At 62.9% G+C, this 56,724-nt stretch carries 55 protein-coding genes, 2 tRNA genes and 1 riboswitch (2 of these 58 only partly in view); of the genes, 38 read left to right on the forward strand and 19 right to left on the reverse strand.

Annotated features, from left to right (window positions below):
• Positions 1-1,376: the 5' portion of a DNA polymerase I gene (gene polA / locus G471_RS0103315; RefSeq protein WP_028994075.1), read on the reverse strand. Its footprint begins 1,324 nt before the window's first position; only the first 1,376 of its 2,700 coding nucleotides appear in the window; the start codon lies at positions 1,374-1,376; the stop codon falls past the left edge of the window.
• 4 nt (positions 1,377-1,380) lie between these two features.
• Here polA and G471_RS0103320 point away from each other — a divergent pair, with 4 nt between their 5' ends.
• From G471_RS0103320 to G471_RS0103360, 9 genes are read left to right on the forward strand one after another with little or no spacing between them, the layout of a single operon-like run.
• On the forward strand, positions 1,381-2,109 hold the full coding sequence (locus G471_RS0103320) for an LOG family protein (protein WP_028994076.1): 729 nt from the start codon (positions 1,381-1,383) through the stop codon (positions 2,107-2,109).
• Positions 2,110-2,140: 31 nt separating this feature from the next.
• Positions 2,141-2,470, forward strand: a complete 330-nt coding sequence (locus G471_RS0103325) for a DUF2782 domain-containing protein (protein ID WP_028994077.1) — start codon at positions 2,141-2,143, stop codon at positions 2,468-2,470.
• A gap of 3 nt (positions 2,471-2,473) precedes the next feature.
• Positions 2,474-3,400: a homoserine kinase gene (locus G471_RS0103330; protein WP_028994078.1), complete on the forward strand. Its 927-nt coding sequence runs from the start codon at positions 2,474-2,476 to the stop codon at positions 3,398-3,400.
• A gap of 9 nt (positions 3,401-3,409) precedes the next feature.
• A complete protein-coding gene (locus G471_RS0103335; RefSeq protein WP_028994079.1) occupies positions 3,410-4,156 on the forward strand; it encodes a BPSS1780 family membrane protein in 747 nt (248 codons plus the stop codon).
• Between the two features lie 3 nt (positions 4,157-4,159).
• Entirely contained in the window at positions 4,160-4,933 is a 774-nt protein-coding gene (locus G471_RS0103340; protein ID WP_028994080.1) for a BPSS1780 family membrane protein, read from the forward strand.
• Complete coding sequence (nadD, locus tag G471_RS0103345) at positions 4,926-5,579, forward strand: nicotinate-nucleotide adenylyltransferase (RefSeq protein ID WP_028994081.1); 654 nt, start codon at positions 4,926-4,928, stop codon at positions 5,577-5,579. Before G471_RS0103340 ends, nadD begins: the two co-directional genes overlap by 8 nt.
• The gene (gene rsfS / locus G471_RS0103350; protein WP_028994082.1) at positions 5,579-5,944 is read left to right on the forward strand and encodes a ribosome silencing factor; all 366 of its coding nucleotides are present in this window, start codon (positions 5,579-5,581) and stop codon (positions 5,942-5,944) included. Before nadD ends, rsfS begins: the two co-directional genes overlap by 1 nt.
• Positions 5,941-6,411, forward strand: coding sequence for a 23S rRNA (pseudouridine(1915)-N(3))-methyltransferase RlmH (rlmH, locus tag G471_RS0103355; protein ID WP_028994083.1), 471 nt, complete (start codon positions 5,941-5,943; stop codon positions 6,409-6,411). The genes rsfS and rlmH overlap by 4 nt, the downstream gene beginning before the upstream one ends.
• A complete protein-coding gene (locus tag G471_RS0103360) occupies positions 6,411-6,995 on the forward strand; it encodes a Maf family protein (protein WP_028994084.1) in 585 nt (194 codons plus the stop codon). Before rlmH ends, G471_RS0103360 begins: the two co-directional genes overlap by 1 nt.
• A 9-nt stretch (positions 6,996-7,004) precedes the next feature.
• Here the strand turns inward: G471_RS0103360 and G471_RS0103365 are convergent, their stop codons facing one another.
• The gene (locus tag G471_RS0103365) at positions 7,005-7,778 is read right to left on the reverse strand and encodes an enoyl-CoA hydratase (protein WP_028994085.1); all 774 of its coding nucleotides are present in this window, start codon (positions 7,776-7,778) and stop codon (positions 7,005-7,007) included.
• 126 nt (positions 7,779-7,904) lie between these two features.
• On the reverse strand, positions 7,905-9,527 hold the full coding sequence (locus G471_RS0103370; protein ID WP_028994086.1) for a methyl-accepting chemotaxis protein: 1,623 nt from the start codon (positions 9,525-9,527) through the stop codon (positions 7,905-7,907).
• A gap of 221 nt (positions 9,528-9,748) precedes the next feature.
• Between G471_RS0103370 and G471_RS0103375 the strand changes: the two genes are divergently transcribed.
• Positions 9,749-11,707, forward strand: coding sequence for an acetoacetate--CoA ligase (locus tag G471_RS0103375; RefSeq protein ID WP_028994087.1), 1,959 nt, complete (start codon positions 9,749-9,751; stop codon positions 11,705-11,707).
• Here the strand turns inward: G471_RS0103375 and G471_RS16565 are convergent.
• Both G471_RS16565 and trhP read right to left on the reverse strand, forming a co-directional pair.
• Complete coding sequence (locus G471_RS16565; protein ID WP_051295247.1) at positions 11,655-12,728, reverse strand: acyltransferase family protein; 1,074 nt, start codon at positions 12,726-12,728, stop codon at positions 11,655-11,657. The two genes, G471_RS0103375 and G471_RS16565, sit on opposite strands and share 53 nt — an antisense overlap.
• A 41-nt stretch (positions 12,729-12,769) precedes the next feature.
• Entirely contained in the window at positions 12,770-14,062 is a 1,293-nt protein-coding gene (trhP, locus tag G471_RS0103385) for a prephenate-dependent tRNA uridine(34) hydroxylase TrhP (protein WP_028994088.1), read from the reverse strand.
• Between the two features lie 36 nt (positions 14,063-14,098).
• Between trhP and rng the strand changes: the two genes are divergently transcribed.
• From rng to G471_RS0103400, 3 genes are all read left to right on the forward strand, one after another.
• Complete coding sequence (gene rng, locus G471_RS0103390; RefSeq protein WP_028994089.1) at positions 14,099-15,550, forward strand: ribonuclease G; 1,452 nt, start codon at positions 14,099-14,101, stop codon at positions 15,548-15,550.
• A 21-nt stretch (positions 15,551-15,571) separates the two neighbouring features.
• Positions 15,572-16,447: a dienelactone hydrolase family protein gene (locus G471_RS0103395; RefSeq protein WP_028994090.1), complete on the forward strand. Its 876-nt coding sequence runs from the start codon at positions 15,572-15,574 to the stop codon at positions 16,445-16,447.
• Positions 16,448-16,517: 70 nt separating this feature from the next.
• The gene (locus G471_RS0103400; RefSeq protein WP_028994091.1) at positions 16,518-16,946 is read left to right on the forward strand and encodes a ProQ/FINO family protein; all 429 of its coding nucleotides are present in this window, start codon (positions 16,518-16,520) and stop codon (positions 16,944-16,946) included.
• A 93-nt stretch (positions 16,947-17,039) separates the two neighbouring features.
• Here the strand turns inward: G471_RS0103400 and G471_RS0103405 are convergent.
• From G471_RS0103405 to metK, 8 genes are all read right to left on the reverse strand, one after another.
• Positions 17,040-17,115, reverse strand: a tRNA-Lys gene (locus G471_RS0103405).
• Positions 17,116-17,130: 15 nt separating this feature from the next.
• A tRNA-Lys gene (locus G471_RS0103410) sits at positions 17,131-17,206 on the reverse strand.
• 71 nt (positions 17,207-17,277) lie between these two features.
• Entirely contained in the window at positions 17,278-18,114 is an 837-nt protein-coding gene (locus G471_RS0103415) for an HDOD domain-containing protein (RefSeq protein ID WP_028994092.1), read from the reverse strand.
• Positions 18,115-18,153: 39 nt separating this feature from the next.
• Positions 18,154-18,978, reverse strand: a complete 825-nt coding sequence (gene metF, locus G471_RS0103420; protein ID WP_028994093.1) for a methylenetetrahydrofolate reductase [NAD(P)H] — start codon at positions 18,976-18,978, stop codon at positions 18,154-18,156.
• A complete protein-coding gene (locus G471_RS0103425; protein ID WP_028994094.1) occupies positions 18,975-19,802 on the reverse strand; it encodes a TlyA family RNA methyltransferase in 828 nt (275 codons plus the stop codon). The genes metF and G471_RS0103425 overlap by 4 nt, the downstream gene beginning before the upstream one ends.
• 30 nt (positions 19,803-19,832) lie before the next feature.
• Complete coding sequence (gene ahcY, locus G471_RS0103430; protein ID WP_028994095.1) at positions 19,833-21,233, reverse strand: adenosylhomocysteinase; 1,401 nt, start codon at positions 21,231-21,233, stop codon at positions 19,833-19,835.
• A 73-nt stretch (positions 21,234-21,306) separates the two neighbouring features.
• A riboswitch (S-adenosyl-L-homocysteine riboswitch) is annotated at positions 21,307-21,371 on the reverse strand.
• A 20-nt stretch (positions 21,372-21,391) separates the two neighbouring features.
• Complete coding sequence (locus G471_RS0103435) at positions 21,392-22,597, reverse strand: HD-GYP domain-containing protein (protein WP_028994096.1); 1,206 nt, start codon at positions 22,595-22,597, stop codon at positions 21,392-21,394.
• A gap of 63 nt (positions 22,598-22,660) precedes the next feature.
• The gene (metK, locus tag G471_RS0103440) at positions 22,661-23,824 is read right to left on the reverse strand and encodes a methionine adenosyltransferase (protein WP_028994097.1); all 1,164 of its coding nucleotides are present in this window, start codon (positions 23,822-23,824) and stop codon (positions 22,661-22,663) included.
• A 159-nt stretch (positions 23,825-23,983) separates the two neighbouring features.
• On the opposite strand from metK, the gene G471_RS0103445 reads away from it, so the two are divergent.
• From G471_RS0103445 to G471_RS0103495, 11 genes are all read left to right on the forward strand, one after another.
• Positions 23,984-24,823, forward strand: coding sequence for a lysophospholipid acyltransferase family protein (locus G471_RS0103445; protein ID WP_028994098.1), 840 nt, complete (start codon positions 23,984-23,986; stop codon positions 24,821-24,823).
• 85 nt (positions 24,824-24,908) lie between these two features.
• Positions 24,909-25,412, forward strand: coding sequence for a GNAT family N-acetyltransferase (locus G471_RS0103450; RefSeq protein ID WP_028994099.1), 504 nt, complete (start codon positions 24,909-24,911; stop codon positions 25,410-25,412).
• Positions 25,413-25,472: 60 nt separating this feature from the next.
• Positions 25,473-26,303: a diaminopimelate epimerase gene (gene dapF / locus G471_RS0103455; RefSeq protein WP_028994100.1), complete on the forward strand. Its 831-nt coding sequence runs from the start codon at positions 25,473-25,475 to the stop codon at positions 26,301-26,303.
• Positions 26,300-26,971, forward strand: a complete 672-nt coding sequence (locus G471_RS0103460; RefSeq protein ID WP_211226365.1) for a DUF484 family protein — start codon at positions 26,300-26,302, stop codon at positions 26,969-26,971. Before dapF ends, G471_RS0103460 begins: the two co-directional genes overlap by 4 nt.
• Entirely contained in the window at positions 26,968-27,861 is an 894-nt protein-coding gene (gene xerC / locus G471_RS0103465) for a tyrosine recombinase XerC (protein ID WP_028994102.1), read from the forward strand. The genes G471_RS0103460 and xerC overlap by 4 nt, the downstream gene beginning before the upstream one ends.
• Before the next feature lie 114 nt (positions 27,862-27,975).
• A complete protein-coding gene (locus tag G471_RS19310) occupies positions 27,976-28,128 on the forward strand; it encodes a hypothetical protein (protein WP_169720478.1) in 153 nt (50 codons plus the stop codon).
• A 76-nt stretch (positions 28,129-28,204) separates the two neighbouring features.
• A complete protein-coding gene (locus G471_RS0103475; protein WP_028994103.1) occupies positions 28,205-29,398 on the forward strand; it encodes a class I SAM-dependent rRNA methyltransferase in 1,194 nt (397 codons plus the stop codon).
• 85 nt (positions 29,399-29,483) lie between these two features.
• Positions 29,484-30,758 carry an STAS domain-containing protein gene (locus G471_RS18205; RefSeq protein ID WP_051295248.1) on the forward strand — a complete coding sequence of 425 codons (1,275 nt, stop codon included), beginning with the start codon at positions 29,484-29,486 and terminating at the stop codon, positions 30,756-30,758.
• A gap of 11 nt (positions 30,759-30,769) precedes the next feature.
• Complete coding sequence (hslV, locus tag G471_RS0103485; protein WP_028994104.1) at positions 30,770-31,306, forward strand: ATP-dependent protease subunit HslV; 537 nt, start codon at positions 30,770-30,772, stop codon at positions 31,304-31,306.
• The gene (gene hslU, locus G471_RS0103490; RefSeq protein WP_425387146.1) at positions 31,303-32,646 is read left to right on the forward strand and encodes an ATP-dependent protease ATPase subunit HslU; all 1,344 of its coding nucleotides are present in this window, start codon (positions 31,303-31,305) and stop codon (positions 32,644-32,646) included. Before hslV ends, hslU begins: the two co-directional genes overlap by 4 nt.
• 87 nt (positions 32,647-32,733) lie before the next feature.
• Positions 32,734-33,606 carry an AEC family transporter gene (locus G471_RS0103495; RefSeq protein ID WP_043420806.1) on the forward strand — a complete coding sequence of 291 codons (873 nt, stop codon included), beginning with the start codon at positions 32,734-32,736 and terminating at the stop codon, positions 33,604-33,606.
• Here G471_RS0103495 and G471_RS0103500 read toward each other — a convergent pair.
• From G471_RS0103500 to lptM, 3 genes are read right to left on the reverse strand one after another with little or no spacing between them, the layout of a single operon-like run.
• On the reverse strand, positions 33,603-33,965 hold the full coding sequence (locus G471_RS0103500) for an RNA-binding S4 domain-containing protein (RefSeq protein ID WP_081700095.1): 363 nt from the start codon (positions 33,963-33,965) through the stop codon (positions 33,603-33,605). The two genes, G471_RS0103495 and G471_RS0103500, sit on opposite strands and share 4 nt — an antisense overlap.
• 8 nt (positions 33,966-33,973) lie before the next feature.
• Positions 33,974-35,233, reverse strand: a complete 1,260-nt coding sequence (lysA, locus tag G471_RS0103505; protein ID WP_028994108.1) for a diaminopimelate decarboxylase — start codon at positions 35,231-35,233, stop codon at positions 33,974-33,976.
• On the reverse strand, positions 35,230-35,358 hold the full coding sequence (lptM, locus tag G471_RS18600) for an LPS translocon maturation chaperone LptM (protein WP_081700079.1): 129 nt from the start codon (positions 35,356-35,358) through the stop codon (positions 35,230-35,232). Before lptM ends, lysA begins: the two co-directional genes overlap by 4 nt.
• Before the next feature lie 41 nt (positions 35,359-35,399).
• On the opposite strand from lptM, the gene cyaY reads away from it, so the two are divergent.
• Entirely contained in the window at positions 35,400-35,717 is a 318-nt protein-coding gene (gene cyaY / locus G471_RS0103515) for an iron donor protein CyaY (protein ID WP_028994109.1), read from the forward strand.
• Here the strand turns inward: cyaY and G471_RS0103520 are convergent, their stop codons facing one another.
• Positions 35,718-38,045, reverse strand: a complete 2,328-nt coding sequence (locus G471_RS0103520; RefSeq protein ID WP_028994110.1) for a penicillin-binding protein 1A — start codon at positions 38,043-38,045, stop codon at positions 35,718-35,720.
• 159 nt (positions 38,046-38,204) lie between these two features.
• Between G471_RS0103520 and G471_RS0103525 the strand changes: the two genes are divergently transcribed.
• The 13 genes from G471_RS0103525 to fusA all read left to right on the forward strand — a co-directional run bounded on the left by G471_RS0103525 (position 38,205) and on the right by fusA (position 55,832).
• Positions 38,205-39,290, forward strand: coding sequence for a pilus assembly protein PilM (locus G471_RS0103525; RefSeq protein ID WP_081700080.1), 1,086 nt, complete (start codon positions 38,205-38,207; stop codon positions 39,288-39,290).
• Complete coding sequence (locus G471_RS0103530) at positions 39,287-39,850, forward strand: PilN domain-containing protein (RefSeq protein WP_028994112.1); 564 nt, start codon at positions 39,287-39,289, stop codon at positions 39,848-39,850. Before G471_RS0103525 ends, G471_RS0103530 begins: the two co-directional genes overlap by 4 nt.
• Positions 39,847-40,521: a type IV pilus inner membrane component PilO gene (locus G471_RS0103535; RefSeq protein ID WP_043420661.1), complete on the forward strand. Its 675-nt coding sequence runs from the start codon at positions 39,847-39,849 to the stop codon at positions 40,519-40,521. Before G471_RS0103530 ends, G471_RS0103535 begins: the two co-directional genes overlap by 4 nt.
• A 29-nt stretch (positions 40,522-40,550) precedes the next feature.
• A complete protein-coding gene (locus G471_RS0103540; RefSeq protein ID WP_081700081.1) occupies positions 40,551-41,063 on the forward strand; it encodes a pilus assembly protein PilP in 513 nt (170 codons plus the stop codon).
• Entirely contained in the window at positions 41,060-43,222 is a 2,163-nt protein-coding gene (locus G471_RS0103545; RefSeq protein WP_028994115.1) for a type IV pilus secretin PilQ, read from the forward strand. Before G471_RS0103540 ends, G471_RS0103545 begins: the two co-directional genes overlap by 4 nt.
• A gap of 79 nt (positions 43,223-43,301) precedes the next feature.
• Positions 43,302-43,832, forward strand: a complete 531-nt coding sequence (locus G471_RS0103550; protein ID WP_028994116.1) for a shikimate kinase — start codon at positions 43,302-43,304, stop codon at positions 43,830-43,832.
• Positions 43,832-44,914, forward strand: coding sequence for a 3-dehydroquinate synthase (gene aroB / locus G471_RS0103555; RefSeq protein ID WP_028994117.1), 1,083 nt, complete (start codon positions 43,832-43,834; stop codon positions 44,912-44,914). Before G471_RS0103550 ends, aroB begins: the two co-directional genes overlap by 1 nt.
• A gap of 183 nt (positions 44,915-45,097) precedes the next feature.
• A complete protein-coding gene (gene gltB / locus G471_RS0103560) occupies positions 45,098-49,735 on the forward strand; it encodes a glutamate synthase large subunit (RefSeq protein ID WP_028994118.1) in 4,638 nt (1,545 codons plus the stop codon).
• Positions 49,735-51,204: a glutamate synthase subunit beta gene (locus G471_RS0103565; protein ID WP_028994119.1), complete on the forward strand. Its 1,470-nt coding sequence runs from the start codon at positions 49,735-49,737 to the stop codon at positions 51,202-51,204. The genes gltB and G471_RS0103565 overlap by 1 nt, the downstream gene beginning before the upstream one ends.
• 93 nt (positions 51,205-51,297) lie before the next feature.
• Complete coding sequence (locus G471_RS0103570; RefSeq protein WP_028994120.1) at positions 51,298-52,032, forward strand: YEATS-associated helix-containing protein; 735 nt, start codon at positions 51,298-51,300, stop codon at positions 52,030-52,032.
• 29 nt (positions 52,033-52,061) lie between these two features.
• Positions 52,062-53,420 carry a bifunctional UDP-N-acetylglucosamine diphosphorylase/glucosamine-1-phosphate N-acetyltransferase GlmU gene (glmU, locus tag G471_RS0103575; protein ID WP_028994121.1) on the forward strand — a complete coding sequence of 453 codons (1,359 nt, stop codon included), beginning with the start codon at positions 52,062-52,064 and terminating at the stop codon, positions 53,418-53,420.
• A complete protein-coding gene (locus G471_RS0103580; protein ID WP_028994122.1) occupies positions 53,420-53,746 on the forward strand; it encodes a hypothetical protein in 327 nt (108 codons plus the stop codon). The genes glmU and G471_RS0103580 overlap by 1 nt, the downstream gene beginning before the upstream one ends.
• Positions 53,747-53,780: 34 nt before the next feature.
• Entirely contained in the window at positions 53,781-55,832 is a 2,052-nt protein-coding gene (gene fusA / locus G471_RS0103585) for an elongation factor G (RefSeq protein ID WP_028994123.1), read from the forward strand.
• A 4-nt stretch (positions 55,833-55,836) separates the two neighbouring features.
• Here fusA and G471_RS0103590 read toward each other — a convergent pair whose 3' ends face one another.
• Positions 55,837-56,580: a response regulator transcription factor gene (locus tag G471_RS0103590; RefSeq protein WP_028994124.1), complete on the reverse strand. Its 744-nt coding sequence runs from the start codon at positions 56,578-56,580 to the stop codon at positions 55,837-55,839.
• Positions 56,577-56,724 carry the final stretch of a PAS-domain containing protein gene (locus G471_RS16575; RefSeq protein WP_043420667.1) on the reverse strand. The gene runs 1,874 nt beyond the window's last position, so only the last 148 of its 2,022 coding nucleotides appear in the window; its start codon lies beyond the right edge, outside the window; it ends in the stop codon at positions 56,577-56,579. Before G471_RS16575 ends, G471_RS0103590 begins: the two co-directional genes overlap by 4 nt.

A 56,724-nucleotide genomic window follows, 5' to 3' on the forward strand; every position in this document is an offset into this window, starting at 1 on the left:
TGGTCGAAGCCGATCTGCTTGGCGCCCTTGCCGCACAGGTCTTCGTAGGCGATCGTGGCGAGGCCGAGGTGGCGGCTGCACAGTTGGCCGAGGTCGTGGCCCTTGTCGGATTCGATCACGTAGCTCTGCAGCATCGTGTCGTGGGCGATGCCGGCCAGCGCGATGGCGTGGTTGGCGAAGACATGCTGGTCGTACTTGGCGTTCTGCAGCACCTTCTGGCGCTCGGCGTTTTCCAGCCAGGGTTTGAGTTTCGCCAGCACCTCGTCGCGCGGCAACTGCTCGGCGACGCCGGGGCCGTTGTGGGCGAGCGGAATGTAGCAGGCCTCGCCGGGCGTCACCGACAGCGAGATGCCGACGATGCGCGCGGCGAAGCTGTCGAGGCTGGTGGTTTCGGTGTCGAGCGCGGTCAACGGTGCGGTTTCGATCTTTTTCAGCCAGGCGTCGAAAGCCGCCCAGGAAAACACCGTCTCGTAGCGGACCTCGCTCGGCGCGGCGGGCGGCGCGGCCGCTTCTTCGCTGGCTGGCGGCGCGTCGCTGTCGAGTTCGCGCGTCCAGGTGCGGAAGTTGTAGCGGGTGTACAGCTCGCGCAGCGTGTCGCGGTCGCGCGCCCTGGCAGTCAAGGCCGTCGGCGCCGGCAAATCCGGCAGGTCACAGACGACGGTGACGAGCTTCTTGCCGAGCGGCAGGAAACCGAGGTGGTCGCGCAGGTTCTGGCCGACCACGCCGCTGATCTTGTCGGCGTTGGCGACGATGGCGTCGAGCGAGCCGTATTGCGTCAGCCATTTGACGGCGGTCTTCGGTCCGCACTTGGCGACGCCGGGGACGCCGTCGACGGTGTCGCCGACCAGCGCCAGGTAATCGACGATCAGCGAAGGCGGGACGCCGAACTTGGCTTCGACGCCGGCCGTGTCGAGCATTTCCTCGCTCATCGTGTTGTACCAGCGGACATGCGGGCCGACCAGCTGGGTCAGGTCCTTGTCGCCGGTAGAGATCAGCGTGTCGATGCCGTCGGTGGCAGCTTTGGTCGCCAGTGTGCCGATCACGTCGTCGGCCTCGACGCCGTCGACACACAGTACCGGCCAGCCGGCGGCGGCGATGGCGGCGTGGATCGGCTCGATCTGGGCGCGCAGGTCGTCGGGCATAGCCGGGCGGTGCGCCTTGTACTCGGGATACCAGTCGTCGCGGAAGGTCTTGCCCTTGGCGTCGAAGACGACGGCCTTGTAGTCTGCCTTGTGGTCGCTTTCCAGACGACGTAGCATGTTCAAAACCCCGTACAGCGCGCCAGTCGGCTCGCCGGCCGGATTCCGCAGGTCGGGCAGGGCGTGATAGGCGCGGTACAGATAGGACGAACCGTCCACCAACAACAAGAGAGGCATGGCAATGACCGAAAGCGAAAAACTGGTGATGGGCATCGAGACCGAGGCGCTGCTGAAAAGCGCGACAGCCCGCGAATCCTGGCGGATTTTCGGCATTATGTCAGAGTTCGTCGAAGCTACCGACCGCCTGGCGGCGATCAGGCCGGCGGTGACCATCTTCGGTTCGGCTCGGGTCAAGGAAGGCACGCCTTACTACGAATTGACCGAGCGGGTTGCGCGTTTGCTGTCCGATTCCGGCTTCTCGGTGATTTCCGGCGGCGGTCCCGGCATCATGGAAGCGGCCAACAAGGGCGCTTTCCACGGCAAGTCGCCGTCGGTCGGCCTGAATATCCAACTGCCGCATGAGCAGTCGAGCAATCCCTATCAGGACATCTCGCAGACCTTCCGCCACTTCTTCGCGCGCAAGTACATGTTCGTCCGCTTTGCCAGTGCCTATGTCGTCATGCCCGGCGGCTTCGGCACGCTCGACGAACTGATGGAAGCGCTGACCCTGATCCAGACCGGCAAGGCGCGCAAGATGCCGATCATCCTGGTCTGTTCCGACTTCTGGAAGGGTCTGGTCGACTGGTTCAAGGACACCCTGGTGCGCGAGAAGATGATCGACGCCGAGGACATGCACCTGATCCAGATCATCGACGAGCCGGAAAAGGTGGTCGAGGCCATCTTCAAGCATTACGAAGCACGGCCGTTCAGCCCGCTGCCGAACGAGCGGGAGATGATGCTCAACCTGTAATAAAATGGCAGCGAACCCGAAAGGAAACATCATGCGCCGTCTCTTACCGATCCTGCTGCTTGCCGCGCTGCCCGCCTGGGCCCAGCAGGGCGATCTGCAGCCCCTGCCCGCCGTGCCGCCGCCTCCGCCGGAAATGGAGCCGTTCGATGCGGCTCTCGAACCGCAGGTGACCATCGTCCGCAATGCCAAGGAAACCCGCGAGGAATTCCGCATCAACGGCAAGCTGTACATGGTCCGGGTCACGCCGGCTGTCGGCAAACCCTATTACCTGGTCGACCGTCAGGGCGACGGGGTGATGCTGGAAAGCGACGTCAATCCCAATCCGGTGCGCCCGCCGATGTGGGTCATTCACAGCTGGTAAGCCTTGTCCGTCTATACCACGGTCGGGCGCGCCGAACTCGCCGCCTGGCTGGCGCCGCTGGAGCTGGGCGCACTGCTTGATCACGCCGGCATCGCCGCCGGCATGCAGAACTCAAATTACTTCGTGACCACCGACGGCGGCCGTTTCGTGCTGACCCTGTTCGAGGCCACGGATCCGGCTGCGCTCGATTTCTATCTGCGCCTGCAGGCGCATCTGGCCGATGCCGGTCTGCCCTGTCCACGTCCGGCCGTCGATGCCGCCGGTCGCTTGTGGCGCCCGCTGTGCGGAAAGCCGGCGGCCCTGCTCAGCTGCCTGCCCGGACAATCGGTCGACGACCCCGGCACCGAACATTGCCAGGTGGTTGGTGCGACGCTGGCCCGCCTACATCTGGCCGCGGCCGGGCTGAGCGAGGCGCCGGCCAATCCTTGCGGCGCCGCCTGGCGGCAGATGGTCGGCGAGCGTCTGCTGCCGCTGCTGCCGGCCGATGAGGCCGCCTTGCTGACCGACGAACTGGCCTTCCAGGCCGGTCAGGAAGGGGCGTCGTTGCCGCAGGGCGTGATCCACGCCGATCTTTTCCGCGACAATGTGCTGTGGCAGGACAACGCGCGTCTGGGTGGCCTGCTCGATTTCTACTTTGCCGGGATCGACGCCTGGCTGTTCGATCTGGCCGTCGTCGCCAACGACTGGTGCCCGGATGACGGACGGCTGGCGGCTTTGGTTGATGGTTACACTGGCGTTCGCCCATTGACTGCCGACGAGCGCGCCGCCTGGCCGGCGGTGCGACGGGCAGCTGCCCTGCGTTTCTGGTTGCTGCGCCTGGAAGCGCGGCACATGCCGCGGGCCGGCGAAGTGGTCACGGTCAAGGATCCTGGCGATTTCCGCCGCCTGCTGGATAAATTCCGCCTTGCCCCGGCGGCGCTCCCCGGCTAGCATCCGCGCATGAGCGAAACTCCCCAATTCCCGATGGCCCCCGCAGCCTTCGACGGCGAAAGCCGCGAAGTCGATGCCGGCGCCTGCTTCGACTGGCTGGCTCAGGGCTGGGCCATGTTCATCGCCCATCCCGGCATCTGGCTGGGTAGCAGCGTGTTGCTGCTGGTCATTTTGATGGCCATTTCCATCGTCCCGATCTTCGGACAGGTCGCCGCCCACCTGCTGGTGCCCCTGTTCGGCGCCGGCATGCTGCAGATCTGCCGGACCGTCGCCAACGAAGGCGAACCCCAGATCGGCGAGTTGTTTGCCGGTTTCCGCCAGCACGCCGGGCAACTGGTGATGGTCGGCGTGTTCTTCGCCATCGGGGTGTTCGGCATTGCCCTGCTGGCTTTCCTGCTGATCGGCGGCGGCATGCTCGGCGGTGCCATCACCGGGCGGGTCGGCGGCATCGGCATTGCCTTCGGCGGCTTCCTGTTGGCCGTCCTGCTGGTGCTGCTGTTGTCGGTGCCGGTCATCATGGCCACCTGGTTCGCGCCGGCCCTGGTGTACTTCCACGGCATGCAACCGCTGGCGGCGATGAAGGCCAGTTTTGCGGCCGGCGCCAGGAACTGGCTGCCGATGATCATTTTCGGCATTTTCCTGATGGTTGCCGGGTTCTTCGCCATGCTGCCGGTCGGCCTGGGTCTCCTGTTGTTGCTGCCGGTGTTCTCGGCGGCGGTCTACGCGTCGTATCGCGACATCTTCACGGGAGCCTGAGCGATGCGCGCAGTGAATCTGCCGGCGCGTGCCGGCTGGCAATGGGTTAGCGGCGGTTTCGCCATCTACCGGCGTAATCCGCCCGTGCTTTCTATCCTGGTCATCAGCTACTGGTTCGTCGTCGTTTTTCTCAACCTGTTTCCCTTCATCGGCGCGCTGGCAGCTTCGGCGGTCATTCCCGGCCTGTCGGTGGGGCTGATGCAGGCGGCGCGCAACATCGAACGTGGCCAGTCGGCCAGCATCCAGACCTTGTTCAGCGGCTTTCGCGACAACGTGCGCACGCTGATCGCCCTCGGCGTCCTTTATCTGGTGGCGACGCTGGCGGTGCTCGGGTTGTCGACGATTGCCGACGGCGGCGACCTGCTGCGCTACATGCTGGCCAGCAGCCGCGCCGAACGGGCCTTGCTCGAAGAAGCGGATTTCACGCTGTCGGCGATGCTGGTGGCGATTTTCATGGTGCCGGTGCTGATGGCCTGGTGGTTTGCGCCGGTGCTGGCGGCCTGGCATCGGCAGCCGCTGGGCAAGGCGTTGTTCTTCAGTTTTGTCGCCTGCGTGATGAACTGGCGCCCCTTCCTGGTTTACGCCGTCGGCTTGATGCTGGTTGCCGTGGTCCTGCCCGGCCTCATCCTCGGCATGTTGCTGATCGCCCTGCCGGCGCTGCAGGGCTTTGCCACGCTGGTGGTGATGGTGACCATGGGCCTGGTCGTGGCGCCGACCGTATTTGCCAGTTTCTATGTCGGCTATCGCGACATCTTCGGCATTTCCGAAATTGTCTGACCCGCTCGGGATCTTCGGCGGCACCTTCGACCCGGTCCATTACGGGCATCTGCGTCTGGCCGAGGAGTCGATGGCGCATCTCGGGCTGGGCGGCGTGCGCTGGATTCCGGCCGGTAATCCGCCGCATCGCGACACCCCGCAGGTGACCGCCGCCCAGCGCCTGGCCATGGTGCGGACGGCGACGCGCGACAATCCGCGTTTCTCGGTCGACCCGGCCGAGGTCGAGAGTCAGGCGCCGAGCTATACCGTGCAGACACTGGAACGCCTGCGTGAGGAACTGGGCGCGCAGCAGTCGCTGGTCCTGCTGGTCGGTGCCGATGCCTTCGCCGGGCTGGCGAGCTGGCACCGGTGGACTGAAATTTTCGACCTGGCGCATGTCGCGGTATCGCATCGCCCGGGTTTTCCGGTCGAAGCGGCGAGCTTGCCAAAAGCATTATCGGCGCAGTTTTCCCGCCGGCGCATGCTCGATGTCGCCGCGCTCAAAGCCTCACCGGGTGGGGCAATCGTCACTTTTGCCATGACCCAGCTGGCGATTTCGGCAACCCAGATTCGCAAGCTGCTGGCCAACGACCTGTCGGCGCGTTATTTGCTGCCGGATGGCGTTCTCGACTATATTTCGTCCCATTCCCTTTACAGAAACCCCTGATGGACATACGCAAGCTGCAAAAAATCGTCGTTTCCGCCCTTGAAGATATCAAGGGCAAGGATATCGAAGTCATCAACACCACCAAGCTGACCTCGATGTTCGACCGGGTCGTGATCGCCACCGGCGATTCCAACCGGCAGGTCAAGGCACTGGCCAACAATGTGGTCGAGAAGGTCAAGGAAGCTGGCGGGGAAATCATCTCGACCGAAGGGGAAGACGGGGGCGAATGGGTGCTGGTCGATATCGGTGACCTGGTCGTGCACGTCATGCAACCGACCGTCCGCGCCTACTACAACCTCGAAGAACTCTGGCAGGCCACCCCGGCCCAGCGCCGCAAGCTGGCGGAGCAGGCCACCGGCGAATGAAGCTGCTCGTCGTCGCCGTCGGCCATCGTCAGCCGGCCTGGGTCGACGACGGCTGCGCCGAGTACCTCAAGCGCATGCCGCGCGAAGCCGCGGCCAGCGTGATCGAGATCAAGCCCGAGCCGCGCGGCTCGAAAACCCGCGAACAGTTGCTGGCGGCCGAGAAGTCGCGCATTGACGAGGCCTTGCCGTCGTCGTGCCGGTTGGTCGTGCTCGACGAGAAGGGCGACGACCTGACCACGCTCAAGCTGTCCCGACGCCTTGAGGCCTGGATGCAGGACGGGCGCGACGTCGTGCTGCTGATCGGCGGAGCCGACGGCATCGACGAGGCGCTCAAGCAGCGCGCCGCCGAGAAGATCCGCCTGTCCAGCCTGACCCTGCCGCACGGCATGGCGCGCCTGCTGTTGTGCGAACAGTTGTACCGGGCAGTCAGCGTCTTGAAGAACCACCCTTATCACCGGGAAGGATGATGCGCATCTACCTCGCCTCACGCAGCCCGCGCCGCCGCGAATTGCTGCATCAGATCGGCGTCGATTTCGAAACCCTGATCGGCGAAGTCGAAGTCGACGAAACGCCGCTGGCCGGCGAAGCGCCGGCTGCCTACGTCGAACGGGTGACCCGAGCCAAGGCGGCGCAGGGCCTGCAGATCATCCACGAGCGCCGGCTGATCGCGCATCCGGTGCTGTCAGCCGACACCACCCTTGAATTCAACGGCGAGATCATCGGCAAGCCGGTCGATGCCGCCGACGCGCAGGCCATCCTGCAACGCCTGTCCGGCCAGGTCCATCGCGTCATCACCGGGGTGGCGGTGTGCGACGAGCAGCGCTGTGCCTACGTGCAGTCGATCAGCGAAGTCCGCTTCCGTGCCATCGATGACGAAGAAATCCGGCATTACGTGCTTTCCGGCGAACCGATGGACAAGGCCGGCGCCTACGGCATCCAGGGCCGGGCCGGCTTGTTTGTCGCCCATATTGCCGGCAGTTACACCGGCATCATGGGCTTGCCGGTGTGCGAGACCGGCGAGCTGCTCAAAGCGTTCGGCTGGCGTTTCTGAGCGCGGAACTCAGCGGTTCTTGAACGCCGGCTTGCGCTTCTCGACGAAGGCGGCCATGCCTTCCTTCTGGTCTTCGAGCGCGAAAGCCGAGTGGAAGACGCGGCGTTCGAACAGCAGGCCTTCGTTGAGCGAGGACTCGAAGGCGCGGTTGACCGATTCCTTGATCATCATGATCACCGGCAGCGAATAGCCGGCGATGGTCGTGGCGGCCTTCAGCGTTTCGTCCAGCAGTTGCTCGGCCGGAATCACGCGGGCGACCAGGCCGGCCTTTTCGGCTTCGGCGGCGTCCATCATGCGCGCAGTCAGGCACAGGTCCATCGCCTTGGCCTTGCCGACGGCGCGCGGCAGGCGCTGCGTGCCGCCAGCGCCGGGCAGCGTGCCAAGGCGGATTTCCGGCTGGCCGAACTTGGCCGTATCGGCGGCGAAGATCATGTCGCACATCATCGCCATCTCGCAGCCACCGCCCAGCGCGAAGCCCGAAACGGCGGCGATCACCGGTTTCCGGGTCGTCTTGATACGCTCCCAGTTGCGGGTGATGAAGTCCGTTTTATAGGCGTGCATGTAGTCGAAGTCCTTCATGAAGCCGATGTCGGCGCCGGCGGCGAAGGCCTTTTCGTTGCCGGTGAGGACGATGCAGCCGATGTTCTCGTCGGCTTCGAAGGCGTCGATGGCGGCGGCGATGCCGTCGACGACTTCGTTGTTCAGCGCATTCATCGCTTCCGGGCGGTTGATGCGGATCAGGCCCACCTTGCCGTGGACTTCGTTGAGGACGACGTTGCTCATGCTGTTCTCCAGGTTCGTTATCGTTGTGTCCGCACGTACGGCAGTCGCACGGCGGAGCCGACATATTAGCGATAGCGGTCGCGCCGGCCTAGTGGCGGCCGGCGTTCCCTGCCTGGATTGCGTCGTTCAGCGGATGAAGCGGAAGTAGCCGATCAGTTCGCGCAGGCGGCTGGCGGTTTGCTTCATGTCCTCGCTGCGCGCGCCGACTTCCTGAATGGTGCGCGAGGTCTGGTTGACGCCGCTGACGATGTCCTCCATCCGGATGGCGATCTCGTTGCCGGCGGCGGATTGCTGCCGGGTGCCTTGGGCAATGTGGCCGGCCAGTTCCTGCACCTTGCCGCCCTGGGTGGCAACCGCGTCGAGTCCTTCACGGGCCGAGCCGGCGGCGGCATTGGCGTTGCCGACATGGTCGGCGGCGTCGCTCATGGTCGCGATGGCGGACTGCGTGCTGCTCTGGATGCGGCGGATGCTGGCGGCGATTTCACCGGTCTGCTTGCTCGAATTCTCGGCCAGTTTGCGGACCTCGTCGGCAACCACGGCGAAACCACGGCCGGCTTCGCCGGCTCGGGCGGCCTCGATGGCGGCATTGAGCGCCAGCAGGTTGGTCTGGTCGGCAATCTCGCGGATGACCTGGCTGACCCGTTCGATGGCCGAGATCGATTGGAACAGTTCGTCCATCGTGCTGCCGGCCGAACGGACGGTGGTGACCACGTTGTCCGACGCCTGCTGGCTCTGTTCCATGCGTTGCGAGGCAGCGGCCAGTAGTTCGTGCGAGGTGAGGACAGCGCCCGAAGCCTGCTGGGCGTTGTCGGCGATCTCGTTGACCGAGGTCACCAGTTGCTCTACGGCTGCGGCAATGCTGCTGGCGGCGGCCGACTGGGCGGCGGTCGAGCGGCGTGTCTCGTCGATTTCCCGGGTCAGCGATTCGGCGTCGCCGGTCACTGCCGTGCTGGCCTCGGCAATTTCCGCCATCATCGATTTCAGGTGGGTCTGCATTGTCACCAGGGCGTCGTTCAGGCGACCGAGTTCATCGACCCGGTGCAAGGGAATCTCGTCGGTCAGGTCGCCCTGCGCGATGTTCCTCAGGCGACCAGTGATCCGGCCAATGATGGTCATCAGGCTGCCCTGGAGCAGCATCAGCGCAACACCGGCGCCGATGCCAAGCAGGCTGAACAGGCTGGCCAGCCAATTGGTCATGCCGGCGCTCAGCCCGAGTTCGCCGGTGAAAGCCTGCAGGCCCGCGCCGAGCACCTGGACGACGATCATGCCGATGACCAGGGCGCTCAGTTTGGTTTTCAGCGGGATGTGCGCCCAGGCCGACGCTTTCGGTGTCTTTGCCTGACCGGCGGCAAGCTTGCCGTACAGCGCTTCGGCATCGCTGATTTGCTGCCGGGTGGGTTTGGTCCGTACCGACATGTAGCCGATCTTGCGGTTGTCCTTGAGCACCGGCACGATCAGCGCATCGACCCAGTAGTAGTCGCCGTTCTTGCAGCGGTTCTTGACCATGCCGCGCCACGGCCGGTCGGCCTTGATCGTTTCCCAGGCCCAGGCGAATGCCGCCGGCGGCATGCTGGGATGGCGCACGATGTTGTGGCTGGTGCCGATCAGCTCCTCGCGCGCGAAGCCGCTGAGCTTGACGAAGGTGTCGTCGGCGTAAGTGATGATGCCTTTCAGGTCGGTGCGCGAAACGATGTACTTCCCATCCGGGAAGGCTTGTTCAACGTTCGTCACCGGCGAGTTGATCTTCATTCCCGATCCCCTTTATCGGTTTGATGATGGTTCTCATTTGCGGAAAATTTTCCACTCGCCATTCTAGGCAAAACCCTAGGGGGATAGAAGCAATTTCTATGACTTTCGGCATACGCTGATTCGCTAATGTACGTGCCGGCCTGACCAATGTCCGGTCGGCGACAATCTGTTGCCGCCGACTCCTGTTATCTTTCGCATCAACGAAAAAAACAGGAGACAAGATGAGCTACGCCATCGATACCACCCCGCTGTGGTCCCCGAATCCCGCCACCGTTGGCGATACGCGCATGGCGCAATTCATGCAGGCGACCGGTTACGGGCGCTACGCCGATCTGTGGCAATGGTCGGTCGACCGGCCCGAGGAATTCTGGCCGCAGGTCTGGCGCTTCTGTGGCGCCATCGGCGAGCGCGGCGAGACCGTGCTCGAAGACGGCGGCAGGATGCCCGGTGCGCGCTGGTTCCCGCAGGCCCGCCTGAACTACGCCGAGAACCTGTTGCGCCACGACGATGACGGTGAGGCGCTGGTGTTCTGGGGCGAGGACAAGGTCAAGCGGCGCATGAGTCGGCGCGAACTGCGGCGCGAAGTCGCGCGCTTCCAGCGCTTCCTGGTCGATGCCGGGGTCGGCGAAGGCGACCGCGTCGCCGGTTACCTGCCCAACCTGCCGGAGACGCTGGTCGCCATGCTGGCGACGACGGCACTGGGCGCGATCTGGTCCTCGGCCTCGCCGGATTTCGGCGTCCAGGGCGTGCTCGACCGTTTCGGCCAGATCGAACCCAAGGTGCTGGTCTGTGTCGATGGCTACTGGTACAACGGCAAGCCGGTCGACTGCCTGGCCAAGAATGCCGATGTGGTGGCGCAGATGCCGTCGCTGCTGAAAACCGTGGTCGTGCCCTACCTGGCCGAGGCACCGGAAATCGGCGGCATTGCCAATGCCGTGAACTGGTCGGCGCTAGCGGTGACCGATGCCGACGCGGCGCCGGCCTTCCGCCGCGTTGCTTTCGATCATCCGCTGTTCATCATGTTCTCCAGCGGCACCACCGGTGTGCCCAAGTGCATCGTCCATTGCCACGGCGGCGTGCTGCTGCAGCACCTCAAGGAGCATGTGCTGCACAGCGACGTGCGTTCGGGTGACCGCCTGTTCTACTTCACCACCTGCGGCTGGATGATGTGGAACTGGCTGGTTTCCGGCCTTGCTGCCGGCGCCACGCTGCTGCTCTATGACGGCTCGCCGTTTGCCGCCGGTAGCACGGTGCTGTTCGACTACGCCGAGGCCGAGCGCATGACCCACTTCGGCACTTCGGCCAAGTTCATCGACGCTGCCGCCAAGGCCGGGCTGACGCCGGGCAAGACACATGACCTGGCCGCCTTGCGCGCCATGTTCTCGACCGGCAGCCCGTTGTCTCCGGAAGGTTTCGACTGGGTCTACCGCGAGGTCAAGGCCGACCTGCTGCTGGCGTCGATTTCCGGCGGCACCGACATCATTTCCTGCTTCGTCCTCGGCAACCCGGTGTTGCCGGTCTATCGCGGCGAAATCCAGTGTCGCGGGCTGGGCATGGCGGTCGAGGTGTTCGACGAGGAAGGCCGGCCGGTGCGCGGCGAGAAGGGCGAACTGGTCTGCGTCCGTCCGTTCCCGGTGATGCCGGTCGGTTTCTGGAACGATGCCGACGGCAGCAAATATCGCGCGGCCTATTTCGAACGCTTCGACAATGTCTGGTGCCACGGCGACTTTTCCGAGCTGACCGCGCACGACGGCATGATCATCTACGGCCGTTCGGACGCGACGCTCAATCCGGGCGGGGTGCGCATCGGCACGGCCGAGATCTACCGCCAGGTCGAGCAGTTGCCGGAAGTGCTGGAATCGCTGGTGATCGGCCAGGACTGGCCGCCGGGGCGCAACGACGACGTGCGCGTCGTGCTCTTCGTCAAACTGGCCGAGGGAGCGGTGCTTGATACGGCGCTGGTGGCGCGCATCAAGCAGCAGATCCGCGCCAACACGACGCCGCGGCACGTACCGGCCAAGGTCGTCCAGGTGGCCGACATTCCGCGTACCAAGTCGGGCAAGATCGTCGAACTGGCCGTGCGCAACGTGGTGCACGAGCGGCCGGTGAAGAACGTCGAGGCGCTGGCTAATCCGGAAGCGCTGGATTGCTTCCGCGCCCGCCCCGAACTCGCCGACTAGCCGGCAGGCGCCATTTTCCCGCCGGTAGCTCGATCCAGCGATGGAAGACGAGGCCGGCGTAAAGGCAGCTGACCCAGGTGAACAGCATCCACCAGGCAACCGCCGCCGGGTCATCGGCCGGGTGGGCGGCGAACAGGGCGTTGATCAGCAGCAGTACCGGGAAATGGATCAGGAAGACCGAGTAGGAAATGCGCCCGAGGAAGTCGGTGATCCGGCTACCCGGCCACTGCTCGCGCCAGCCCGACAACCGGACAAAGCCGAGCAGCATGGCGGTAGCCAGGGCAATCGCGATGCGCGGGCGGAAATCGACGAGCAGCGCAGTCGCGGCGACGGCGGCTGCGAGCAGCAGCCAGCCTAGCGTGCCACGGCGCGTCGACGCCCACCAGGCAGCGGCGCCCAGCCCGTAGGCACCGAAGAAGTAGATCGCCCAGTTGTCGAGGCTGCTGTCGCGGTTGAACCAGAACAGCGAGACGGTGGCCAGGCCGAATGCCGCCAGCCAGGCAAGGGTCGCCGTGCGGCCCAGCCAGAGCAGCAAGGCCAGCAGGGCGAACAACTGGAAGTCGATGGCGACGTACCAGACGCCGGCCGACAGGGATTCGCTGCCGAGCACACCATGCAGCAGCAGCGCATGCGCCAGCCACTGGCCCGGGGTGGCGAGTTCGGGAATCGCCGGGTCGTCGAGCCACAGGTCGGCCAGTACCGAGGTGGCAACGGCGAGGCTGATCGCCGCGACGAAGGGCAACACCAGGCGCAGGTAGCGTCGCCCGATCAGCGGTAGCGGATTGTCGGCCAGCGCGCCGCCAGTCGGCGACAGGCTGCGGGCGGCCAGAAAACCGCCGATGACGAGGAAAACCTGCACGGCCATCCGCCCGTAGTCGACCAGCCACTCGGCGAGATCCGGAAACGCGGCGGCGACGGCCAGCGACAGCGGCCCGTAGAGCGCGAGGTGGTGAAGCAGGATGATCTGCGAAGCGACGCCCTTGAGGGCGTCGATCAGCGGCATGCGGGCGGCGTTGGCCATGGCGGCATACGCGCCCGATAGGCGCGCGGATTACTGGCGATTCAGAAGTAACGCGCGACGAAGGAATCGGTGTACCGCTCGGGCAAATCAATCCATACCCGGTGGCCGCTGCCCGGTGCGACGCTGACCGGCTGACCGTCGGCGTTTTCCATGCGGCCGATGGTGGCGTTCAGGTTGCCCTGCGGATGCACGCATTCGATGCGGTCGCCGAGCGCGAAGCGATTCTTGACCTCGATCTGCATCAGGCCGCGCGCCGCGTCGAAGGCGACGGCGTCGCCGACGTACTGGCTCTTGTCCGATTCGGAATGGCCGCGCAGGTAGTTCTGGTAGTCGGCGTCGTGGTGGCGCTGGTAGAAGCCGTCGGTGTAGCCGCGGCTGGCCAGGTTTTCCAGCTCGCCGAGCAGGCGCGGGTCGAACGGGCGGCCGGCGACGGCGTCGTCGATGGCCTGGCGGTAGGCCTGGCAGGTGCGGGCGACGTAGTAGGGGCTCTTGGTGCGGCCCTCGATCTTCAGCGAATCGACGCCGATTTCGGTCAGTCGGTGCACGTGCTCGATGGCGCGCAGGTCCTTCGAGTTCATGATGTAGGTGCCGTGCTCGTCTTCCTCGATCGGCATCAGTTCGCCGGGGCGCTGGCGTTCTTCGAGCAGGATTTCCTGCTCCGGGCTGCTGTAGAAGTTGACCGGCTGGCCGGGGGGCAGGGGGGCGCCGTCGGACGTCGACACCTTGTAGTCCCAGCGGCAGGAATTGGTGCAGGTACCCTGGTTCGGGTCGCGGTGGTTGAAGTAGCCGGACAGCAGGCAACGGCCGGAGTAGGCGATGCACAGCGCACCATGGACGAAGACTTCAAGCTCGATGTCCGGGCATTGCTGGCGGATTTCGGCGACTTCGTCGAGCGACAGTTCGCGCGACAGGATGACGCGGCTGACGCCCACCTTCTGCCAGAAGCGCACCGCTGCCCAGTTCACGGTGTTCGACTGCACCGACAGGTGGATCACCTGTTCCGGCCATTGCGTGCGCACCATGTCGATCAGGCCGGGGTCGGACATGATCAGCGCGTCCGGCTTGAGTGCGACGACCGGCGCCATGTCGTCGAGGTAGGTCTTGAGCTTGGCGTTGTGCGGGAAGATGTTGCTGACGACGAAAAAATGCTTGCCGGCGGCGTGTGCCTCGGCAATCGCGCCGCCGAGTTTTTCCAGGTCGCCGAACTCGTTGTTGCGCACGCGCAGGCTGTAGCGCGGCTGGCCGGCGTAGATGGCGTCGGCGCCGAAGGCGAAGGCGGTTCGCATCATGTCGAGCGAACCGGCAGGGGCGAGGAGTTCGGGCGCCTTGCGCATAGTAGAATCCAGCAAAAACCGAGAATTGTAGAGACTATGTCCGAAGAAATCCTGATCAATTTCACGCCGCAGGAGACTCGCGTTGCCGTCATGCAACAAGGGGTTGTCCAGGAGTTGCACATCGAGCGCACCGCCAGCCGCGGTCTGGTCGGCAACGTCTATCTCGGACGCATCGTCCGCATCCTGCCCGGCATGCAGTCGGCCTTCGTCGATGTCGGGCTGGAACGTACCGCCTTCCTCCACGTCGCCGACATCTGGCAGCCGCGCGAAACGGCGCAGGAACGGCCGATCGAGAAAATCCTCGCGGAAGGCCAGAGCATCGTCGTCCAGGTCGTCAAGGACCCGATCGGGACCAAGGGCGCCCGCCTGTCCACGCAGATTTCCATCGCCGGTCGCATGCTGGTGCACCTGCCGCAGGAGAAGCATATCGGCATCTCGCAGCGCATCGAGGCCGAAGCCGAGCGCGAGATGCTGCGCGAGAAGATCACCCGTCTGGTGCCGGCCGACGAGCCGGGTGGCTTCATCGTCCGGACCATGGCCGAAAACGCCAGCGACGCCGAGTTCGCCACCGACATCGCCTATTTGCGCAAGACCTGGGCCGACATCCGCGACAAGGCGCGGACCAGCGCCCCGCCCAGCCTGCTCTACCAGGAGTTGTCGCTCGGTCAGCGCGTGCTGCGCGATTTCGTCAATCCGGAAACCTCACGCATCGTCATCGACTCGCGGGAAAATTTTCAGAAACTCAGCGCTTTCGCCCAGGAATACACGCCGGCGGTCGAGTCCATGCTCGAGCATTACACCGGCCTGCGGCCGCTGTTCGACCTGCACGGCGTCGAGGACGAAATCCAGAAGGCGCTGGCCCGTCGCGTCGACCTGAAGTCTGGCGGTTACCTGATCATCGACCAGACCGAAGCGATGACCACCATCGACGTCAACACCGGCGGTTTCGTCGGCGTGCGCAATTTCGACGACACCATCTTCAAGACCAACCTCGAGGCGGCGGTCACCATCGCCCGCCAGCTGCGTCTGCGGAACCTTGGCGGCATCATCATTGTCGATTTCATCGACATGGAGAACGAGGAGCACAAGAAGGCGGTGCTGGAAGAGTTCAACAAGGCGCTGTCGCGCGACCATACGCGGCTGACGGTCAATGGCTTTACCCAGTTGGGGCTGGTCGAGATGACCCGCAAGCGCACCCGCGAATCGCTGGCGCACGTGCTGTGCGAACCCTGCCCGACCTGCGACGGTCGCGGCGAGGTCAAGACGGCGCGTACCGTGGCCTACGAAATCCTCCGCGAACTGCTGCGCGAGGCGCGCCAGTTCAACGCCCGCGAGTACCGCATCCTGGCCGGCCCGGCGGTGGTCGACCTGTTCCTCGACGAAGAGTCGCAGGCGCTGGCGATGCTCTCCGACTTCATCGGCAAATCGGTTTCCCTGCAGTCCGAACCCAGTTATTCACCGGAGCAGTACGACATCGTTCTGATGTAAACACCCACCGAGGAGACAAACATGGACAACAAGGCAGAATTCGACAGCCTGGTACCCCCGCAACATTTCAACCGCCGCAGCTTCCTGGTCACCAGCCTGGGCGCCGGTTTCGCCCTGGCGACGCTGCCGGTCGCCGCGCAGACGGCGATCCACACCGACGCCGCCGGCCTCATCGAAGGCGAGGTCAAGGTGCCGGTGCACGACGGCGAGATGGTCGCCTACCGCGCCGCACCGGCCGGTCTGGCCAAGCCGCCGGTGGTGCTGCTGATCTCGGAAATCTTCGGCGTCCATGAATACATCCGCGACACCGCCCGTCGCCTGGCCAAACTCGGCTATTTCGTCATTGCTCCGGAACTGTTTGCCCGCCAGGGCGACCCGCGCAAGATCGAGAGCGTCGCCGAAATCATCGAGAAGATCAGCGGCCGCACGCCGGACGCACTGGTCATGAAGGATCTCGACGCCAGCGTCGCCTGGGCGGCAAAGCAGGGCGCCGATACCGCTCGCCTGGCGATCACCGGTTTCTGCTGGGGTGGCCGCATCACCTGGCTGTACAGCGCCCATAATCCCGGCGTCAAGGCCGGGGTGGCGTGGTACGGCCGCTTGGTCGGCACGGTCAACGAATTCACCCCGCGTCATCCGACCGATCTGGTCGGCGAACTCAAGGCCCCGGTGCTCGGCCTCTACGGCGGTGTCGACACCGGCATCCCGATCGAAACCGTCGACGCCATGGAAGCGGCCCTGAAAAACGGCAGCCCGGCCGCCAAGGCCTCGGAGATCGTTCTCTACGACAACGCACCGCATGCCTTCCACGCCGATTACCGACCGAGCTACCGCAAGGAAGAAGCCGAGGACGGCTGGCGCCGGATGCTCGCCTGGTTCCGTCAGAACGGCGTCTGAACGCCATTTCTGCGGGCGCGAAGGGGCATTCCGTGCTAACCTTCGCGCCTCGATTCAGTCCGCCAACATCATGACCTCTGCCGAATCCGCCACCCCCGCCGCTACCGAGAAGCCGACCGACATCCGCGTCCTGCTCAAGGACCTGCAAACCCGCTTCGATGTCTTCCGCAATTACAGCCCGCTGGCCATCGGTATCGACAAGCAGTTGTTCGCCGCGCTGCCGGAACTGAGCAAGAAATCCATCCGCCTGGCGATGCGCAGCCACACCATGGCAACGCGCTACCTGCGCGAAATGGAAAAGGCCAGCCACCGCCTGAATCTCGACGGCAGCCAGGCCGGTGAAGTCACCGACGAAAACCGCCAGCACGCCGCCGAACTGCTCAAGGAACGCTTCAAGAAGCAGGCCGAACAGCGCAAGGCCGTCGAAGCCGCCAACAAGGCCGAGGCGCTCAAACAGCAGAAGCTGCAGCAGCTGACGGAGAAGTTCGGTCGCAAGTAAGACCGGCCGCGGAAAACAAAAAGCCAGTCTGTGGACTGGCTTTATTTTGGGCAAATGAAAAAGGCCTGTACTGGAGTACAGGCCTTCGAATTCTGGTGGGTCGTGAGTGATTCGAACACTCGACCTACGGATTAAGAGTCCGCTGCTCTACCAACTGAGCTAACGACCCAGAATTTTTCCACTTTGGTGGGTCGGGCGAGATTCGAACTCGCGACCAACGGATTAAAAGTCCGCTGCTCTACCGACTGAGCTACCGACCCGGCCCACACGGGAAGCGCGCATTATAGGCAAGCAGCCGGCCGGCGTCAACGCAGGATGGAAAATTAACGCATTAGAAGCGCAGGGCGTCGACCAGCGAGGCGACTTCGCTGGCCGATTCTTCGAGGATGCTGCTGAGCATCGCGTCGTCGACCAGGGCGTCGATGACCGGCGCCATGTCGGGGGCGCGGGGGGGCTGGTCCTGGTACAGAGGGGAGGCGACCGGGGCCAGTTCGTTGGCCAGCAGCAGGGTGTCGCCGAGGGTCACCGGCGGCAGCGAGAGCAGGCCTTCCCAGAGGTTATCCAGCGAATCGGTGACGGCTTGAGGGGTGCCGATGCGGGTGAGGATGGCGCGGGCGATGCGTGGCTCGCTTTCCTCGGTCCAGTCGGCCGGGTCGCCCGACAGTAGGCCCGGATTCCCGGCGGCCCGGGAGATCAGGTAGAAACCGGCGATTTCATGAACGATGCCGGCGAAGAACGCGGTTTCCGGGTCCTGGTGCGTGATCCGGCGGGCGATGGTCTGCGCCAGGGCGGCGACGTGGGCGGTGTGCTCCCACAGTTGCCGGGTCAGCTTGGCGATTTCCGGCGATGCCGACTGGCCGGCCATCTGCTGGGTGGTGATGGCCATGGTCAGGGTGCGGGTGGTACGCAGTCCGATCCGCGAGATGGCTGTGCGCAGATCGGTGACCGCCTGCCCGGAGCGGCTGTAGGCGGCGCTGTTGGCGACCGCGACGATGCGGGCCGCCAGCAGCGGGGCGCCCTTGACCAGTTGCACCGCCTGGTCGACGTGGCAATCGGGGTCGTCCAGTTGCTGCAGCAACTTGAGCGAGACATCGACCCCGGTGGGGAAGACGAGTTCGCCGTTACCGGCTTGGTCGGCGAGTTCCTGCAGGGCGAGTTTGCGATCCATCGGCAAATCTTACCCTGCGCCCCGCGTTCTGTGTGCTGCTCAGCTCAGGCGACGGCAGATTTCGCTGGTCAGCGCCGACTGGTTCATGCTGTAGAAGTGCAGCCCTGGGGCGCCGCCCTTGAGCAGGCGTTCGCACAGCTCGGTGACCAGATCGAGGCCGAAGGCGCGGATCGAGTCACTGTCGTCGCCGAAGCTCTCGAACTTCTTGCGCATCCAGCGCGGCAGGTCGGCGCCGCAGGCGTCCGAGAAGCGGGCCAGCTTGGTGAAGCCGACGATGGGCATGATGCCGGGCACGATGGGGATGTCGACGCCGAGTGCGCGCGCTTCGTCGACGAAATGAAAGTAGGCGTCGGCGTTGTAGAAATACTGCGTGATCGCCGAGTTGGCGCCGGCCTTGACCTTGCGCGCGAAGGCGTCGAGGTCGTCCTTCGGGCTGCGTGCTTGCGGGTGCCATTCCGGGTAGGCGGCGACTTCGATGCTGAAGTGGCTGCCGGTTTCGGCGCGGATGAATTCGACCAGTTCGTTGGCGTAGCGGAATTCGCCGGTCTCGGCCATGCCCGACGGCAGGTCGCCGCGCAGGGCGACGATGCGACGGACGCCGGTGGCCTTGAATTCGGCCAGGATTTCGCGGATCGACTCACGCGTCGAGCCGATGCATGACAGGTGCGGCGCGGCGTCGAAGCCTTCGCTGGCGATTTCGCGGACGATGGCGAAGGTGCGCTCGCGGGTCGAGCCGCCAGCGCCGTAGGTGACCGAGAAGAACTCGGGTTTCAGCTTGGCCAGTTCGGCCCGGGTGGCGCGCAGCTTTTCCACGCCTTCGGGCGTCTGCGGCGGGAAGAATTCGATCGAGATATTGGTGTTCATTTTTTCAGCCAGATAAAGAATTCGCGGTTGCCGTCGCCGCCGGTGATGGGGCTGTCGAACCAGGCTTTGGCGGTCAGGTCGAGTTGCCGGGCAAGATCAAGAAAGCGTCCTTCGACTTCGCGGTACAGCGTCGGGTCGCGCACGATGCCGCCCTTGCCGATGTTGTGCGGGCCGACCTCGAACTGCGGTTTGACCAGCAGCAGCAGGTCGCCGTCGGCGGCGAGCAGCGCCGGCAGTTGCGGCAGCACCAGGGTCATCGAGATGAACGAGACGTCGCCGACGATCAGGTCGAAACCGCCGGTCGGCATGGCGTCGCCGAGATCGGCGGCGGTCAGGGCGCGGCAGTTGATGCCTTCGCGTGCGCTGATGCGCCCGTCGTCTTTCAGCTTGGCGTGCAGTTGACCATGCCCGACATCGACGCCGACCACTTGCGCGGCGCCGGCCTGCAGCAGGCAGTCGGTGAAGCCGCCGGTGGATTGCCCGACATCGAGGCAGGTCCTGCCGGCGACAGCCAGACCGGTTTGCGCCAGGGCGCCGGCCAGCTTGAGGCCGCCGCGCGAAACGTAGCGGTCGCTCTCGTCTTCGACAACGGTGAGGCTGGCGTCGGCCGGCAGTTCCAGCGACGGCTTGGCGATTGCCTTGCCGTCGACGAGTACCCGGCCTTCGCCGATCAGCCGCTGCGCCTGCGTGCGCGACGCCGCCAGTCCGCGCTGGACCAGCAGTGCGTCGGCGCGTAGCAGACCGTGACGGTCGACCGGTGTTTTGACCGGTTTCTCGTCACGTTGCCGACCGCCCTGGCGGGCATGGAAGGAGTTCATGCTCATCGGGGCGGCCTCGGTGGCAGTTGCGGACGATCAGTAGCGGTAGTGGTCGGCCTTGTACGGGCCTTCCACCGGTACGCCGATGTAGTCGGCCTGTTGCTGCGTTAGCGTCGACAGTTGCACGTTGAGCGTCTTCAACTGCAGGCGGGCGACCTTTTCGTCGAGGTGCTTGGGCAGCGTATAGACACCCACCGGGTAGTCGGCAGTCTTGGTGAACAGCTCGATCTGGGCGATGGTCTGGTTGGCGAAGGAGGAGGACATCACGTAGGACGGATGGCCGGTGCCGCAACCGAGGTTCACCAGGCGACCCTTGGCGAGCAGGATGATGCGCTTGCCGTCCGGGAAGATCACGTGGTCGACTTGCGGCTTGATCTCTTCCCACTGGTACTTTTCCAGCGACGCGACATCGATTTCGTTGTCGAAGTGGCCGATGTTGCAGACGATGGCGTTGTTCTTCATCGCGGCCATGTGGTCATGGGTGATGACGTGGAAGTTGCCGGTCGTGGTGACGAAGATGTCGGCCTTGTCGGCGGCGTATTCCATGGTCACCACGCGGTAGCCTTCCATGGCGGCCTGCAGCGCGCAGATCGGGTCGATTTCGGTGACCCAGACTTGTGCCGACAGGGCGCGCATGGCTTGCGCCGAACCCTTGCCCACGTCGCCGTAGCCGCAGATCACGGCGATCTTGCCGGCGACCATGACGTCGGTGGCGCGCTTGATGCCATCGACCAGCGATTCGCGGCAGCCGTAGAGGTTGTCGAACTTGGACTTGGTGACCGAGTCGTTGACGTTGATGGCCGGGAACTTGAGGTCGCCACGCTGGTGCATCTGGTACAGGCGATGGACGCCGGTGGTGGTTTCTTCGGTCACGCCCTTGATCTGGGCCAGGCGCACCGAGTACCAGGTCGGATCGACGGCCAGCTTGGCCTTGATCGCGGCGAACAGGATGGTTTCTTCTTCCGAACCCGGCTTGGCCAGCACGGAAATATCCTTCTCGGCCTTGGCGCCGAGGTGCAGCAGCAGCGTGGCGTCGCCGCCGTCGTCGAGGATCATGTTCGAGTAACCGCCGTCGGCCCATTCGAAGATGCGGTGGGTGTAGTCCCAGTAATCGACCAGGGTTTCGCCCTTGACGGCGAAGACCGGGATGCCGGCGGCAGCGATGGCGGCGGCGGCGTGATCCTGGGTCGAGAAGATGTTGCACGAGGCCCAGCGGACTTCGGCGCCGAGCGCGGTCAGCGTCTCGATCAGCACGGCGGTCTGGATGGTCATGTGCAGCGAACCGGTGATGCGTGCGCCCTTGAGCGGCTGGGTCTTGGCGAATTCTTCGCGAATGGCCATCAGGCCCGGCATTTCGCCTTCGGCGATGCGGATTTCCTTGCGACCCCAGTCGGCAAGGTTGATGTCAGCAATGACGTAGTCTTGGGTATTAGCCACAGTAAGCTCCTGAATAACTGTGACGGGGAGGGGCGGTGTTCAACTCACCGAACCCCCTGCGCCCGGCAGGGTTGGACAGTGAGCGCAGTTTTGAACCGAGCCTGAGAGATAGGGTCTCTTGCAGCGCTCCTCGGTAGGTGGCGGATTATAAACCGTTTTCAGACTGTTTCGGCAGCCCAGTAGCGGTCCACATCCTTGATTCCCCATTTTTCGGCATCTTCACGGCCGGCGATCTTTTCGGCGCTGCGCGCCAGATCGATGGTTTCCGGCTTCAGGTAGCTTTGCGAGCGGGTCGAGAAAAATACCTTGAGCCGCGGTTTGAGCAGCGATTGCCCATTCTGTTCGACAACCACGCCGAGCTTGCCGGATTCGAGCCGGACCAGCGAACCGACCGGGTAGATGCCCAGGCTCTTGACGAAGGCCTGGAAAATGGCCGGATCGAAATGCCCCTTCCATTCGGCCATCCGCCGGATCGATTCGGCCGGGTCCCAGCCGGCCTTGTACGGGCGGTTGGAGGTGATTGCGTCGTACACGTCGCAGACCGCGCCCATGCGCGCGTAAAGACTGATCGCCTCGCCGGACAGGCCGGCCGGATAGCCGCTGCCGTCAAATTTTTCATGGTGGTGCAGGCAGACATCGCGGGCGATTTCGCTGGCGCCGTTGCCGGCCAGCAGAAGCTTGTGGCCTTCTTCCGGGTGGGTCTTGACCACGGCGAATTCAGCATCGGTCAGCTTGCCGGGTTTGTTGAGCACGGCGGTCGGCATCATCGCCTTGCCCAGGTCGTGCAGCAGACCGGCCATACCGGCTTCGCGCGTTTGTTGCTCGTCGAGTCCGAGCTGGCGGGCCAGCGCGATCATCAAGGCGCAGACAGCAACGGAATGCAGGTAGGTGTAGTCGTCCGCCGTCTTCAGGCGGGCGATGCTGACCAGCGCACCAGGGTTGCGCAGCATCGAATTGGAAATTTCCTCGACCAGCGGCGCTGCGGCTTCGGCTTCGATGGCCTTGCCCATGCGCGCTTCCTGGAACATCGAGACCACGGCTTCACGGCCTTTGGCGACGATGCGCGAGGCACGTTTTACTTCGTCGGCAAAGGCGGCCTTGGGCTGAACGACGGGGGGCGGCGGGGGAATTTCCTCGATGGTCTCGAATTCATCCTCGCTGCGGGTGCGGTCCGCTTCGACATCGATGCCCTTGTTGATGTCGATCCACACTTCGCGGATGCTGCTTTCCCTGATCAGGACCAGGTCCTGCGCATCCTTGAGGACGAAGCGGGTCCGCCAGAACGGGTGTTCCAGCCAGTCGCCACAGAAGGCCTGAAGGTGCATGCCGAGACGTAGATGCTCGACCGGGATTTTTTTCAGCATATGTGGCAATACTAGCAAAAATAAAAGGGGCCGAAGCCCCTTTTATGTTGCTGTTGTTGCCGATTACAGGCCGGCGTCGCTTTTCAGCAAATTGGCCCGGTCGGTCGCTTCCCACGAGAATTCCGGCTCGTCGCGGCCGAAGTGGCCGTAGGCGGCGGTCTTCTGGTAGATCGGGCGGAGCAGGTCGAGCATGTTGACGATGCCCTTCGGACGCAGATCGAAGTGCTTGCGGACCAGGGCGGTCAGCGTTTCGTTGCTGACCTTGCCGGTGCCGTAGGTCTCGACCATGATCGAGGTCGGCTCGGCGACGCCGATGGCGTACGAGACCTGCACCAGGCAGCGCGAGGCCAGGCCGGCGGCGACGATGTTCTTGGCGACGTAGCGGGTGGCGTAGGCGGCCGAGCGGTCGACCTTGGACGGATCCTTGCCGGAGAATGCGCCGCCACCGTGCGGTGCGGCCCCGCCGTAGGTGTCGACGATGATCTTGCGGCCGGTCAGGCCGCAGTCACCCTGCGGGCCGCCGACGACGAAGCGGCCGGTCGGGTTGACCAGGAACTTGATGTCGCCCTTGATCAGCTCCTTCGGCAGCACCGGCTTGATGATCTGCTCGATGGTCGCTTCGCGCAGGTCTTCCAGGCTGATGTCCGGCGAATGCTGGGTGGACAGCACGACGGTGTCGATCGAGTGCGGCTTGCCGTCGACGTAGCGGATGGTGACCTGCGACTTGGCGTCCGGGCGTGCCCACGGCAGGCGGCCGTCCTTGCGCAGCATGGCCTGGCGCTCGACCAGGCGGTGCGACAGGTAGATCGGCAGCGGCATCAGCGACGGCGTTTCGTCGCAGGCGTAGCCGAACATCAGGCCCTGGTCGCCGGCGCCTTGGCCGAGGTTGTCGTCGTAGGCAGCATTGACGCCCTGGGCGATGTCCGGGCTCTGCTTGTCGTAGGCGACGAGCACGGCACAGCCCTTGTAGTCGATGCCGTAGTCGGTGTTGTCGTAGCCGATGCGCTTGATCGTGTCGCGGGCGATCTGGATGTAATCGACGTTGGCGTTGGTGGTGATTTCACCGGCCAGCACAACCAGGCCGGTGTTGCACAGGGTTTCGGCGGCAACGCGGGAATGCTTGTCCTGGGCCAGGATGGCGTCGAGGATGGCATCGGAAATCTGGTCGGCGACCTTGTCCGGATGGCCTTCGCCAACGGACTCCGAGGTGAACAGGTAATCGCTCATGGAATGCTCCAGTGGTCCTTTGATCCAGCGTTACCTGCTTCGGACCACGAGCTGGCGACGCTTTAGCAGTATTTGTGAATCGCCCCGCAAGTTGTCTGTTTAACTCGGCGATCCCATAATGATAGGCCTTTGCTGATTTCTTTCAACCCCCGGGGTCTCATGGTTTTCCTGTTCCGTCTGCTGTCGCATCTGCCGCTGTCCGCGATTCACCGGCTGGGTGGCTGGCTCGGGCGCCTGACCTATCTGTTGTCGCCGACCTATCGGCGCAACCTGCGCGGCAACATGGCGCAGGCCGGCATCGACCCGGCGCTGAACCTGCCGGCGGCGGCCGAGGCCGGCAAGCAGATGCTGGAGTTGTCGCGCATCTGGATGCGCACGCTCGACGAAGCCAATGCGCAGGTGGTGGACGTGGTCGGTCGGGGGCATCTTGAAGCCGCCCTGGCGGCCGGTAAAGGTGTCGTTTTCCTGACGCCGCATCTCGGTTGCTTCGAAATCACCGCGCAATACCTGTCTTCGTTCGGCGACATCACCGTGCTTTACCGGCCGCCGAAATCCGCCGCCGCCCAGGAGCTGATCCTGATGGGGCGCAAGCGGGCTCAACTGCATCTGGCGCCGGCCGACCTGTCCGGCGTCCGGGCGCTGATCAAGGCGCTGAAGAAAGGACAGATGGTCGGCATGCTGCCCGATCAGGCGCCGAAGACCGGCGAGGGCGTGTGGCTCGATTTCTTCGGTCGTCCGGCCTACACCATGACCTTGGCTGCCCGCCTGACCGAGACCGGCGCCGCGGCCCTGATGACCTGGGGCGAGCGCTTGCCGGGCGGGCGCGGTTACCGCATCCATTTCCAGTTGCCGACGCAGCCACTGACCGGCGATACCGTTGCGCGGGCGCAGCAGATCAATCACGAGGTCGAGACGCTGATTCGCCAGTGCCCGGCCCAGTACCTGTGGGGTTACAACCGCTACAAGCAGCCGCGCGGGGCTGAGCCGCCGCCGGCTTGAGCTATGATATGACGTCTGTCAGCCAGGGCCGGGCGGCAGGGGTTTGAAAAATTCCGGACCAAACGGAGAACAAGGGTTTATCACCATGAGCAGCCTCAATATCGAAATACGCCCCGTCACCCCGCCGGATGTTCCGGCGATTGCCGCACTGGCCCGCGAAATCTGGCAGGCAACCTATCCGGGGATCATCACCCAGGAGCAGATCGACTTCATGCTCGAGCAGCGTTACGGGCACGAACGTCTTTATGATGATCTGGAAGACCTGCACAAATGGCTGTTCCAGGCCTTTCACGATGGCCGGCGCGTCGGCTTTGCCTTCAGCGAACTGAGCAAGGGCGAGTTCAAGCTCGACAAGCTCTATATCCATCCCGATGTCCAGCGTCGCGGTGTCGGGGGGCAATTGATCGAGCATGTCGCCGAACTGGCCCGCAAGCAGGGGCATCCCTGCGTGATCCTGCAGGTCAACAAGCGCAACGAGAAGGCGATCAACTCCTACATGAAGTACGGTTTCGTCGTGCGTACCTCGACCGTTGACGATATCGGCCATGGTTACGTCATGGATGACTTCGTGATGGAGAAAAAACTTTAGGAATTTGAGATAACTTACTGTCTCTGCTATTCTTTTTTCAACTCAACGGCGGAGCGATTCGTGAAGCTCAAATTTTCCAAGATGCACGGTCTGGGCAACGACTTCGTTGTTCTCGACGGCGTGCGTCAACAGTTTTCCCTGACCCCGGAGCAGTTGCGCTACCTCGGCGACCGGCATTTCGGGGTCGGTTGCGACCAGATTCTGGTGGTTGAACAGCCGACTCAGGCTGGTGTCGATTTCCGTTACCGCATCTTTAACGCCGACGGTGGCGAGGTCGAGCAGTGCGGCAACGGCGCCCGCTGTTTCGTCCGTTTCGTGCATGAGCAAGGGCTGACCGACAAGCGCGAGATTCGTGTCGAGACCATGCGCGGCGTCATCTCGCCGCGTCTCGAAGGCGACGGCAACGTCACCGTGGACATGGGCGTGCCGCGTTTCTCGCCGCAGGAAATTCCCTTCCTGCACGACGACGATGTCGTTATCTACAATCTCGACGTGGCCGACGAGACGCTGGAAATCAGCGTCGTCTCGATGGGCAATCCGCATGCCGTGCAGGTCGTCGATTGCGTCGATCAGGCGCCGGTCGGCGAGCATGGGCCGCTGATCGAGTCGCACGAACGTTTTCCGCAGCGGGTCAACGCCGGTTTCATGCAGATCGTCGACCCACATGCGATCCGCTTGCGGGTCTATGAGCGCGGTGCCGGCGAAACCCTGGCTTGCGGCACCGGTGCCTGTGCGGCTGTGGTGGCCGGCATCCGGCGCGGCCTGCTGGAGTCCCCGGTGCGTGTGACGACGCGCGGTGGCGACCTGAATATTGCCTGGGGCGGCGAAGGCCGTCCGGTCATGATGACCGGCCCGGCCGTGACTGTCTTCTCCGGAGAAATCGAATTATGAGCGCCATGTTTCCCGACGAAATTGCCGACTACCTGAAGAACAACCCCGGCTTCTTCGAACAGTACGCCGACTTGATGGCGCAGATCTTCGTGCCGCATCCGCACGGTGGCCGGGCGGTTTCGCTGGCCGAGCGGCAGATGCTGACCCTGCGCGAGAAGAACCGGGCCAGCGAGAGCAAGCTGGCCGAACTGATCGCCTTCGGCGAGGAAAATGACAGGGTTTCCGAAAAGGTCCATCGTCTGGCGGTCGGCCTGATCGCGGCCGAAACCTTCCAGGCGGTGATCCATCTGCTCAATTTCCACCTGCGTGACGATTTTTCGGTGCCACACGTGGCCCTGCGTCTGTGGGACAAACCGGCCGGCATCGAGGATCTGCCGGAATTTGCTGCGGTCAGCGAGGAACTCCAGGTGTTCGCCGAGACGTTGGCGCGTCCCTACTGTGGATCGACCGCTGGATTCGGCACCGCCTCGTGGTTTGGCGAGGCCGCCTCGCATATCCGCTCGCAGGCGCTGATCGCACTGCGTAATGGCGGCGGCACCATCGGCATGGTCGCCCTCGGCAGCGAGGAAAACCAGCGCTTCTACGCCGACATGGGCACGCTCTACCTCGAGCGCATCGGCGAGATGGTTTCGGCGGCGCTGGCGCGGGTGACCAAGAGCACGCTGTGACCCCGGCCGAGGCCGTCGCTGCGTATCTCGACGAACTCGCCGAGCAGCGTCGGTTGTCGCCGCACACCGTTGCCAATTACCGGCGTGACCTGGCGCAACTGCTGACCGCCGCCGAAGGGCTGCCGCTTGACCGGTTGCTCGTCCATCACATCCGCCGTTTTGTCGCCAGCCTGCATGCCAAAGGCTTGTCCGGGCGTTCGCTGGCGCGGCTGCTGTCGGCCTGGCGCGGCTTCTTCGCCTGGCTCGGCGAGCGCGGACTGGTCAAGGTCAATCCCTGCGACGGCATGCGTGCGCCGAAGTCGCCGCGCCGCTTGCCCAAGGCGCTGTCGGTCGACGAGGCGGCGCGCCTGCTCGAACCTGCCGACGACGGCGACAGCCGGCTGGAAGCCCGCGACGCGGCGATGTTCGAGTTGCTCTATTCGTCTGGCCTGCGTCTGGCCGAGCTGGTCGGTCTCGACCGCGACGCGCTCGACGGCATTCTGCATGAAGGTGAAGTCCGCGTTCTCGGCAAGCGCAGCAAGCCGCGTCTGATTCCCGTCGGCGCCCAGGCGCGGCGAGCCCTGGTGGCTTGGGCGGCGGTCCGTGACGAACTGGCGGTGGACGATGAGCCGGCCTTGTTCATCAATCGGCGCGGCCGGCGCATCAGTCCGCGCTCGGTCGAACTGCGTCTGGCGCAACGCGCACTCCGGCTGGGTTTGCCGCAGCACGTCCATCCGCACATGCTGCGGCATTCATTCGCCTCGCACGTGCTGCAGTCCTCGGGCGACCTGCGCGCGGTCCAGGAAATGCTCGGCCATGCCAGCATCGCCTCGACCCAGGTCTATACCCATCTCGACTTCCAGCACCTGGCCAGCGTTTACGACAAGGCGCACCCGCGCGCGAAACGTTGAAGCGTGATGGCCGGCAGCGAAAACGGCCAAAAAATCAAGTGGTAATTGACCATCGGCGCGTCAACCCGGCATAATGCGCGTCTTTCAAAATTTCGCCGAAATCCGGAGTCATCCATGGCCATCAACCGTACCCGCCGCAACATCCTGGAACGCCGCTGTGTTTCCAAGTCCGTCAAGCGCCTGTTCAAGGGCGACGGCAAGACGACGTTCAAGACCATGTACGCCGTCGAGTGCCATCAGCGCAACCGCAAGCCGCTGGGCAACTAAGCCGCATCAAGCATTTCCGGCCCCGGTTATCGCAAGGTAACCGGGGCTTCTTGCATTTACCGGTCGAGAAAGTGATATGGCCCAGTTGATCCTGATGCCCGGCAAGGAACGGTCGGCGATGAAGCAGCGCCACCCATGGTTGTTTGCCGGTTCGGTCGGCCGCCTTGAAGGGCGTGCCCGTCCCGGCGACACCGTTGAGGTGCTGGCCGACAACCTGCGGCCGCTCGGGCGCGCCGCCTACAGTCCGCAGTCGCAGATCCGCGCCCGTTTCTGGACCTTCGATGCCGACGAGCCGGTCGACGACGCCTTCTTCAAGCGCCGCATTGCCGCCGCCGTCGCCCGCCGCGATGCGCTGCCGGAGTTGCGCGGCCAGGATGGTGTGCGTCTGATTCATGCCGAATCGGACGGTCTGCCCGGCGTCATCGCCGATCGCTACGGCGATACCGTCGTCGTCCAGCTCACCTCGGCCGGCGCCGACAAATGGCGCAAGGCCATCGTCGCCGGCCTGGTCAAGTCCACCGGCTGCGCCCGCGTCTACGAACGCTCGGATTCCGAAGTGCGCGCCCTTGAAGGGCTGGAACCGACCACCGGCTGGCTGCACGGCGAGGCGCCGACGGCGCCGCTGGCGATCATGGAGAACGGCGTGCGCCTGGCGGTCGATATCGCCGCTGGGCACAAGACCGGCTTCTACCTCGATCAGCGCGAGAACCGCCGCCTGCTCGGTGAGCTGGCGGCCGGCAAGGACATCCTCAACTGCTTCTGCTACACCGGCGGCTTCTCGCTGCAGGCGCTGGCCGGCGGCGCCGCGAGCGTGCTGTCGATCGATTCGTCCGGCCCGGCGCTGGCGCAGGCCCGCGCCAACCTGGCGCTCAATCCGCAATTGCCGGCCGAGCGTGCCGAATGGCAGGAGGCGGATGTCTTCCAGGCCTTGCGCGATTTCCGTCAGGCCGGCCGCAAGTTCGACCTGATCGTCCTCGATCCGCCCAAGTTCGCCCCGTCGGCGGCCCATGCCGAACGTGCCGCCCGCGCCTACAAGGACATCAACGTCCTCGGCTGTCGCCTGTTGCGCCCGGGTGGCATGCTGATGACTTACTCCTGTTCCGGCGGCATCGGCCTAGAACTATTCCAGAAGATCGTCGCCGGCGCTGCCCACGACGCCGGCCGTGATGCGCGCATCGTCCGCCGGCTGGCCGGCGCGGCCGATCATCCGGTGGCGTTGAACTTTCCCGAGGGTGAGTATCTAAAGGGCTTGCTGGTCCAGGTCGATTGAAAGTGTGATGACATTTTCCTAGCCGCTGCCGTTGCCATAAATGGGCGGTGCGTGCTAAAACAGACACTCAGCGTGTGGAGTGGTCATGGTTTTTTCCTTCTTCAAGAAGCAGCCGCAAAAAATGCCGGAACGGACGGCGGCACGCCCGCGCGCGTCTTTGCCGGAAATGAAGCTGAAACCGCCGGTTGAAGAAGCCCCTGTCTCGCTGGCACCCTTGCCAGATCTGGAATTCAGCGTTGATAAGCCGGCGCCGGCTGCGGCCAAGGCCGCACCGGCCAAGCCGGTTGCTGCTGCCGTACCGCAACGCAAGATCGATGTCGCCATGGCAATCGATGATTTCGACAGCGATTTCACCGAGTCCAGCGTCATGGCAATCGATGTCGAACACGACGTCGATCCGCTGCAGTCCGATGTCGAGCAGGTTGCCGTGTTGTTCGCCAATGGTCAGGACAGCGCCGCGCGCAGCATCCTCGAAAGTCTCTTGCGCACCTATCCCGGCGACGAGGGAATCCGCCTGTGGCGTTTGCTCTTCGATCTGCTGCAGATTCTTGGCGATCGCGCGGCTTTCGATCGTTACGGGCTGGAGTTTGCCGAACGTTTTGAATTGTCGCCGCCGGCTTGGCGGGCGGAGCAATGCCTGCAGTCAGTCCCAACTGAAAATGGGCAGGCCTTTGCGCTGCAGGGGGTGCTGACCGCCGACGATTGTCGCCAGGTCCAGCAACTGACCCAGTTGCTCGCGCAGGCCGGGGAATTACGCCTGGATTTCAGCCGGCTGGCTGGCTGTGACGATCTGGTGGCCGGCATGCTGGCCGAGGCGCTGATCGACGCGCGGCGACGCGGCAAGGCCTTGGCCCTGACTGGCGCTGATGCCTTGATCAAGCGACTGGACGAACGGCTGAAGGTTGGCGACGCGGCACATGAGCCGTCCTGGCGCCTGTTGCTCGAATTGCTGCAACGCCACGGGACGCAGGAGCATTTTGAAGAGCGCGCGGTCGATTATGCGGTGACTTTCGAGTTGTCGCCGCCCTCCTGGGAGCCGCAGCGGGTTGCCGGCAAGAGCAAACCGGTGGCGGCGGAAGCCGCCCGCGGCGCCGAGATTCATTACCTGAGTGGTGACCTGAAAAGCGAGCGGTTCGAGGACATGCTCCCGCTGCTGGAAAGCAGCGATCAGCCGGTCATCGATTTTTCCTGTGTGCGCCGCGTCGATTTCTTTTCCGCCGGGCAACTGGTCAACCGCCTGGCGCCGTTCAAGGCGGCGGGCAAGGAAATCATCATCCGCAGCCCGAACCATCTGGTTGCCGAGTTGATGGCCGTGGTCGGCCTGAACAAGCAGGCGCGCATCATCGTTCCCAAGTCTTAAAAGGGTTTTCCATGGAGCAATATCACGGCACGACGATCCTGTCGGTGCGCCGGGGCAATGTCGTCACGATGGGCGGCGACGGTCAGGTGACGCTGGGCAATATCGTCATCAAGGGTACGGCGAAAAAGGTTCGCCGCTTGTATCAGGGCAAGATCCTCGCCGGTTTTGCCGGCGGCACTGCCGATGCCTTCACGCTGTTCGAGCGTTTCGAGGCCAAGCTGGAAAAGCATCAGGGGCATTTGGTGCGTTCGGCGGTCGAGCTGGCCAAGGACTGGCGCACCGACCGTGCACTGCGTCGCCTGGAAGCGATGTTGTCGGTGGCCGACCGCGAATCGTCGCTGGTCATCACCGGCAACGGTGACGTGCTCGAGCCCGAATACGGCATCGTCGCCATCGGTTCCGGTGGCGCCTACGCGCAGAGCGCGGCGCGGGCGCTGCTGGAAAACACCGAACTGAGCCCGCTGGAGATCGTCACCAAGTCGCTGGAAATTGCCGGCGACCTGTGCATCTACACCAATCGCAACTTCACGCTGGAGACGCTGGAATGAGTGGCGCCACGATGACCCCGAAGGAGATCGTCTCCGAACTCGACAAGCACATCGTCGGCCAGAATGCGGCTAAGAAGGCGGTGGCTATCGCCCTGCGCAACCGCTGGCGGCGCGCTCAGGTCGCCGAGCCGTTGCGTCAGGAAATCACGCCCAAGAACATCCTGATGATCGGCCCGACCGGTGTCGGCAAGACCGAGATCGCCCGCCGTCTGGCGCGGCTGGCCGATGCGCCTTTCATCAAGGTCGAGGCGACCAAGTTTACCGAGGTCGGCTACGTCGGCCGCGACGTCGAGACCATCATCCGCGATCTGGTCGACATGGCGATCAAGGGCCACCGCGAGCGGGCCATGAAGGCCAACCGCAATCGCGCCGAGGATGCCGCCGAGGAGCGCATTCTCGACGCCTTGCTGCCGCCGGCCCGCAGCCCCGGTTTCTATGCTGAAGACTCGGCGGCGAATAGCGATAACGCGACGCGCCAGAAATTCCGTAAAAAGTTGCGCGAGGGCGAACTCGACGACAAGGAGATCGACATCGAGCTTGCCGCGCCGGCGATGCAGGCCGAAATTTTCGCGCCGCCGGGCATGGAGGAACTGACCCAGCAGATTCAGGGCATGTTCCAGAACATGGGCGGCGGCAAGAAGAAGTCGCGCAAGCTGAAGATCAGCGAAGCGTTCAAGCTGCTGACCGACGAGGAAGCGGCGAAGCTGGTCAATGACGAGGAAATCAAGCTGGCGGCGGTCAAGGCGGTCGAGCAGAACGGCATCGTCTTCATCGACGAGATCGACAAGGTGGCCAGCCGTTCCGACGTGCAGGGGGCCGACGTATCGCGTCAGGGTGTGCAGCGCGACCTGCTGCCGTTGGTCGAGGGGACGACGGTGTCGACCAAGTACGGCATGATCAAGACAGATCACATTCTCTTCATCGCTTCCGGCGCCTTTCACCTGTCCAAGCCGTCCGACCTGATTCCGGAACTGCAGGGTCGTTTCCCGATCCGCGTCGAGCTCGATTCGCTGTCGGTTGCCGATTTCGAGTGCATCCTGACCCAGACCGATGCCTGCCTGACCAAGCAATACCAGGCGTTGCTGGCGACCGAAGGCGTCAGTGTCGAATTTGGCGCGGACGGGATCCGGCGCATGGCCGAAATCGCATTCCAGGTGAACGAGAAAACCGAGAACATCGGCGCCCGTCGCCTGCATACGGTGATGGAAAAACTGCTGGAAGAGGTGTCTTTCGAGGCTGGCAGGATCGGCCTGGACAATATCTCGGTCGATGCCGCCTACGTCAATGAAAAACTTGGCGAAGTGGCGGCTGACGAGGATCTGTCGCGTTACGTCCTCTAAGGACTATCCCCGATTGGCGGGCGGCTGCCTTGCCCGCACAATCGGCTTCCCATTCCTTGCCGAGACCGAATCGTGGACGAAAGCAGCCTGACCTTCCGCCTGCTGGCGATCCTCTTTCCGATTTTCGGCATCGTCGCCGCCGGCTATTTCTACGGCCGCAAGCACAAGCCGGAAATGGCCGTGGCCAACCGGCTGAACATGGACGTTTTCGTGCCGGCGCTGGTGTTCGCGGCGATGGCCGGCAAGTCCTTCGATCTCGCCGCCTACGCGCCCTTGGCGCTCGGTGGTTTCATCGTGCTTGCCGTCTGCGGCCTGCTTGCCTGGCCGATTGCCCGCTTGTGCGGTGTCCAGGCGAAGACGCTGGCGCCGCCGATGATGTTCAACAACTCCGGCAACATCGGCCTGCCGCTGGCTGTCCTCGCCTGGGGCGAAGCGGCACTGCCGGCGGCGGTGATCCTGTTCATGGTCGAGAACACCCTGCATTTCTCCTTCGGCGCCAGGTTGCTCGACCCGAAGACGCGCATCCTGATGCTCTGGCGCATCCCGGTGGTGTTTGCCGCGATTGCCGGCTTGGCCGTGGCAGTGCTGAAGATTCCCGTCTGGCAACCGCTGGTCATCGCCATCAAGATGCTCGGTGACGTCTCGGTGCCGCTGCTGCTGTTCTCGCTCGGCGTGCGCATGACTGATGTTTCCTTTGGTGAATGGAAACTGTCGGTCGGCAGCGCGCTGCTGCGGCCGCTGGCCGGCATGGTCATCGCCTACGGGGTGATTCAGTTGCTTGGCCTGGAAGGGCGTGATGCAGCGATGCTGCTGGTGTTCGGTGCCTTGCCGCCGGCCGTGCTCAATTTCCTGTTCGCTGAGCGTTACCAGCAGGAGCCGCAGCGGGTGGCGTCGATCGTGCTGGTCGGTAACCTGGCTGCGCTGATCTTCCTGCCGCTGGCCCTGGCGCTGGTTCTTTAGCCCAGACGATCCATCTGCCGCCGGTCGCGTTTGGTTGGCCGGCCGTGGATTTCGGCCGCGGGTTCCTGGGTGAACTTGCGCCGCATCTGCTCGGCTTCGCGCGCGGCGATGCTCTCCGGCGTTTCCTCGTAGAGCAGGCGCGCTTCCGGTGCCGGCCCGCGCTTGTCGGACAGGCCGAGGATCGTCACTGTCCAGCGGGTGTCGCCGTTGCAGATGTCGAGGCGGTCGCCGACCTTCACGTCACGCGCCGGCTTGGTCGGCGCGCCGTTAAGCTTGACCTTGCCGCCGCCGACCGCATCGGTGGCCAGGCTGCGCGTCTTGAAGAAGCGCGCAGCCCACAGCCACTTGTCGATGCGGATACCAGCCACTACGGCAGGACGGATTCGCCGGCGTAGAGCTGTTCGACGGTCTCGCGCCGGCGGATGACGTGTACCTGCTCGCCATCGACCATGACTTCAACGGCGCGCGGCCGGGTGTTGTAGTTCGAGGCCATGGCCATGCCGTAGGCGCCGGCCGACATCACGGCGAGCAGGTCGCCCGGCTCGATATTCAGCGGCCGTGCCTGGCCGAGGAAATCGCCGGTTTCGCAGACCGGGCCGACGACGTCGTAGTCGCGCGTGGCACCGGCGCGCGGCACCACCGGGTCGATGTCGTGCCAGGCTTCGTACAGTGCCGGGCGCATAAGGTCGTTCATTGCCGCATCGATGATGGCGAAGTTCTTGGCCTCGCCTTCCTTGAGGAATTCGACGCGGGTGAGCAGCAGGCCGGCGTTGCCGACCAGGCGGCGGCCCGGTTCGAGCACGACCTTGAGGCCGCGGTTCTGCAGCTTGTCGAGCAGAGGATTCAAGTAGGAAGCGACGGTAGGCTGCACCTGGTCGGCGCGGTACTTGATGCCGAGGCCGCCGCCGAGGTCGATGTGATGGACCTGAATGCCTTCGGCCGCGAGCTGGTCGATCAGCGCCAGGATGCGATCGAGCGCTTCGGCGAATGGCGATGGATCGAGGAGTTGCGAGCCGATGTGGCAGTCGATGCCGGCCACCGCGATGTTCGGTAGCGCGGCGGCGCGGCGGTAGAGCGCCAGCGCGTCGTCGTAGGCGACGCCGAACTTGGCTTCCTTGAGGCCGGTCGAGATGTAGGGGTGGGTCTTCGGGTCGACGTTCGGATTGACGCGCAGGCTGACCGGCGCCTGCTTGCCGAGCTGGCCGGCAACTTCGTTGAGGCGCTCGATTTCCGGGATCGATTCGATGTTGAAGCAGAAGATGCCGGCTTCGAGCGCCAGCTTCATTTCCGCCGCCGTCTTGCCGACGCCGGAGAAGACGACCTTCTGCGGGTCGGCACCGGCCGCCAGCACACGCTGCAACTCGCCGCCGGAAACGATGTCGAAACCGGCGCCGAGACGGGCGAACAGGTTGAGGATGGCAAGGTTGGAGTTGGCCTTGACGGCGTAGCAGACAAGCGCGCCGGCACCGGCCGGATGGGCGCCGAGGACGTCGTGAAACTCCTTCAGCGATTCGCTCAGGGCGGCACGGGAGTAGACGTAGGCCGGCGTGCCGAATTGTTCGGCGATGGTCGGCAGAGCGACGGATTCGGCGTGCAGTACGCCGTTCTTGAGGGCAAAGTGGGTCATCGGGCGGGGCTGCGTTGAGCCGTGCTACCATCTGCCGCGCCGCCCTTGGGCGGTAATTCGAGCGGGCCCTTCATGCCGCAGGCGGCAAGGCTCAGGATGATCAGTACGGCAGCGATTCTGGACATGTTTGGGTCGCGGGCGGCGAAGTTGAGGATGTTAGCACACCATGGATGACAGCGAATTCAATGTCCAGGCCGAGCAGGCCATGAGCAGGATCGAGGCGGCGCTGGAGGCCAGTTCGGCAGATATCGATTTTGAGTTGGCGAGCGGTGGTGTGATGGAAATCGAGTTTGCCGACGGCAGCAAGATCATCGTCAATCGACATGCGGTGGCCCGGGAAATCTGGGTTGCCGCGCGCAGTGGTGGTTTTCATTTTCGCTGGAACGGGCAGACCTGGTGCGATACCCGTGATGGCGTCGAGTTGATGGCGCGCTTGTCTGTGCTCGCCAGCCAGCAGGCTGGCGAGTCAGTCGTGCTTGGGTAGTCAGTTGTTGCCCATGAGTTGACGCAATTCGGCCGGTCGGCCGTCGGGGGCTGGTGCGGCTCCCGCAGGGCTTTGCGGCTGGGTCGCATTTTCTCCCGGCAGATTTTCGGTGTAGACGTGGCTCGTGGCTGCGCCAGCCTCATTGGTCAGTGCACTCAGTCCGCCAGGCATCATGGGGAGTTGCTCCGGAACCTTGCGTAGGGCGGTGTTCATGTAGCCGATCCAGATCGGCAGCGCGGCGACGCCGCCGGTTTCACGGTTGCCGAGCTTTTTCGGCTGGTCGAAGCCGACCCAGGCGCAGCCGGCAACGGTCATCTGGTAACCGCAGAACCAGGCATCGACGTACTCGTTGGTGGTGCCGGTCTTGCCGGCGAGATCGCGTCGTTTCAGTTGGGTCGACGCGCGGGCAGCGGTGCCGTAGATGGTGACATCGCGCATCATCGAGTCGGTCAGGTAGGCATTGCGCGCGTCGATGGCGCGAATCGATTCGTCGCCAGCCTGCAGTGGGCTGGCCATGGCAACGACCTGATCCTTCTCGTCACGGATTTCGCGCACGACGTAAGGCGTCACGCGATAGCCGCCGTTGGCGAATACTGCATAGCCGGAAACCATCTGCCAGGGGGTAACCGATCCGGCGCCGAGGGCCATGGTGAGATAAGGCGGGTGCTTGTCAGCGTCGAAGCCAAAACGGGTGACGTAATCCTGCGCGTATTGAGGGCTGATCGCCTGCAGCAGGCGTATCGAGACCATGTTCTTCGATTTGGCCAGGGCGGCGCGCATGGTCATCGGTCCTTCGTACTTGCCATCGTAGTTTTTCGGCGCCCAGGCCTGCGAGCCGGTTTCTCCCGCCGAGATCATGATCGGTTCGTCCTCGATCATGCTGCCCGGGTGAAAGCCTTTTTCCAGTGCGGCAGAGTAGATGAAGGGCTTGAAGCTGGAGCCGGGTTGGCGCCAAGCCTGGGTGACGTGGTTGAACTTGTTGCGGTTGAAGTCGAAGCCGCCGACCAGGGCGCGGATGGCCCCGTCGCCCGGCTCGATCGCGACAAACGCGGACTCGACTTCCGGCAACTGGCTGATCTGCCAGTGCCCCTTGGCGTCCTTGATTACCCGGACGATGGCGCCGCGCATGATGCGCTTTTTGGGGGGCGCCTTGTCGTCGAGCATGCGTGCCGCAAACTTGATCGACTCACCGTTCAGTGTGATCGTTTCGCCGCCTTTGACGTAGGCGCGGATGCTGCCGGCGTCGGCTTTCAGAACCAGTGCTGGACGGAGATCGCCGGCGTCGTTGATGTCCTGCAGCAGGACGTCGATGCCTTCGTCGTGCTCGGAGGTGATGTTGGTCATGTCCACATGGGCTTCGGCACCGCGGTAGCCGTTGCGCCTGTCGTAGGCGAGCACGCCTTCACGCAGCGCACGGTAAGCGGCCTCCTGTTCGTCCCGAATCAATGTCGTGTAGACCTTCATGCCACGGGTGTATACATCTTCTGGAAAACGCTCGGCAGCGATCTGGCGAGCCATTTCGGCGACGAATTCGGCATTGACGGCGTATTCGGAGAGCTCGCGCTTGATGATCAGGGGTTCCTTGAGGGCGAGCGCATGTTGCGCCTCGGTGATGTAGGAGAGTTCGAGCATCCGCCGCAGGACATATTCCTGGCGGATTCTGGCGCGTCTGGGATTGACGATCGGGTTGTATGCCGAGGGCGCCTTGGGCAAACCGGCCAGCATGGCCGCTTCGGCGATCGAGATGCTCTGGAGTGGTTTGCCGAAATAAATCTGCGCTGCTGCGCCGAATCCGTAAGCACGCTGGCCCAGGAAAATCTGGTTGATGTACAACTCGAGGATCTGGTCCTTGCTGAGATTGCTCTCGATCTTCAAGGACAGCAGGGCTTCATAGAGTTTCCGGGTGTAGGTCTTTTCGGTGGTCAGGAAAAAATTCCTGGCAACCTGTTGCGTGATCGTCGATGCTCCCTGCTTTTTTCCTCCGCTCAGCAGATTTGAGCTTGCTGCGCGAATGATGCCGGTATAATCGATGCCGATGTGCTGATAGAATCTATCGTCTTCAGCAGCCAGAATGGCTTGTTTCATTATCTCCGGCACATCGCCGATGGTCACGACGGCGCGACGTTCTTCACCGAACTCGCCGATCAGATGGCCGTCTGCCGTGTAGACCCGCAAGGGGACTTTCGGCCGATAGTCTGTCAGTACCTCAAGAGAGGGCAGGTTCGGGTAGGCCAGCGCGATAATGATGGCGGCAACTGCCACTGCGATGGCGATGAGTCCGGTGATGGCAAGGAGAGGATAAGTGAGCAGTCGAAGCAGGGGAGGCATTGGCACAGGCGGTGTGGCGACGGTGTTGGCATTATACGCTGTGGCAATTCACCGGGTATAAAAGTGCTTTACACTGTGAGGGCTTGTTGCTAGCATCTGAAGTGAATTATTGGTTCTTCTTCTAAGATCGTAATCTGTAAGGACTTTTCTGGGGGTGTGGTGGGCTTCGATATCTCCGCTTTGCTGAATCCGAAGGCGCGCCCTTTGCTCGGGCTCGATATCAGTTCGTCGGCTGTCAAGCTGGTTGAACTGACCGCCAACGGAAAGGAAGGGTATCGCGTTGAGCGCTACGCCATTGAGGTGTTGCCCAAAGACGCGGTATCGGATGGCAATATTGCCAATCTTGAGGCTGTGGTCGATGTCGTCAAGCGAGCCTGGAAACGTCTGGGAACCTCGACGCGCAATGTGGCCCTGGCGCTGCCTGCCTCTGCGGTCATCACCAAGAAAATCATTGTTCCGGCCGGTTTGCGGGAAGAGGACCTCGAGGTGCAGGTCGAGACCGAGGCGAATCAATACATTCCTTTTTCCATCGATGACGTCAATCTCGACTATCAGGTGCTTGGTCCGGCGCCGGCTGTGCCGGACGAGGTCGAGGTCCTGATCGCGGCTTCCAAGAAGGAACGTGTCGAGGACCGGGTGGCGGTTGCGGAAGCGGCCGGCCTGAAGGCGGTAGTGGTCGATGTCGAGTCTTACGCAACTTTGGCTGCTTTTGAGTTGATCGAGCGGCAGTTGCCGGAAGGTGGGCGGAATCAGGTCGTGGCCCTGATCGATGCCGGCGCAAACCTGATGAATCTGACGGTCATGCGTAACGGGGTGCAGGTCTATGCCCGCGAGCAGGCCTTCGGCGGAAGTCAGCTGACGCTGGATATTTCGCGCCATTACGGCATGTCCCTCGAAGATGCCGAAGCGGCAAAGCGTTCGGGAAATCTGCCTGAAGGCTATGAAGCAGAATTGTTGAATCCCTTCATGGAAAACCTGGCGCTGGAAGTGTCGCGGGCGCTGCAGTTCTTCTTCACTTCGACCCAGTTCAATCAGGTGGATCATGTCGTCCTGGCCGGTGGTTGTGCCGTCATTCCGGGTATTGACGAGGTCGTGGCCACGCGTACGCAATTCAATACGCTGATTGCCAATCCTTTTGCCAACATGCTTCTGTCGGATCGGGTCAGGGCGCGCAGTCTGCTCGCCGATTCGTCTTCGTTGATGGTTGCGTGTGGCCTGGCGTTGCGGAGGTTTGATCCAGCATGATACGCATCAACCTGTTACCGCATCGGGAAGAGGCGCGTAAGGCAAGGCGCGAACAGTTCTATGTCCTTGCCGGTCTGATCAGCGTCCTGGCAATCGTCGCGATTTTTGCCATCTATTCCTTGATCGATGCCCAAATCGAAGCGCAGGGCAGAAAGAATGACTTCCTGAAGCAGGAAATCGCTCTGCTGGACAAGCAGCTGGAGCAGATCAAGCGGCTTCGCGAACAAACCCAGGCCTTGCTGGCGCGTAAGCAGGTCATTGAGGATCTGCAGCGTGATCGCGGGGAAACCGTGCATTTGCTCAGCGAATTGGTGCGCCAGGTGCCCGAGGGGGTCTATCTGAAGTCCCTGAAGCAGGAAGGGGTCAATGTCAATGTCACTGGTTATGCCCAGTCGAATGCCCGGGTTTCCGCGTTGATGCGCAACATCGAAGGCTCCTCATGGATGGAGAACCCGCGTTTGATCGAAACCAAAGCGGTGGTACTCAATGGGCGCCGGGTTAACGAATTTGGCATGGACTTCACCTTGAGCCGTGCGGCGGTCGAGGAGAAACAGCAATGAAATCCAAGTCGCTTGCCTTGCCCGAAAAACTGCGCCAGGTTGATTTCCAGGCGGTCCTGGATGATTTTCGCCATCTGAATCCCAACGATCCGGGTGCTTGGCCTTTGGTTCCCAAGGTCACGATACTGGTCGGCTTGTTTTTTGCATTGTTGTTGGCGGGTTGGTGGTTCGTCTGGAACGATCAGCTGACTACTCTGGAAAGCCGGGAGAGCGAGGAGCTTGCGCTCAAGGATCAGTTTCTGCTGAAAAAGCGACAGGCAATCAATCTGGATCTTTACACCCAGCAACTCGCAGAAATTGATCGCTCCTTCGGTGCCTTGCTGAAACAGCTGCCGAACAAATCCGAAGTCGAGGCTTTGTTGATTGAAGTCAACCAGGCAGGTCTCGGGCGTGGGCTGCAATTTGAACTATTCCGGCCGGGGAGCGAGGTGGCCAAGGATTTCTACGCCGAATTGCCGGTGACGGTGAAAATCAATGGTTCGTATCACGATATTGGCGCGTTTGCTGCAGACATTGCCAAGTTGCCGCGTATCGTGACGCTGAACGGCATATCGGTCATGCCGCTGAAGGGTGGCGATTTGACGCTGGACGCGACGGTGAAGACGTTCCGCTACCTTGATGAGAGTGAAGTTGCCCAGCAGAAACGTCCGGAAAAGGGAGGTGGAAAGTGAGACTTCCGCTTCTGGTATCAGTATGTGTAATGCTTGTAGCCTGCTCTGGCGGCGATCACGAGGATTTGCGGCAGTGGATGGACGAAAATACCCGTGACCTGCGTGGTCGGGTGACTCCGATCCCGGAAGTGACACCCTACGAGCCCGTACCTTACGAAGTGAATGACCTGGTGGCGCCATTTACGGCCAGCAAGATCGAGCCAGATTCGAAATTCCGCCAGGGGGCTGGCAAGGGAGGGCAGTATCAGCCGGATTTCGAGGCCAGGGAACAGCGCAATAGCGTACTGGAAAAGTACCCTCTGGAATCGCTGACGATGATCGGTCACATGATCATCAACAACCGTCCGATCGCGGTGATCAAGTATGAGGATAGCGTCAGGCAGGTGAAGGTCGGCGACTATTTGGGGCTGGATTTCGGCATGGTGACCGAAATTGCCGAGAACGAACTGAAATTGCGGGAATTGATTCAGGATTCTGCCGGGGAGTGGAGCGAACGCCAGAGTTCGCTGTACCTGCAGACCACGGAGGGGAGCGGTAAATGAAATTGTTCAACTACGCAGTGGCGATTGCGGCGACCTGCCTTGTGGCGGCCTCTCCGGTCCGGGCGGAAAAGCCGGCAGCAAATGCGATCGAGGCGGTCAATGTCGCCCAACAAGGCAATGAGACGGCGGTGAAAATCGATCTGCGCGAAGCACTGGCGACGCCTCCGGCCGGGTTTGCTGTGGCCAATCCGGCACGTATTGCTTTCGACTTTCCGTCTACGGCAAACGCCTTGGGAAAAACCACGCAGGTGCTGAATGAGGGCGATTTACGCAGCGTCAATGTCGTTCAGGTGGCGGACCGTACGCGCTTGGTGCTCAACCTTGTGCGCAACATGAATTACCGTACGCGTATCGACGGCAAATCCCTTTATGTGACCCTTTCGCCGATTGAGCGTCTCAGTGATACGGTTGCCGAGCGAACGGTCCGGTTTGCCGAGGAAAGTGTCGTTGGCGCCCGTCATGCCGTTCGTGATGTCATGTTCCGCCGCGGACGCGATGGTGAAGGGCGGGTGCTGGTCGACCTGAGTGATGCCGGCACCGGAATTGATATTCGCAAACAGGGACCTAACCTGATTGTTGATTTCATGAAGACGAGCTTGCCAGATCACTTGCGTCGCAAGCTCGACGTCACCGATTTTGCGACACCTGTTGTCGGTGTCGAAACGCGCAGCATCGGCGAGAACGTGCGCATGACCATTTCGCCAAAGGGTTTGTGGGAACACAATGCCTATCAAACCGATAACCAGTTCGTGATCGAGGTCAAGAAGATCGTCGAAGATCCGAACAAGCTGGTTCAGGGAAGCAAGATCGGTTATCAGGGACCACGCGTCAGCATCAATTATCAGAACGGTGACGTTCGGGCTCTGCTGCGTCTGATGGCCGAGGAGTTGGGTCTGAATGCAGTGATCAGCGAGACCGTCACCGGGACGACGACCCTGGTTCTCAAGGATGTTCCGGCGGATCAGGTTATCGATATCATCTTCCAGCAAAAAGGGCTGGACATGCGCAAAAACGGCAACATCGTCATGATTGCGCCGCGTGATGAGATTGCCACACGCGAGAAGCTCGAGTTCGAATCGCGCCAGCAAATCAGTGAACTCGAGCCCTTGCAGATGGAACAGTTTGTATTGAATTACCAGCGCGCTGTCGATGTGGCCAAATTGTTGGCAGGAGATACTTCCTCGGATCAGGGTGGGGCGACCTCAACGCAGCGTATCCTCAGCAAGCGGGGTAATGCGGTCGCGGATCCGCAATCGAATATCCTGTTCGTCAACGACATTGCCACCAAGCTGGATGAAATTCGGACATTCATCAGGACGATTGATGTCGGCGCACGTCAGGTGCTCATTGAAGCGCGTATCGTTGAGGCCAGCGATGACTTCAACAAGTCGATTGGTGCGAAGTTGAATTTGATCAATTCGAAGACGAGCAGCATCACAAATACAGGAATTAATTTTGTGGGCGGGAGTGTCAGGCCTGGAACCTATAGCTCGACGACAACCGATGGTGTCACAAAGATCACCTCGACAGAGCCAACGATAACTCAGACTCCAATGGGGGGGGTCAATCTGCCGTCATTCGAATCGACTGGTGGCACAATGGCTTTCTCTTTGTTCAATTCCGGTGCAACGAGAATTCTCAACATGGAGATTGCTGCACTTCAGGCTGACGGCTTGGGCAAGCTGATCTCCAGTCCGCGTGTGATTACAGCTAACAACGTGCGCGCCAAGATTGAAGACGGTACCGAGATTCCCTACGTGACCACCTCCAACAGCGGGGGGGTGGTTACACAGACGGTCAGTTTCAAGCCGGCCAAGCTCTCGCTTGAGGCAACGCCGCAGATTACGCCTGAGGGGACCGTCAAGATGGCGCTGTTAATCAAGAAGGAAGAGGCCGACTGGACGCGTGCTGTGCTGGGTAATCCGCCGATTAAAAGCTCCATTGTCGAGACTAATGTGGTTGTCGACAACGGCGGTACGGTGGTTGTCGGTGGTGTGTTCATCACCAATAACCAGTCCAAGGTTGAAAAAGTGCCGCTGCTCGGTGATGTTCCCTTCTTTGGCTGGTTGTTCAAGTTCAAGAACGATTTCGGGAATCGTCGCGAACTGCTGATTTTTATCACGCCGCGCATCATTTCTGAGAAGCTTCGTCTGGATTGATTTCTGGCAGGCGTAGAGGGAAAAGGCCGGCTTTGCCGGCCTTTTTTGTTCATTGGCCCGAGTCGGCTAGAATCGCGGCGTGAACACGCAAACCAACATCTATCTGGTCGGCCTGATGGGGGCCGGCAAAACGACGATCGGGCGCCAGTTGGCAAAGCGCCTGGAGAGAAATTTCTACGATTCCGACCACGAAATCGTGGCGCGTACCGGTGTGCCCATCCCCACCATCTTCGAGATCGAGGGGGAGGATGGTTTTCGCAAGCGGGAGCAGCAAACCATCGCGGAACTGTCGACGATGTCGAACATCGTGATGGCGACGGGGGGCGGGGCGGTATTGTCGGCGGAGAATCGCCGTTGCCTGCGCGAAAGTGGCTGGGTGGTGTACCTGAACGTGCCGCCCTTGATGCTGTATCAACGCACGCGAAATGACCGCAATCGGCCCTTGTTGCAGGTTGAGGATCCGCTGGCGCGCCTGGAGGCACTGCACGCGGAAAGGGACCCGTTGTACCGTGAAACGGCGAGTCTGGTGGTCGAGGGCGGACAACTGGTGGCCGCCGGGGTGGTGCAGCATTTATTGAGGGAGTTTGGTCGCCTATGTTCGAAAACCTGATGCGCACGCTTGAGGTGTCGCTGGCTGAGCGCAGCTATCCGATCCACATTGGCCCAGGCTTGCTTGATCGTGCTGATCTGCTGCTGCCTGCGATCAAGGCAAAGAAGGCTGTGGTTGTTACCAATGAAACCGTGGCGCCGCTCTATCTTGAGCGCCTGAGCAAGACTTTGCGTCAGGGCGGTGTGGTCGTTCAGACGGTGATTCTGCCGGATGGTGAGTCGTTCAAGAACTGGGAAACCCTGAATCTGATATTCGATGCCTTGCTGGGTACGCATTGCGAAAGAAGTACCCCGTTGATTGCGCTGGGTGGCGGCGTAATCGGCGACATGGGGGGCTTTGCTGCCGCCTGCTATCAACGCGGCATGCCGTTCATCCAGGTGCCGACGACCTTGTTGTCGCAGGTGGATTCATCGGTCGGTGGGAAAACGGCAATCAATCATCCGCTCGGAAAAAACATGATCGGCGCCTTCTATCAGCCTCGCCTCGTGCTGGCTGACATTGCAACGCTCGATACCCTCCCAGACCGGGAATTGAAGGCGGGTCTGGCCGAGGTCATCAAGTACGGTCTGATCCGCGATCCGGAATTCCTGGTCTGGCTGGAGACCAATATCGAGCGCGTGCTGGCTCGCGATCAGGCGGCCCTGATTCATGCGGTTGAGCGTTCCTGTGCCAACAAGGCGGAAGTGGTGGCGCGCGATGAGCGCGAGAGTGGCGAGCGGGCGTTGTTGAATCTGGGGCATACCTTTGGTCACGCAATCGAGACCGGGCTCGGTTACGGCACCTGGTTGCACGGCGAGGCGGTGGCTGCGGGCACGATGGTTGCATGTGAATTGTCGCAAATACTCGGGTGGCTGGTGCCGGCGGATGTGCGCCGGGTCAGGGAACTATTCTCCCGGGCTGGCTTGCCGGTTGTCGCGCCGCCCCTGGGGGTGGCGCGTTATCTCGAGTTGATGCGGCACGACAAGAAGGTGCAGGACGGACGCTTGCGTCTGGTTCTGTTGCAGGAGATCGGACGGGCGGTTTTGTCCGATGTGGCGAGCGACGAACAGATTGCCGAGGCCATCCGGAAGGCCGGCACCTGATTGGTGTTTGCCCGGCCGTGCGGGCACGGCATTGGTGCGGGCCAGTTGCTTGAATTAGAAGGCCTTGATCCGCTACAATCGACGGTTGCCTGTATTTTTGTGCATCTTCGGACGGTATGGCGTCGTCCGGCTTTTTCATGATTGGCCAAGGTCACGGCCAGCTTAGTTGAAGGAATGCGTGTGATGGAATCGGCTGTACCTGAGCGGCAGGGTCTCTACGACCCCGCCAACGAGCACGACGCCTGTGGCGTGGGCTTCGTTGCCCATGTCAAGGGCCAGAAGAGCCATGCGATCATCGAGCAGGGTCTGCTGATCCTGAAAAATATCGATCATCGCGGTGCTGTCGGTGCCGATCCCCTGCAGGGTGACGGCGCCGGTCTGTTGATCCAGATTCCGGACCTGTTCTACCGCGAAGAAATGGCGGCTCAGGGCGTGGATCTGCCGCCGGCCGGCGAGTACGGTGTCGGTATGGTCTTCCTGCCGCAGGAGGCCGCATCGCGCCACGCCTGCATGGAAGAGATCGAGCGTTCGATCGCTGCCGAAGGCCAGCGTCTGCTGGGCTGGCGCGACGTGCCGGTCAATGCCGAAATGCCGATGTCGCCGACGGTCAAGGCCACCGAGCCGGTGATCCGCCAGGTCTTCGTCGGTCGCGGTCCGGACGTCTTCGTCACCGATGCCTTCGAGCGCAAGCTGTACATCATCCGCCGTCGCGCCGCCAACGCGATCAAGTCGCTGCACCTCAAGCACGGCCAGGAATTCTACGTGCCGTCGTTCTCTGCGCGCACCGTCAACTACAAGGGGTTGCTGCTGGCCGATCAAGTCGGTGAGTATTACCTCGACCTCCAGGACAAGCGCACTGTTTCGGCGCTGGCCCTGGTGCACCAGCGCTTCTCGACCAATACCTTCCCGACCTGGGATCTGGCGCATCCGTTCCGCTACATCGCCCACAACGGCGAAATCAACACCGTGCGCGGCAACGTCAACTGGTTCAAGGCGCGTGAGCAGGCGATTTCCTCGCCCATCCTCGGCGACGACCTGAAGAAGGTGTGGCCGCTGCATTACCCCGGTCAGTCCGACTCGGCTGCATTCGACAACGCGCTCGAACTGCTGGTCATGGGTGGCGGCTATTCGCTGGCCCAGGCGGTCATGCTGATGATCCCGGAAGCCTGGGAAAAGCACGCGCTGATGGACGAGAGCCGTCGTGCCTTCTACGAATACCATGCCGCCATGATGGAGCCGTGGGACGGTCCCGCTGCCGTGGCCTTCACCGACGGTCGCCAGATCGGCGCGACGCTCGACCGTAACGGCCTGCGTCCGGCGCGTTACCTGGTCACCGACGACGACTTCGTGGTCATGGCCTCGGAATCCGGCGTGCTGCCGATTCCCGAGAAGAAGATCGTCAAGAAGTGGCGCCTGCAGCCGGGCAAGATGTTCCTGATCGACATGGAGCAGGGCCGCATCATCGACGACAAGGAACTCAAGGATTCGCTGGCCAACGCCCGTCCGTATCGCGAGTGGATCGAGAAAATTCGCATCAAGCTCGACGAAGTGCCGGCCGCCGACGAAACCTGCGCCACGCCGCCGGCGTCGCTGCTCGATCGCCAGCAGGCCTTCGGCTACACCCAGGAAGACACCAAGGTCATCCTTGAGCCGATGGCGACCAACGGCGAAGAGCCGACCGGCTCGATGGGTACCGACTCGGCGCTGCCGGTGCTGTCGAAGAAGAACAAGACGCTGTACGCCTACTTCAAGCAGTTGTTCGCCCAGGTGACCAACCCGCCGATCGACCCGATCCGCGAGGAACTGGTCATGTCGCTGGTGTCCTTCATCGGGCCGAAGCCGAACCTGCTCAATACCGTCGACGTCAATCCGCCGATCCGCCTCGAGGTCTCGCAGCCGGTGCTGACCTGCACCGACATCGAAAAGCTGCGCAACATCGAAAAATACACCTCGAACAAGTTCCGCTCGTTCGAACTCGACATCTGCTACCCGGTGGCCTGGGGCAAGGAAGGCATCGAAGCCCGTCTCGCCTCGCTGGCAGCGGATGCTGAAGATGCCGTCCGTTCCGGTGCCAACATCCTGATCGTCTCCGACCGCAAGGTCGATGCCGAACACGTCGCCATCCCGGCGCTGCTGGCCACCTCGGCCATCCACCAGCACTTGGTCAAGCAGGGCCTGCGCACCAGCACCGGCCTGGTCGTCGAAACCGGTTCGGCACGCGAAGTGCACCACTTCGCCCTGCTCGGCGGTTTCGGTGCCGAAGCCGTGCACCCCTACCTGGCGCTGGAAACCATCAGCGGCATGGCCAAGGGCGATGCCGAGAAGGCCGACAAGTACGTCAAGAACTTCATCAAGGCAGTCGGCAAGGGCCTGTGCAAGGTCATGTCCAAGATGGGCATCTCGACCTACATGTCCTACACCGGCGCTCAGATCTTCGAGGCCATCGGCCTGAAGAAGGACCTGGTCGACAAGTACTTCACCGGCACCCCGTCGAACATCGAGGGTATCGGCCTGTTCGAAGTGGCCGAGGAAGCCATCCGCCTGCACGACGAAGCCTTCTCCGCCGACCCGGTGCTGGCCAACATGCTCGACGCCGGCGGCGAGTACGCCTTCCGCATTCGTGGCGAAGAGCACATGTGGACGCCGGATTCGATCGCCAAGCTGCAACATTCGACCCGTTCCGGCAAGTACGAAACGTACAAGGAATACGCCAAGCTGATCAACGACCAGACCAAGCGTCACCTGACGCTGCGCGGCCTGTTCGAGTTCAAGCCGCAGGGCGAAGCCATTCCGCTCGAGGAAGTCGAATCGGCCAAGGAAATCGTCAAGCGTTTCGCCACCGGCGCCATGTCGCTCGGCTCGATCTCGACCGAAGCGCACACCACGCTGGCGATTGCCATGAACCGCATCGGCGGCAAGTCGAACACCGGTGAAGGTGGTGAGGATGCCAAGCGCTTCCTGCCGCTGAAGGCCGGTCAGACCCTGTCGGAAATCGTCGGTGCCTCGCGCATCGAGCGCGATTACGTGTTCAAGGAAGGCGATTCGCTGCGCTCTGCGATCAAGCAGGTGGCTTCCGGCCGTTTCGGTGTCACTACCGAATACCTGGTCAATGCCGACCAGATCCAGATCAAGATGGCCCAGGGCGCCAAGCCCGGCGAAGGTGGTCAGTTGCCGGGCACCAAGGTGTCAGAGTACATCGGCAAGCTGCGTCACTCGGTGCCGGGCGTGACCCTGATCTCGCCGCCGCCGCATCACGACATCTACTCGATCGAAGACCTGGCTCAGCTGATCCATGACCTGAAGAACGCCAATTCGCAGGCCTCGATCTCGGTCAAGCTGGTGTCCGAAGTCGGTGTCGGCACGGTTGCTGCCGGTGTCGCCAAGGCCAAGGCCGACCACATCGTGATCGCCGGCTTCGACGGTGGTACGGGTGCTTCGCCGGTGTCGTCGATCAAGCACGCCGGTACGCCGTGGGAACTCGGTCTGTCCGAAACCCAGCAGACGCTGGTGCTGAACCGCCTGCGTTCGCGTATCCGCCTGCAGGTCGACGGTCAGATGAAGACCGGCCGCGACGTCGCCATCGGCGCGCTGCTCGGTGCCGACGAATTCGGCTTCGCCACCGCGCCGCTGGTCGTCGAAGGCTGCATCATGATGCGCAAGTGCCATCTGAACACCTGCCCGGTCGGCGTCGCCACCCAGGATCCGGAACTGCGCAAGCGCTTCTCCGGCCAGCCGGAACACGTCGTGAACTACTTCTTCTTCGTTGCCGAGGAAGTGCGCGAGATCATGGCCATGCTCGGCATCCGCAAGTTCGATGACCTGGTCGGCCGGGTCGACCTGCTCGACATGCGCGCCGGGATCGAGCACTGGAAGGCCAAGGGCCTGGATTTCACCAAGGTCTTCCATCAGCCCAAGGTGCCGGCCGACGTGCCGCGCCGCCATGCCGAAGGCCAGGATCACGGCCTCGACAAGGCGCTCGACCACAAGCTGATCGAACAAGCCAAGAAGGCGCTCGAAAAAGGCCAGAAGGTCCAGATCGAGACGAGCATCATCAACGTCAACCGTACCTGCGGCACCATGCTCTCGGGCGAGGTCGCCAAGCGCTACGGCAACGCCGGCCTGCCGGACGACACCATCCACGTCAAGCTGACCGGCACCGCCGGCCAGGCTTTCGGCGCCTTCCTGGCGCGTGGCGTGACGCTGGAACTGACCGGCGAAGGTAACGACTACGTTGGTAAGGGCCTGTCGGGCGGTCGCATCATCATCAAGCCGAGCCCGGATTTCCGCGGCGACACGCAGCACAACATCATTGTCGGCAACACCGTCATGTACGGCGCGACCGAAGGTGAGTCCTTCTTTGCTGGTGTCGGTGGCGAACGCTTCTGCGTGCGCAATTCCGGCGGCACGGCGGTTGTTGAAGGGGTTGGCGATCACGGTTGCGAATACATGACCGGCGGTACCGTCGTCGTACTCGGCATGACCGGGCGCAACTTCGCTGCCGGCATGTCGGGCGGCATTGCCTACGTGCTCGACGAGGATGGTAGCTTCAAGCACCGTTGCAACCTGGCTCAGGTGGCGCTGGAGAAGGTGGTTCCGGCAGCTCGTCATGTTGCCGGCGAACCGCTGCACCGCGACCAGGCCGACGAAGTCCAGCTCAAGGAGCTGATCACCCGTCACGCCGAGTACACCGGCAGCGCCACCGCCAAGCGCCTGCTCGCCGACTGGGAAGCCAGCCGCGAGAAGTTCGTCAAAGTCTATCCGCATGAATACAAGCGCGCCCTCACCGAGATGGCCGCCGCAGCACGCAAGGAGGCCGCATAATGGGCAAGCCGACGGGTTTCATGGAGTTCGAGCGCCTGGAAGAGGGCTACGAACCGGTTGAAAAGCGCCTGACCCACTACAAGGAGTTCGTCCAGACCCTGTCTGACGATAACGCCAAGACCCAGGGTGCGCGCTGCATGGATTGCGGCATTCCGTTCTGCAACAACGGCTGCCCGGTGAACAACATCATTCCGGACTGGAATGATCTGGTTTATCGCGGCAACTGGAAGCAGGCGCTGGACGTGCTGCATTCGACCAACAACTTCCCCGACTTTACCGGCCGCATCTGTCCGGCCCCCTGCGAAGCTGCCTGTACGCTGGGTATCAACGCAGCGCCGGTGGGCATCAAGTCGATCGAGCACTTCATCATCGACAAGGGCTGGGAAATGGGCTGGGTCGTGCCGCAGCCGCCCAAGGCCAAGACCGGCAAGAAGGTCGCCATCGTCGGTTCCGGCCCGGCCGGTATGGCCGCTGCCCAGCAACTGGCACGCGTCGGCCACGACGTGACCGTGTTCGAGAAGTCCAGCCGGATCGGTGGTCTGCTCGGCTTCGGCATCCCCGACTTCAAGTTGAACAAGTCGGTGATCGACCGTCGCGTCGCGCAGATGGAAGCTGAAGGCGTGGTCTTCCGGACCAAGGTCATCGTCGGTGACAAGGCCATCCCGGCTGGCATCAACAACGATGCCACCGAGACGGTTTCCGCCGCCCAACTGAAGAAGGATTTCGACGCGGTGATCCTGGCTGCCGGTTCCGAAGTGCCGCGCGATCTGCCGGTGCCGGGCCGCGAGTACAAGGGTGTTTACGCCGCGCTCGAATTCCTGATTCCGCAGAACAAGGAAGTCCAGCAGGGCATCAAGAATCCGATCAACGTCAAGGGCAAGCACGTCGTCGTCATCGGCGGCGGCGATACCGGCTCCGACTGCGTCGGTACCAGCTATCGTCACGGCGCCGCGTCGGTGACCCAGTTCGAACTGATGCCGGCCCCGCCGGAGCAGGAAGACAAGCCGCTGGTCTGGCCGTACTGGCCGCTGAAGATGCGCACCTCGTCGTCGCACAAGGAAGGTGAAACCGTGCGCGAGTTCGCCGTCGCCACCAAGGCCTTCGTCGACGATGGCCAGGGCAACGTCAAGGCCCTCAAGGCCGTGCGTGTCGAGTGGAAGGACGGCAAGATGAGCGAGATCGCCGGTTCGGAATTCGAGTTGCCGTGTGACGCTGCATTCCTCGCCATGGGCTTCGTCAATCCGGTCGCCAGCCTGCTCGACGCCTTCGGCGTGGACAAGGATGGCCGTGGCAACGCCAAGGCGACGACCGATGGCGAAGGTTGCTATCGCACCAACGTCGACGGCGTTTATGCTGCCGGTGATGTGCGTCGCGGTCAATCGCTGGTGGTCTGGGCGATTCGCGAAGGTCGTCAGGCCGCTCGCGAAGTCGATGCCTTCCTGATGGGAACGTCCGCCCTGCCCCGCTGATTTTTTCCGTGACACTATGGCAAAACCCCGCCGGTTTCGACCCGCGGGGTTTTTGTTTATGTGAAAATGTGGAATCGTTCCAAAGGGGGCAACATGAACAATAATTTACAAACGGCATTCCAGATCACCATGCCGGCAGGTGGCCTTGACGGTCACATGCTGCTGATTCTGGGGATCATGATCCTGGCCGGTATTCTGGGCGGCGCGGCGAATTATTTCCTGGCCGAGCGTCAGGCGGAGTCGGGCGGCAAAGACTGGATCAAGTACCCGGTGTTCGGCATGGTGGCGGCGCTCACCGTTCCACTTTTCCTGAACATGATTTCCAGCACCCTGCTCGAAGGGGCACGGACCAAGCCGGTCGATTTCTACGTCTTCGCCGGCTTCTGCCTGATTTATGTGGTCGCTTCACGACGCCTGTTCGAGAATCTGGCGCATCGTCTGCTCGGCCAGATGGAGCAGGTGCGCCGCGATGTCGGCCAGTTGCGCCAGAAACGCGACGAGGCACTGCTCGTGCCGGCCGCGAAGCCCGAACCGGAAGTGCCGAAAGCCAAGGAAGTCGATCCGCGCGAAGTCCTGTCGTACAACGATGTCGAAATCCTCCGTGCACTGGCTGAAGAAAGTTTCGTCTATGGCAATCTGGCCGGCGTCTGTGATCGTACCGGCTTGCCGCGCGAATTCGTCAGTCAGCGTCTGACCGTGATGAAGTCGCTCGGCGTGATCGAGACCCGGATCAACGACAAGAACGTGCTGCACTGGTTCGTCTCGCAGCGCGGCAAGGCCGTGCTGGATGAACTGCTGGGCACCCAGGGCGACCGCAAGAGCGCCTGAAAACCATTTCAAACAAGCAGAACGGCTTCATGAATATCGTCATTCTCGCTGCCGGACAGGGCAAGCGCATGCACTCGAACCTGCCCAAGGTCCTGCATACCGTCGCCGGCAAGCCATTGCTCGCCCACGTCATCGACACGGCGCGTACGTTGTCTCCGGAAAAACTGGTCGTCGTACGTGGCCATGGCGGCGATGTGGTACAGGCCAGTGTGGCGGCACCGGACATCGGCTGGGCCGAACAGGCGCAGCAACTGGGGACCGGCCACGCGCTGGCCCAGGCGCTGCCGCAACTCGGCGGTCCCGGACAGACCCTGGTGCTCTATGGCGATGTGCCACTGACCACGCCGGAAACCCTGAAGCATCTGCTGCATGCCGCCGGTGACGGCCTGGCTATCCTGACGGTCAACCTGGCCAATCCGACCGGCTACGGTCGCATCGTCCGCGATGCGGCTGGCCGGGTGTGCAGCATCGTCGAAGAAAAGGATGCGACGCTCGCGCAGAAGGCCATTGCCGAGGTCAATACCGGCATCATGGCGATGCCGACGGCGCGGCTGGGCGACTGGCTGGGTGCCTTGAAGAACGACAACGCCCAGGGCGAGTACTACCTGACCGACATCGTTGCCCTGGCCGTCGCCGAGGGCTTGCCGGTCAGTACCGCGCAGCCGGCGGGGGAATGGGAGGTGCTCGGGGTCAACAGCAAGGTCCAGCTGGCCGAACTGGAGCGCCAGCATCAGCGCAACATCGCCGACCGCCTGCTGGTCGCCGGGGTCCGTCTGGCCGATCCGGCACGCATCGATGTGCGCGGCACGCTGACCCACGGTCGCGATGTGGCGATCGATGTCGGTTGCGTTTTCGAGGGGGCGGTTGAGTTGGGCGATGCGGTTGAGGTCGGTCCCTACTGTGTGCTCAAGAACGTTCGCGTCGGTGCCGGAACGCGGATCGCCGCCTTCTGCCACTTCGAAGACGCGGTGATTGGTCCGGACGGCATCCTCGGGCCTTACGCTCGCCTGCGCCCGGGAACCGAACTGGGGCCGGAAGTCCATATCGGCAATTTCGTCGAGGTGAAGAAGAGCCGCATCGGCGCCCAGTCCAAGGCCAATCACCTGGCCTACATCGGCGACGCCGAGATCGGTCAGCGGGTCAATGTCGGTGCCGGCACGATCACCTGCAACTACGACGGCGCCAACAAGTTCAAGACCATCATTGAAGACGATGTCTTCATCGGTTCGGACACCCAGCTGGTGGCGCCGGTGACGGTGGGTCGCGGGGCAACGCTGGGCGCCGGAACGACGTTGACCAAGGATGCACCGCCCGATGCGCTGACCGTATCGCGGGCCAAGCAGATCACCCTGAGTGGCTGGCAACGCCCGGTCAAGGAGAAGAAGTAATGGATGTCTGGTTCATGACCTTTGCCATGGTCTCGTCGCTGCTGCTGGCCTGCGGTGCGGCGTTGCTGCTGGTCGGCTATATCAATACCCTGCCGGCGGCGCTGAATTTCGGCTGGCGCTTTGCAGTGCCGGTGATCCTGCTGCCGGTGGCCGGGCCCTTGTGGTTCGCGTGGACCCGGGGTGAGGAATTCCGCCGGGCGCGTTACCAGTTGATCGGTGCGCTTGTCCTGCTGGCGCTGGCGGCGCTCCTGATTCTTGGCTACGGCCCGTATTTTGCGGAACGACTGGTGGCGGAGATGGCCGAGGCAGCCAAGATGCGCTACTGAGCCTTCGTTTGACAATTTGTTCAGGGAGAAGACGATGTCCAGCTACACACCCGATTCCCTACGCAGCATTGCCCTGGTCGGGCACGGTTCGGCCGGCAAGACCAGCCTGGCCGAAGCCCTGTTGCATGCCGCCGGTGCGATTCCGGCGCGCGGCAGCGTCGACAAGGGCAATACCGTCTGCGATCACGATGCCCAGGAAAAGGAAGCCGGGCATTCCCTGAACAGCGCGGTCTTCTCGTTCGAGCATGAAGGCTGCCGCATCCATGCCATCGATACGCCGGGCTACCCGGATTTCGCCGGTCAGGCCATCGCCGCCCTGGCGGCGGTCGATACTGTCGTGCTGGTGATCAACGCCCAGGCCGGCATCGAGGTCATGAGCGAGCGGATGATGCAGCTCGCCGCTGAGCGCAAGTTGTGCCGGATGATCGTCATCAACAAGATCGACGCCGATAACGTCGATCTGCCGGCCCTGCTCGCCGATATCCGCGAACGTTTTGGCCGCGAGTGCATGCTGCTCGACCTGCCGGCGCATGGTGGCGCCGATGTCGTTGAAGTGCTCGAGCACGATGCCGGCGATGCCGATTTTGCTTCGGTCGCTGCCGCCCACCGCGAGTTGATTGACCAGATCGTCGAGGAAGACGAAGAACTGCTGGCGCGTTATCTCGAAGACGGCGCCGACCCGGCCGGTGCCGAACTGCACGCGCCGTTCGAGAAGGCCCTGCGCGAGGGGCATCTGATTCCGGTGCTGTTCACCTCGGCGAAAACCGGTGCCGGCATCGGTGAGTTGCTGCACGTACTGGCCAGCCTGGCGCCGAACCCGGCTGAGGGTAATCCGCCGCTGTTTTATCGCGGCGAACCCGGCGGTGAAGTCGAAGCTTTCGCCGCCGTGCCGGACCCGGAAAAGCATGTGCTGGCCCATGTGTTCAAGGTCATTGCCGATCCCTACATGGGCAAGATCGGCGTTTTTCGCGTGCATCAGGGCACGCTGCGCAAGGATATGCAGTTGTTTGCCGGTGACGGCAAACGGGCTTTCCGGGTTGCCCATCTCTATCGTTTGCAGGGCAAGGACTGCGTCGAGGTCGATAGCCTGCAGCCCGGCGACATCGGTGCGCTGGCCAAGGTCGACGACATTGTTTTCGATTGCGTGTTGCACGATTCGCACGACGAGGATCACATCCACCTGACGCCGCTGGCCTTTCCCCGGCCGATGGCAGGTCTGGCCGTCGAGACCCGGAAGAAGGGCGACGAGCAGCGGCTGTTCGAAATCCTCGGCAAGCTGGCGATGGAAGATCCGACCTTCGTCGTCGAGCGTCATCCGACCAATAACGAGACGGTGATCCGTGGCCTCGGCGAGATTCACCTCAAGGCCAAGCTGGCGCGTATGGCCGGGCAGTACAAGCTGGAAGTCGATACCCGGCCGCCGAGCATTCCCTACCGCGAGACGATCACCGCACCGGGCGAGGCGATGCACCGTCATAAAAAGCAATCCGGCGGCGCCGGGCAATTTGGCGAAGTGCATCTGCGTATCGAGCCCAAAGGGCGCGGCGAGGGCTTCGAGTTTGTCGACGCGGTCAAGGGCGGGGTGATTCCCGGCGTCTTCATGCCGGCGGTCGAGAAGGGCGTGCGTCAGGCGCTGGCCGGTGGCGTCGTCGCCGGCTACCCGGTCGAGGACCTCAAAGTCACCGTATTCGATGGCAAGACCCACGCTGTTGACGGCAAGGAAGTCGCCTTTACCATCGCCGGCCGCAAGGCGGTGATCGAGGCCATCCGCAACGCCCGGCCTATCGTCATGGAGCCCATCGTCAGTATCGAGATCGTCGTCCCGGAGGCCAATATCGGCGATCTTTCGGGTGATCTTTCTGGCCGCCGCGGTCACGTCACCGGTACCGAAAGCCGGGCGCGCGGACTGGCGCTGATCACCGGCGAAGTGCCGCTGGCGGAACTCAACGACTATCAGTCACGATTGAAGTCGCTGACCGCCGGCCAGGGGAGCTACAGCATCGACTTCCTGCGTTATGCGCCGGTGCCGCCGCAGTTGCAGCAGCAACTGGCCAGCCGCTTCCAGTTGCACGACGAGGACGAGTAAGTCCTCAGCCGTCGGCCTGGCCGGTGTCGGCCCAGCTGACGGCGGCCAGGAACAGGTAACCGGCACCGTACACGGTCTTGATGAACGACGGGCTGTCGGTTTGCGGCTCGAGCTTGCGCCGCAGGCGCGAGATGCGCACGTCGATGGCGCGGTCGCTCGGGCTGACGTCGCGCGTGCCCATCAGCTTCTCGCGCTGCAGGATGCGATTGGGGTGGTTGACGAAAACCCGGAGCAACTCGGCTTCGGCGTTGCTCAGTACGTGCTCCTCCCCATCCTGGCCGCTCAGTGTGTTGTTGCCGAGATTGAAGCGCCAGTTGCCGAAGCAGGCGATCTGGCTGGGCGGGGTGTCGCTGACCGTTTCCCGGCGGCGCAGGATGCTGCGTACCCGGGCGACCAGTTCGCGCGGTTCGAAGGGCTTTAGCATGTAGTCGTCGGCGCCCAGTTCCAGCCCCATCACCCGGTCGCTTACGTGGGCCCTTCCGGTCAGGATCATGATCCCGCAATTGGTTTGCGCGCGGACGCGCTGCATGGCCTCGATGCCGTCCATGTCGGGCAGGCCGAGGTCGATGATGCACAACACCGGCGACAGGTTGCGCAGGCGCCGCAGCAGATCGCCGCCGCTGCGGCACCAGGCGGTGCGAAAGCCGAAATCGGCGAGTACCTGTTCGATGATGCGGGCGACGTCCGGGTCGTCCTCGACGATGGCAATCAGCTTGCCGCCATCGTTGTCCTTCACGCTGTCCTTCATTGTCTCTCCTTGTTGCCGCTGTGGCGCAGGGCTTCCGCCAGTTCCTGACGGACGAAGGGCTTGGCCAGGATGGGCTGCTGCTCCTGGCGTGGTCCTTCCTCGTCGGCGTAGCCGCTCATCAGCACGATGCGCATCTGCGGGTGC

The organism is Azonexus hydrophilus DSM 23864, from assembly GCF_000429605.1.
Classification (GTDB): Bacteria; Pseudomonadota; Gammaproteobacteria; order Burkholderiales; family Rhodocyclaceae; genus Azonexus; species Azonexus hydrophilus.

Excerpts from the sequence above, each read along its gene's own strand:
- G471_RS0103545 (WP_028994115.1), top strand. The coding sequence starts at position 41,060 with ATGAAATTGTTCAACTACGCAGTGGCGATTGCGGCGACCTGCCTTGTG.
- G471_RS0103395 (WP_028994090.1), top strand. The coding sequence starts at position 15,572 with ATGGACAACAAGGCAGAATTCGACAGCCTGGTACCCCCGCAACATTTC.
- G471_RS0103425 (WP_028994094.1), bottom strand. The coding sequence starts at position 19,802 with ATGAGCATGAACTCCTTCCATGCCCGCCAGGGCGGTCGGCAACGTGAC.
- G471_RS0103340 (WP_028994080.1), top strand. The coding sequence starts at position 4,160 with ATGCGCGCAGTGAATCTGCCGGCGCGTGCCGGCTGGCAATGGGTTAGC.
- rlmH (WP_028994083.1), top strand. The coding sequence starts at position 5,941 with ATGAAGCTGCTCGTCGTCGCCGTCGGCCATCGTCAGCCGGCCTGGGTC.
- G471_RS0103460 (WP_211226365.1), top strand. The coding sequence starts at position 26,300 with ATGAGCGCCATGTTTCCCGACGAAATTGCCGACTACCTGAAGAACAAC.
- G471_RS0103435 (WP_028994096.1), bottom strand. The coding sequence starts at position 22,597 with ATGCTGAAAAAAATCCCGGTCGAGCATCTACGTCTCGGCATGCACCTT.
- hslV (WP_028994104.1), top strand. The coding sequence starts at position 30,770 with ATGGAGCAATATCACGGCACGACGATCCTGTCGGTGCGCCGGGGCAAT.
- G471_RS0103580 (WP_028994122.1), top strand. The coding sequence starts at position 53,420 with ATGGATGTCTGGTTCATGACCTTTGCCATGGTCTCGTCGCTGCTGCTG.
- metF (WP_028994093.1), bottom strand. The coding sequence starts at position 18,978 with ATGAACACCAATATCTCGATCGAATTCTTCCCGCCGCAGACGCCCGAA.
- G471_RS0103360 (WP_028994084.1), top strand. The coding sequence starts at position 6,411 with ATGCGCATCTACCTCGCCTCACGCAGCCCGCGCCGCCGCGAATTGCTG.
- hslU (WP_425387146.1), top strand. The coding sequence starts at position 31,303 with ATGAGTGGCGCCACGATGACCCCGAAGGAGATCGTCTCCGAACTCGAC.
- G471_RS0103475 (WP_028994103.1), top strand. The coding sequence starts at position 28,205 with ATGGCCCAGTTGATCCTGATGCCCGGCAAGGAACGGTCGGCGATGAAG.
- G471_RS0103370 (WP_028994086.1), bottom strand. The coding sequence starts at position 9,527 with ATGAAGATCAACTCGCCGGTGACGAACGTTGAACAAGCCTTCCCGGAT.
- G471_RS0103540 (WP_081700081.1), top strand. The coding sequence starts at position 40,551 with ATGCTTGTAGCCTGCTCTGGCGGCGATCACGAGGATTTGCGGCAGTGG.
- G471_RS0103320 (WP_028994076.1), top strand. The coding sequence starts at position 1,381 with ATGACCGAAAGCGAAAAACTGGTGATGGGCATCGAGACCGAGGCGCTG.
- G471_RS0103530 (WP_028994112.1), top strand. The coding sequence starts at position 39,287 with ATGATACGCATCAACCTGTTACCGCATCGGGAAGAGGCGCGTAAGGCA.
- G471_RS0103445 (WP_028994098.1), top strand. The coding sequence starts at position 23,984 with ATGGTTTTCCTGTTCCGTCTGCTGTCGCATCTGCCGCTGTCCGCGATT.
- trhP (WP_028994088.1), bottom strand. The coding sequence starts at position 14,062 with ATGCGCAAGGCGCCCGAACTCCTCGCCCCTGCCGGTTCGCTCGACATG.
- metK (WP_028994097.1), bottom strand. The coding sequence starts at position 23,824 with ATGAGCGATTACCTGTTCACCTCGGAGTCCGTTGGCGAAGGCCATCCG.
- G471_RS0103520 (WP_028994110.1), bottom strand. The coding sequence starts at position 38,045 with ATGCCTCCCCTGCTTCGACTGCTCACTTATCCTCTCCTTGCCATCACC.
- cyaY (WP_028994109.1), top strand. The coding sequence starts at position 35,400 with ATGGATGACAGCGAATTCAATGTCCAGGCCGAGCAGGCCATGAGCAGG.
- G471_RS0103590 (WP_028994124.1), bottom strand. The coding sequence starts at position 56,580 with ATGAAGGACAGCGTGAAGGACAACGATGGCGGCAAGCTGATTGCCATC.
- G471_RS0103325 (WP_028994077.1), top strand. The coding sequence starts at position 2,141 with ATGCGCCGTCTCTTACCGATCCTGCTGCTTGCCGCGCTGCCCGCCTGG.
- rsfS (WP_028994082.1), top strand. The coding sequence starts at position 5,579 with ATGGACATACGCAAGCTGCAAAAAATCGTCGTTTCCGCCCTTGAAGAT.
- G471_RS0103365 (WP_028994085.1), bottom strand. The coding sequence starts at position 7,778 with ATGAGCAACGTCGTCCTCAACGAAGTCCACGGCAAGGTGGGCCTGATC.
- glmU (WP_028994121.1), top strand. The coding sequence starts at position 52,062 with ATGAATATCGTCATTCTCGCTGCCGGACAGGGCAAGCGCATGCACTCG.
- G471_RS0103570 (WP_028994120.1), top strand. The coding sequence starts at position 51,298 with ATGAACAATAATTTACAAACGGCATTCCAGATCACCATGCCGGCAGGT.
- G471_RS0103375 (WP_028994087.1), top strand. The coding sequence starts at position 9,749 with ATGAGCTACGCCATCGATACCACCCCGCTGTGGTCCCCGAATCCCGCC.
- G471_RS0103335 (WP_028994079.1), top strand. The coding sequence starts at position 3,410 with ATGAGCGAAACTCCCCAATTCCCGATGGCCCCCGCAGCCTTCGACGGC.
- G471_RS16565 (WP_051295247.1), bottom strand. The coding sequence starts at position 12,728 with ATGGCCAACGCCGCCCGCATGCCGCTGATCGACGCCCTCAAGGGCGTC.
- lptM (WP_081700079.1), bottom strand. The coding sequence starts at position 35,358 with ATGTCCAGAATCGCTGCCGTACTGATCATCCTGAGCCTTGCCGCCTGC.
- rng (WP_028994089.1), top strand. The coding sequence starts at position 14,099 with ATGTCCGAAGAAATCCTGATCAATTTCACGCCGCAGGAGACTCGCGTT.
- G471_RS0103565 (WP_028994119.1), top strand. The coding sequence starts at position 49,735 with ATGGGCAAGCCGACGGGTTTCATGGAGTTCGAGCGCCTGGAAGAGGGC.
- aroB (WP_028994117.1), top strand. The coding sequence starts at position 43,832 with ATGCGCACGCTTGAGGTGTCGCTGGCTGAGCGCAGCTATCCGATCCAC.
- G471_RS0103450 (WP_028994099.1), top strand. The coding sequence starts at position 24,909 with ATGAGCAGCCTCAATATCGAAATACGCCCCGTCACCCCGCCGGATGTT.
- gltB (WP_028994118.1), top strand. The coding sequence starts at position 45,098 with ATGGAATCGGCTGTACCTGAGCGGCAGGGTCTCTACGACCCCGCCAAC.
- G471_RS18205 (WP_051295248.1), top strand. The coding sequence starts at position 29,484 with ATGGTTTTTTCCTTCTTCAAGAAGCAGCCGCAAAAAATGCCGGAACGG.
- fusA (WP_028994123.1), top strand. The coding sequence starts at position 53,781 with ATGTCCAGCTACACACCCGATTCCCTACGCAGCATTGCCCTGGTCGGG.
- G471_RS0103535 (WP_043420661.1), top strand. The coding sequence starts at position 39,847 with ATGAAATCCAAGTCGCTTGCCTTGCCCGAAAAACTGCGCCAGGTTGAT.
- G471_RS19310 (WP_169720478.1), top strand. The coding sequence starts at position 27,976 with ATGGCCATCAACCGTACCCGCCGCAACATCCTGGAACGCCGCTGTGTT.
- lysA (WP_028994108.1), bottom strand. The coding sequence starts at position 35,233 with ATGACCCACTTTGCCCTCAAGAACGGCGTACTGCACGCCGAATCCGTC.
- G471_RS0103400 (WP_028994091.1), top strand. The coding sequence starts at position 16,518 with ATGACCTCTGCCGAATCCGCCACCCCCGCCGCTACCGAGAAGCCGACC.
- G471_RS0103415 (WP_028994092.1), bottom strand. The coding sequence starts at position 18,114 with ATGGATCGCAAACTCGCCCTGCAGGAACTCGCCGACCAAGCCGGTAAC.